This window comes from Stenotrophomonas sp. 22692 (assembly GCF_052045015.1).
Classification (GTDB): Bacteria; Pseudomonadota; Gammaproteobacteria; order Xanthomonadales; family Xanthomonadaceae; genus Stenotrophomonas; species Stenotrophomonas geniculata.
Window position 1 is genome coordinate 224,931 of sequence record NZ_JBQEMR010000001.1, and the last position, 56,944, is coordinate 281,874.

At 66.5% G+C, this 56,944-nt stretch carries 48 protein-coding genes and 4 pseudogenes (2 of these 52 only partly in view); 15 read left to right on the plus strand and 37 right to left on the minus strand.

Going from position 1 to position 56,944, the window contains the following annotated elements; translation table 11 throughout:
• The 6 genes from ACTJJM_RS00985 to pip form a co-directional block, all read right to left on the minus strand.
• Positions 1-357, minus strand: the 5' portion of a protein-coding gene (locus ACTJJM_RS00985; protein WP_241888179.1) for a sensor histidine kinase. Its footprint begins 699 nt before the window's first position; only the first 357 of its 1,056 coding nucleotides appear in the window; it begins with the start codon at positions 355-357; its stop codon lies off the left edge, out of view.
• 189 nt (positions 358-546) lie between these two features.
• Complete coding sequence (locus ACTJJM_RS00990; protein ID WP_049430484.1) at positions 547-1,284, minus strand: MgtC/SapB family protein; 738 nt, start codon at positions 1,282-1,284, stop codon at positions 547-549.
• Positions 1,285-1,314: 30 nt separating this feature from the next.
• Complete coding sequence (mgtA, locus tag ACTJJM_RS00995; protein WP_440865053.1) at positions 1,315-4,074, minus strand: magnesium-translocating P-type ATPase; 2,760 nt, start codon at positions 4,072-4,074, stop codon at positions 1,315-1,317.
• Positions 4,075-4,137: 63 nt separating this feature from the next.
• A complete protein-coding gene (locus tag ACTJJM_RS01000; protein WP_005413574.1) occupies positions 4,138-4,437 on the minus strand; it encodes a hypothetical protein in 300 nt (99 codons plus the stop codon).
• A gap of 292 nt (positions 4,438-4,729) precedes the next feature.
• Positions 4,730-5,029, minus strand: a complete 300-nt coding sequence (locus ACTJJM_RS01005; RefSeq protein WP_019337231.1) for a hypothetical protein — start codon at positions 5,027-5,029, stop codon at positions 4,730-4,732.
• 206 nt (positions 5,030-5,235) lie between these two features.
• Entirely contained in the window at positions 5,236-6,183 is a 948-nt protein-coding gene (gene pip, locus ACTJJM_RS01010; protein ID WP_193390880.1) for a prolyl aminopeptidase, read from the minus strand.
• Positions 6,184-6,297: 114 nt separating this feature from the next.
• On the opposite strand from pip, the gene ACTJJM_RS01015 reads away from it, so the two are divergent.
• Positions 6,298-6,963 carry a TraX family protein gene (locus tag ACTJJM_RS01015; RefSeq protein ID WP_049455156.1) on the plus strand — a complete coding sequence of 222 codons (666 nt, stop codon included), beginning with the start codon at positions 6,298-6,300 and terminating at the stop codon, positions 6,961-6,963.
• 250 nt (positions 6,964-7,213) lie between these two features.
• Here the strand turns inward: ACTJJM_RS01015 and ACTJJM_RS01020 are convergent, their stop codons facing one another.
• On the minus strand, positions 7,214-9,409 hold the full coding sequence (locus ACTJJM_RS01020; protein ID WP_049455157.1) for a TonB-dependent siderophore receptor: 2,196 nt from the start codon (positions 9,407-9,409) through the stop codon (positions 7,214-7,216).
• A 244-nt stretch (positions 9,410-9,653) separates the two neighbouring features.
• On the opposite strand from ACTJJM_RS01020, the gene ACTJJM_RS01025 reads away from it, so the two are divergent.
• Together ACTJJM_RS01025 and ACTJJM_RS01030 are read left to right on the plus strand one after the other, a co-directional pair.
• Entirely contained in the window at positions 9,654-10,238 is a 585-nt protein-coding gene (locus ACTJJM_RS01025) for a TetR/AcrR family transcriptional regulator (protein ID WP_029550732.1), read from the plus strand.
• Between the two features lie 104 nt (positions 10,239-10,342).
• Positions 10,343-11,431, plus strand: a complete 1,089-nt coding sequence (locus ACTJJM_RS01030) for a DNA glycosylase AlkZ-like family protein (protein WP_029550733.1) — start codon at positions 10,343-10,345, stop codon at positions 11,429-11,431.
• Positions 11,432-11,599: 168 nt separating this feature from the next.
• Here the strand turns inward: ACTJJM_RS01030 and ACTJJM_RS01035 are convergent, their stop codons facing one another.
• From ACTJJM_RS01035 to ACTJJM_RS01055, 5 genes are all read right to left on the minus strand, one after another.
• The gene (locus ACTJJM_RS01035; RefSeq protein WP_019337237.1) at positions 11,600-11,878 is read right to left on the minus strand and encodes a DUF3325 domain-containing protein; all 279 of its coding nucleotides are present in this window, start codon (positions 11,876-11,878) and stop codon (positions 11,600-11,602) included.
• The gene (locus ACTJJM_RS01040) at positions 11,875-13,485 is read right to left on the minus strand and encodes a PepSY-associated TM helix domain-containing protein (protein WP_019337238.1); all 1,611 of its coding nucleotides are present in this window, start codon (positions 13,483-13,485) and stop codon (positions 11,875-11,877) included. Before ACTJJM_RS01040 ends, ACTJJM_RS01035 begins: the two co-directional genes overlap by 4 nt.
• Complete coding sequence (locus tag ACTJJM_RS01045; protein ID WP_019337239.1) at positions 13,482-13,781, minus strand: DUF3649 domain-containing protein; 300 nt, start codon at positions 13,779-13,781, stop codon at positions 13,482-13,484. Before ACTJJM_RS01045 ends, ACTJJM_RS01040 begins: the two co-directional genes overlap by 4 nt.
• Before the next feature lie 52 nt (positions 13,782-13,833).
• Positions 13,834-16,011, minus strand: a complete 2,178-nt coding sequence (locus ACTJJM_RS01050) for a TonB-dependent receptor (protein ID WP_019337240.1) — start codon at positions 16,009-16,011, stop codon at positions 13,834-13,836.
• A 195-nt stretch (positions 16,012-16,206) separates the two neighbouring features.
• Positions 16,207-17,043 (minus strand): siderophore-interacting protein, encoded by an 837-nt coding sequence (locus ACTJJM_RS01055; protein WP_029550735.1) that lies wholly within the window; start codon positions 17,041-17,043, stop codon positions 16,207-16,209.
• Positions 17,044-17,213: 170 nt separating this feature from the next.
• On the opposite strand from ACTJJM_RS01055, the gene ACTJJM_RS01060 reads away from it, so the two are divergent.
• Positions 17,214-17,828, plus strand: a complete 615-nt coding sequence (locus ACTJJM_RS01060) for a TetR/AcrR family transcriptional regulator (protein WP_049455159.1) — start codon at positions 17,214-17,216, stop codon at positions 17,826-17,828.
• A gap of 92 nt (positions 17,829-17,920) precedes the next feature.
• Here the strand turns inward: ACTJJM_RS01060 and ACTJJM_RS01065 are convergent, their stop codons facing one another.
• The 4 genes from ACTJJM_RS01065 to ACTJJM_RS01080 all read right to left on the minus strand — a co-directional run bounded on the left by ACTJJM_RS01065 (position 17,921) and on the right by ACTJJM_RS01080 (position 21,450).
• Entirely contained in the window at positions 17,921-18,847 is a 927-nt protein-coding gene (locus ACTJJM_RS01065; RefSeq protein WP_126561192.1) for an ABC transporter six-transmembrane domain-containing protein, read from the minus strand.
• A 200-nt stretch (positions 18,848-19,047) separates the two neighbouring features.
• On the minus strand, positions 19,048-20,124 hold the full coding sequence (locus ACTJJM_RS01070; RefSeq protein WP_049455161.1) for an ATP-binding protein: 1,077 nt from the start codon (positions 20,122-20,124) through the stop codon (positions 19,048-19,050).
• A 4-nt stretch (positions 20,125-20,128) separates the two neighbouring features.
• Positions 20,129-20,845, minus strand: a complete 717-nt coding sequence (locus ACTJJM_RS01075) for a response regulator (protein WP_440865054.1) — start codon at positions 20,843-20,845, stop codon at positions 20,129-20,131.
• 47 nt (positions 20,846-20,892) lie between these two features.
• The gene (locus tag ACTJJM_RS01080; protein WP_241873980.1) at positions 20,893-21,450 is read right to left on the minus strand and encodes a hypothetical protein; all 558 of its coding nucleotides are present in this window, start codon (positions 21,448-21,450) and stop codon (positions 20,893-20,895) included.
• Between the two features lie 236 nt (positions 21,451-21,686).
• Here ACTJJM_RS01080 and ACTJJM_RS01085 point away from each other — a divergent pair, with 236 nt between their 5' ends.
• Positions 21,687-22,868: an efflux RND transporter periplasmic adaptor subunit gene (locus ACTJJM_RS01085; RefSeq protein WP_241873979.1), complete on the plus strand. Its 1,182-nt coding sequence runs from the start codon at positions 21,687-21,689 to the stop codon at positions 22,866-22,868.
• A gap of 2 nt (positions 22,869-22,870) precedes the next feature.
• Positions 22,871-24,814: a MacB family efflux pump subunit gene (locus ACTJJM_RS01090; RefSeq protein ID WP_241873978.1), complete on the plus strand. Its 1,944-nt coding sequence runs from the start codon at positions 22,871-22,873 to the stop codon at positions 24,812-24,814.
• A 25-nt stretch (positions 24,815-24,839) separates the two neighbouring features.
• On the opposite strand, the gene ACTJJM_RS01095 is transcribed toward ACTJJM_RS01090, so the two are convergent.
• The 13 genes from ACTJJM_RS01095 to ACTJJM_RS01155 all read right to left on the minus strand — a co-directional run bounded on the left by ACTJJM_RS01095 (position 24,840) and on the right by ACTJJM_RS01155 (position 37,817).
• A complete protein-coding gene (locus tag ACTJJM_RS01095) occupies positions 24,840-26,549 on the minus strand; it encodes a sensor domain-containing diguanylate cyclase (protein WP_043396050.1) in 1,710 nt (569 codons plus the stop codon).
• 232 nt (positions 26,550-26,781) lie between these two features.
• Positions 26,782-27,741, minus strand: coding sequence for a cation diffusion facilitator family transporter (locus ACTJJM_RS01100; protein ID WP_224328185.1), 960 nt, complete (start codon positions 27,739-27,741; stop codon positions 26,782-26,784).
• A gap of 38 nt (positions 27,742-27,779) precedes the next feature.
• On the minus strand, positions 27,780-28,394 hold the full coding sequence (locus tag ACTJJM_RS01105) for an AprI/Inh family metalloprotease inhibitor (protein ID WP_440865055.1): 615 nt from the start codon (positions 28,392-28,394) through the stop codon (positions 27,780-27,782).
• Positions 28,395-28,602: 208 nt separating this feature from the next.
• Positions 28,603-28,860 carry a hypothetical protein gene (locus ACTJJM_RS01110; protein WP_046983345.1) on the minus strand — a complete coding sequence of 86 codons (258 nt, stop codon included), beginning with the start codon at positions 28,858-28,860 and terminating at the stop codon, positions 28,603-28,605.
• Positions 28,857-30,209: a hypothetical protein gene (locus ACTJJM_RS01115; RefSeq protein WP_100445822.1), complete on the minus strand. Its 1,353-nt coding sequence runs from the start codon at positions 30,207-30,209 to the stop codon at positions 28,857-28,859. Before ACTJJM_RS01115 ends, ACTJJM_RS01110 begins: the two co-directional genes overlap by 4 nt.
• Before the next feature lie 20 nt (positions 30,210-30,229).
• Positions 30,230-31,369 carry an SPFH domain-containing protein gene (locus ACTJJM_RS01120; protein WP_049455166.1) on the minus strand — a complete coding sequence of 380 codons (1,140 nt, stop codon included), beginning with the start codon at positions 31,367-31,369 and terminating at the stop codon, positions 30,230-30,232.
• Positions 31,370-31,470: 101 nt separating this feature from the next.
• The gene (locus tag ACTJJM_RS01125) at positions 31,471-32,379 is read right to left on the minus strand and encodes an NAD(P)-dependent oxidoreductase (RefSeq protein WP_440865112.1); all 909 of its coding nucleotides are present in this window, start codon (positions 32,377-32,379) and stop codon (positions 31,471-31,473) included.
• Between the two features lie 27 nt (positions 32,380-32,406).
• Entirely contained in the window at positions 32,407-33,699 is a 1,293-nt protein-coding gene (locus tag ACTJJM_RS01130; RefSeq protein ID WP_126561196.1) for a transporter, read from the minus strand.
• A 46-nt stretch (positions 33,700-33,745) separates the two neighbouring features.
• On the minus strand, positions 33,746-34,495 hold the full coding sequence (locus ACTJJM_RS01135; protein ID WP_126561197.1) for a hypothetical protein: 750 nt from the start codon (positions 34,493-34,495) through the stop codon (positions 33,746-33,748).
• A gap of 12 nt (positions 34,496-34,507) precedes the next feature.
• Positions 34,508-35,212: a C39 family peptidase gene (locus ACTJJM_RS01140; RefSeq protein ID WP_248853526.1), complete on the minus strand. Its 705-nt coding sequence runs from the start codon at positions 35,210-35,212 to the stop codon at positions 34,508-34,510.
• Between the two features lie 100 nt (positions 35,213-35,312).
• Positions 35,313-36,629, minus strand: a complete 1,317-nt coding sequence (locus ACTJJM_RS01145) for a hypothetical protein (RefSeq protein ID WP_057504019.1) — start codon at positions 36,627-36,629, stop codon at positions 35,313-35,315.
• Between the two features lie 43 nt (positions 36,630-36,672).
• Positions 36,673-37,290 carry a hypothetical protein gene (locus ACTJJM_RS01150; RefSeq protein ID WP_413408111.1) on the minus strand — a complete coding sequence of 206 codons (618 nt, stop codon included), beginning with the start codon at positions 37,288-37,290 and terminating at the stop codon, positions 36,673-36,675.
• The gene (locus ACTJJM_RS01155) at positions 37,287-37,817 is read right to left on the minus strand and encodes a hypothetical protein (protein ID WP_010485540.1); all 531 of its coding nucleotides are present in this window, start codon (positions 37,815-37,817) and stop codon (positions 37,287-37,289) included. Before ACTJJM_RS01155 ends, ACTJJM_RS01150 begins: the two co-directional genes overlap by 4 nt.
• A gap of 397 nt (positions 37,818-38,214) precedes the next feature.
• On the opposite strand from ACTJJM_RS01155, the gene ACTJJM_RS01160 reads away from it, so the two are divergent.
• Positions 38,215-39,570 (plus strand): sigma-54 dependent transcriptional regulator, encoded by a 1,356-nt coding sequence (locus ACTJJM_RS01160; protein WP_057504022.1) that lies wholly within the window; start codon positions 38,215-38,217, stop codon positions 39,568-39,570.
• Here ACTJJM_RS01160 and ACTJJM_RS01165 read toward each other — a convergent pair whose 3' ends face one another.
• The 4 genes and pseudogenes from ACTJJM_RS01165 to ACTJJM_RS01180 all read right to left on the minus strand — a co-directional run bounded on the left by ACTJJM_RS01165 (position 39,571) and on the right by ACTJJM_RS01180 (position 42,394).
• Entirely contained in the window at positions 39,571-39,879 is a 309-nt protein-coding gene (locus tag ACTJJM_RS01165) for a DUF6958 family protein (RefSeq protein WP_440865056.1), read from the minus strand.
• Positions 39,872-40,408, minus strand: a complete 537-nt coding sequence (locus ACTJJM_RS01170; RefSeq protein ID WP_440865057.1) for a GFA family protein — start codon at positions 40,406-40,408, stop codon at positions 39,872-39,874. Before ACTJJM_RS01170 ends, ACTJJM_RS01165 begins: the two co-directional genes overlap by 8 nt.
• Positions 40,409-40,476: 68 nt before the next feature.
• A pseudogene (locus ACTJJM_RS01175) lies at positions 40,477-41,357 on the minus strand (TolB family protein).
• Complete coding sequence (locus ACTJJM_RS01180) at positions 41,354-42,394, minus strand: hypothetical protein (RefSeq protein ID WP_440865058.1); 1,041 nt, start codon at positions 42,392-42,394, stop codon at positions 41,354-41,356. Before ACTJJM_RS01180 ends, ACTJJM_RS01175 begins: the two are co-directional and overlap by 4 nt.
• A 92-nt stretch (positions 42,395-42,486) precedes the next feature.
• Between ACTJJM_RS01180 and ACTJJM_RS01185 the strand changes: the two genes are divergently transcribed.
• Both ACTJJM_RS01185 and ACTJJM_RS01190 read left to right on the plus strand, forming a co-directional pair.
• Positions 42,487-43,413 (plus strand): LysR substrate-binding domain-containing protein, encoded by a 927-nt coding sequence (locus ACTJJM_RS01185; RefSeq protein ID WP_440865059.1) that lies wholly within the window; start codon positions 42,487-42,489, stop codon positions 43,411-43,413.
• Positions 43,410-43,853 (plus strand): annotated as a pseudogene (locus ACTJJM_RS01190) (helix-turn-helix domain-containing protein); the annotation flags it as partial. The gene ACTJJM_RS01185 and the pseudogene ACTJJM_RS01190, both read left to right, overlap by 4 nt.
• Positions 43,854-43,873: 20 nt before the next feature.
• On the opposite strand, the gene ACTJJM_RS01195 reads toward ACTJJM_RS01190, so the two are convergent.
• On the minus strand, positions 43,874-46,357 hold the full coding sequence (locus ACTJJM_RS01195; RefSeq protein WP_329765743.1) for an aminotransferase class V-fold PLP-dependent enzyme: 2,484 nt from the start codon (positions 46,355-46,357) through the stop codon (positions 43,874-43,876).
• A gap of 276 nt (positions 46,358-46,633) precedes the next feature.
• Here ACTJJM_RS01195 and ACTJJM_RS01200 point away from each other — a divergent pair, with 276 nt between their 5' ends.
• A complete protein-coding gene (locus tag ACTJJM_RS01200; protein WP_019659769.1) occupies positions 46,634-47,059 on the plus strand; it encodes a VOC family protein in 426 nt (141 codons plus the stop codon).
• A complete protein-coding gene (locus ACTJJM_RS01205) occupies positions 47,056-47,286 on the plus strand; it encodes a hypothetical protein (protein ID WP_049455178.1) in 231 nt (76 codons plus the stop codon). The genes ACTJJM_RS01200 and ACTJJM_RS01205 overlap by 4 nt, the downstream gene beginning before the upstream one ends.
• A gap of 7 nt (positions 47,287-47,293) precedes the next feature.
• Here the strand turns inward: ACTJJM_RS01205 and ACTJJM_RS01210 are convergent, their stop codons facing one another.
• The 3 genes from ACTJJM_RS01210 to ACTJJM_RS01220 form a co-directional block, all read right to left on the minus strand.
• Entirely contained in the window at positions 47,294-47,989 is a 696-nt protein-coding gene (locus ACTJJM_RS01210; RefSeq protein ID WP_049455179.1) for an HAD-IA family hydrolase, read from the minus strand.
• A gap of 104 nt (positions 47,990-48,093) precedes the next feature.
• Positions 48,094-48,834 (minus strand): DNA/RNA non-specific endonuclease, encoded by a 741-nt coding sequence (locus ACTJJM_RS01215; RefSeq protein ID WP_024957199.1) that lies wholly within the window; start codon positions 48,832-48,834, stop codon positions 48,094-48,096.
• Between the two features lie 288 nt (positions 48,835-49,122).
• Positions 49,123-50,427 (minus strand): hypothetical protein, encoded by a 1,305-nt coding sequence (locus tag ACTJJM_RS01220; RefSeq protein WP_126561203.1) that lies wholly within the window; start codon positions 50,425-50,427, stop codon positions 49,123-49,125.
• 339 nt (positions 50,428-50,766) lie between these two features.
• On the opposite strand from ACTJJM_RS01220, the gene ACTJJM_RS01225 reads away from it, so the two are divergent.
• The 4 genes and pseudogenes from ACTJJM_RS01225 to ACTJJM_RS01240 form a co-directional block, all read left to right on the plus strand.
• Positions 50,767-54,123, plus strand: a complete 3,357-nt coding sequence (locus ACTJJM_RS01225; RefSeq protein ID WP_241872764.1) for a S8 family serine peptidase — start codon at positions 50,767-50,769, stop codon at positions 54,121-54,123.
• 142 nt (positions 54,124-54,265) lie between these two features.
• A pseudogene (locus tag ACTJJM_RS01230) lies at positions 54,266-54,925 on the plus strand (YadA family autotransporter adhesin); the annotation flags it as partial.
• 294 nt (positions 54,926-55,219) lie between these two features.
• Positions 55,220-55,459, plus strand: a pseudogene (locus tag ACTJJM_RS01235) (YadA-like family protein); the annotation flags it as partial.
• A gap of 154 nt (positions 55,460-55,613) precedes the next feature.
• A protein-coding gene (locus ACTJJM_RS01240; RefSeq protein WP_241885151.1) for a S15 peptidase family protein crosses the window boundary here: on the plus strand, positions 55,614-56,944 show its 5' portion. Its footprint extends 244 nt past the window's final position; the window shows 1,331 of its 1,575 coding nt (coding positions 1-1,331); its start codon is at positions 55,614-55,616; its stop codon lies beyond the right edge, outside the window.

The following is a 56,944-nucleotide window of genomic DNA, read 5'->3' on the forward strand; positions in this document are numbered from 1 at the left end:
CACCCGCAGCAGACGGCCCTGCGCTTCCTGCACGGCGGCCTTGGCCGCTTCCATGTTCAGGGCGAGGTAGGTGGTGATGCCGATCACCAGCATGCCGATCACCGAGTTGACCAGGCCGATGCGATAGGTGCCGAAGCGGGTCAGGAAGAAGCTCAGCCCGGTCAATGCAATGCAGGCGACGGCCAGGGTGATCAGCCCGCGCGCGCTCATCACTCGTGATGCGGCGAGGATGACCGCTGCGTAGAAGCAGGCCGCCGCGACCGCGTAATCGGTGACGGTATCGATCAGGAAGATCGCCGCCATCACGACGATCAGGGCCAGCAGCATCAGCGGGCGGCGGGGCGACAGCGATGGCATCGGGATGGCTCCCTGGCGTGGGTGGAAAGGATAGCAAAGCGCTGTTCGGTAGATGCCGACCTTGGTCGGCATGGGTTGTGCGCGGTCATGGTGCCTGACGGATTGTGCCGACCACGGTCGGCACCTACCAAGGCGGTGCACGGTAGCGCCGGGCCATGCCCGGCGGGATGCGTCCATCAGCGGCCGGCACTACTCCTCCAGGCTGGCGTTCCAGAACCCCTGCAGTACGCCGGGCGTGGTCGCCAGCGTGGCCAGCACGGCATCGAGCTCACCGGCATCCACCGTGGTGGCATACAGCACCGCTTCGATCTCCACGTCACGCTCGCCGAATGGCCGCTGGTCCACCGCGCGCACCGGGTACTGCGCCTGCTCAAGCAGCAGCAACAACCGGTCCAGCACCTCGGCCTGCTGCTCGCGCTGGCAGACCACGTTGATCGCATAGGTCGCCTCGCTGAACGCTTCCGGCAGCGGCTGCCGCTGGATGCGGTTCACCACCGGCCGCAGCAGGGTGTTTGCGGCCAGCACGAACACTGCCGCCAGCACCGCCTCGGGCAGCAGCTTGATACCGGCACACGCACCTACCGCCGCCGAGCCCCACAGGGTGGCGGCGGTGTTCAGGCCGGACACCTGGGCGCCGTCCTTCATGATCGCACCGGCGCCGAGGAAGCCGACGCCGGAGATCACATAGGCCACCACATGCAGCGGCGAGGGTGGACCGCCGTACAGGTCATGGAAGCGCACCGCCAGATCGACGAACACTGCCGCGCCCACCGCTACCAGCGTATTGGTGCGCAGGCCGGCGGTGCGTTGGCGCAGCTGCCGCTCCAGGCCGATGATCGTGCCCAGCACGAACGCCACCGACAGGCTGATCAGCGAGCTCAAGGTCGCGCCGGCGTTGAAGGCCGGCAGGTTGGGATTGATGTCCATTGTGTTTCTCCCTGGACAAGCGGCGGGCGTTTACTGCCAGCCGTACCGGCGGATGTAGAACTTCTTCAGCGCGGTGGTCAGCACCGCATAGCCGAACAGGATCGCCACCAGGAACGGCCAGTAGCCAGCCGGCAGCGCCTGCAGCTTGAAGTAACCGGCCAACGGGCTCATCGGCAGGGCCACGCCGATGGACATGATCAGGCCGGTCATCAGCAGCAGTGGCGGCGCGGCGATGCTCTGCAGGAACGGTACCTTCGGCGTGCGGATCATGTGCACGATCAGGGTCTGGGTCAGCAGGCCGACCACGAACCAGCCGGACTGGAACAGGCTCTGGTCGCCGGCGGTGCGCGCATCGAACACGTACCACATCAGCGCGAAGCAGGTCAGGTCGAAGATCGAGCTGATCGGCCCGAAGAACACCATGAAGCGGCCGATGTCCGCCGGGTTCCACTTCAGCGGCCTGCGTACCAGTTCCTCGTCCACGTTGTCGAACGGAATGGCGATCTGCGAGATGTCGTACAGCAGGTTCTGCACCAGCAGCTGCAGCGGCAGCATCGGCAGGAACGGCAGGAAGGCGGAGGCCACCAGCACCGAGAACACATTGCCGAAGTTGGAACTGGCGGTCATGCGGATGTACTTCAGCATGTTGTTGAACGTGCGCCGGCCCTGGATGACACCTTCCTCCAGCACCATCAGGTTCTTTTCCAGCAGGATGATGTCGGCGGCCTCCTTGGCGATGTCCACGGCACTGTCCACGCTGATGCCGATGTCGGCCGCACGCAGCGCCGGGGCATCGTTGATGCCGTCACCGAGGAAGCCGACCACCTTGCCCTGGGCGCGCAGCTCGCGCACCAGGCGTTCCTTGTGCAGCGGCGTCAGCCGCGCGAACACGCGGTGGTGGTGCAGTGCCCGCGACAACGCGCCGTCATCCATGCGCTCGATCTGCGGGCCGGTCAGGATGGTGTCGGCGTCCAGCCCCACCTGCGCGCAGACGCGGGCGGTCACCAGTTCGTTGTCGCCGGTGAACACCTTGACCTCCACGCCATGCGCGGCCAGCGCCTGCAGCGCCTGCGCTGCCGATTCCTTCGGCGGGTCCAGGAAGGCGACGTAGCCGACCAGGGTCAGGCCACATTCGTCGGCCTGCGAATAGGTGGTCTGGCTCGCGGCGGTCTCCTTCATCGCCACCGCCACCACGCGCAGGCCCTGTTCGTTCAGCTCTTCGGTGGTCTGCCGCACGCGGGCCAGGCGATGTTCATCCAGCGGCATGTCCTGGCCGTTCTCGCGCACGGTGCTGCACACCGCCAGCATTTCTTCCACCGCGCCCTTGCAGATCAGCTCATGATGGTCCTCGCGCTCGGACACCACCACCGACATGCGGCGGCGCTCGAAGTCGAACGGGATCTCATCCACCTTGTGGTAGTCCTGCGACAGCCGCAGCGAGCTTTGCAGCTCCACGTGCTCCAGCACCGCACGGTCCAGCAGGTTGATCAGCCCGGTCTGGAAGTGGCTGTTGAGATAGGCGAACTTCAGCACGTCTTCCGAATCGTGGCCGAACACATCGGTATGACGCTCCAGCGCGATCCTGTCCTGGGTGAGGGTGCCGGTCTTGTCGGTGCACAGCACTTCCATCGCGCCGAAGTTCTGGATTGCATCCAGGCGCTTGACGATCACCTTGCGCCGCGACAGCAGCACCGCACCCTTGGCCAGGGTGGAGGTAACGATCATCGGCAGCATTTCCGGCGTCAGGCCTACCGCCACCGACAGCGCGAACAGGAACGCCTCGGTCCAGTCGCCCTTGGTCCAGCCGTTGATCAGCAGCACGAACGGCACCATCACCAGCGCGAAGCGGATCAGCAGCCAGCTGACACTGTTGACGCCGGCCTGGAATGCGGTCGGCGCGCGGTCAGTGGCGGTGCTGCGCTGGGCCAGCGTGCCGAAGTAGGTGCGGTTGCCGGTGGCCAGCACAACGGCGGTGGCCGTGCCGGACACCACATTGGTGCCCATGAACAGCAGGCTGTGCTGTTCCAGCAGGCCAGCCAGGCCGTCGCCCGGGTGCGCGAACTTCTCCACCGGCAGCGACTCGCCGGTCATCGCGGCCTGTGCCACGAACAGGTCCTTGGCAGTCAGCACGCGGCAGTCGGCCGGAATCATGTCGCCGGCCGACAGCACGATGTGGTCGCCGGGCACCAGTTCGCGGATCGGCAGGTCCAGCAGGCGCGCCGGGCGCCGGCTGTGCAGGTGCGCACCGAAGTACTGGTCGGCCACATCGGCGGCCTCGGTACCGGGATTGCGGCGCAGCACGCGCGCGGTATTGCCGACCAACGCCTTCAGCCGCTCGGCTGCACGGTTCGAGCGACCCTCCTGCACGAAGCGGATCAGCGTGGACAGCAGCACCATCGCACCGATCACCATGGTGGCCTTGATGTCTTCGGTCAGCCAGGACACCGCCGCCAGCACGGTCAGCAGCAGGTTGAACGGATTGCGGTAGCACTGCCAAAGGTGCCGCCACCACGGCAGCGGCTTTTCGTGATCCACCTCGTTGGGGCCGAGCGTCGCCAGCCGTTCCTCGGCCTCATGCGGGCTGAGGCCATCGGCATGCGACCCCAGCGTGGCCAGCAGCTCGGCTTCCTCCTGCTGGGCCAGGGTGACCAGGCCGGTGGTGAGCGCGAACGGTGCCGCGTCGGCGCTGCCCAAGCCAAACCCGGCTTCGGGCATCGCACGGCGGCGGAACAGGTTGCCTGCGCGACGGCTGCGCAGGAAGGCATTGAACCAGGCGTTGAGCAGGCTCATGGGACTCTCCTCGAATGTCAGAGCCGGCCGGGGCCGGAACACGAACGGAACGGATGCAACCGATCAGGCGTGGCGCATCGCCAGCACCGCCGGCGACCACGGCTGCATGTGCAGGCGCTGGCTGCCGCCGATGCACAGCGGCTTCATCGCATCACGCAGCGGATAGGGCAGATGACGCAGCACGGTGATGCGCTCGCTGATCGGCAGCAGCGACAAGGCGTCGGCCACCACGCGTGGCGAACCGAGTGACAGCGAACGGGCAAACATCACGGGGCCGTGCTGCAGCAGCTGGCTGCGCAGCGCGGCAACATCGCGCTCGCCGATCAGGCGGCGCAGGGTGATGTAGAGGATCTTGTAGGACATGGGGGTGCTCTCCAGGCAAACGGCGCCTGGCGGCCCCCCGTCACTCAGGCAGGCAGGGGCCGGCGGGCAGGCGCCAGGAACAGGCAACAAGCGGTCATCCGGGGCGCGGTGCGCCCGGCAGGGTCGGGGTCCATCTGCGTCTCCATGAGGGGAGGGTGCCGGCCAGGATTGCCCTGGCCAGTGGCGCTATTGTCCGCCCCTGAATGGGACGGGCCTAGAGGCTCGTGGGTTAGCCCGGCTATACCTTGGTATAGCCGGCATGCGCAGCGTCAGTCGAGGGCTCAATGATGGATCAATGCGAAGCGCTGGTCTGCTTGCACACGTCGTACTCGCCACGGCTCAGCGTCTTGTTGCGGTCGGTGTCGCAGGCGTGCAGTCGTTCGGCCCAGTCCGGTGCCACGGCATCCACCTCGGCCAGCGTGACGATGCCGTCCTTGTCCTTGTCCAGCGATTCGTAGGCAGGGATGAGCCTTACTTCTGTCACGTCCTCGGCGGCGGTGGCCTTGCTGGCCTCCTGCGGATTGGAACAGGCGCCCAGCAGCAGGCCCGCAGATAGCGAGAGAGCGATGGGAAGGCAGCGATAACCGGTCATGGCGTGCTCCTGGGGAAAGGGCGAACCACCGGTGCGGTGGTCACCGCCGGATCTTCTGCGCGGAGCTGTAAGCGGGCTGCGAAGAATGGGGCCGTGGACCGTTGCCGGTGGGTCGCCATTCACCTGGCCGCGCAGCAGCGATCGCGCGGAGTCGGCGCTACCCTCGAACGGTGGGATGCCGGCCAGCGGCCGGCACTACCATCTGCTCAGAAACGGTCGGCAAAGGCGTCCGTCGCCCGCACCAGCGCATCCACCGTGGCCGGCTCGTTCGCGCTGTGGCCGGAGGTCACCACCTCCAGCCGGGCTTCCGGCCAGGCCTTGGCCAGATCCCACGCACTGCGCGGCGGGCAGATGATGTCGTAGCGCCCCTGCACGATCACGCAGGGCAGGTGGCGGATGCGATCGATATCGCGCAGCAGCTGGTCCGGCTCCAGGAAGATGCTGTTGCGGAAGTAATGCGCTTCAATGCGGGCCTTTGCCAATGTGTCCAGCGGGTCGTCGGTGGATTGCGCATCCACGTCGTGCTGCAGGGTGGCGGCGTTGTCTTCCCAGCCCAGCCAAGCCTGCGCGGCTTCGATGCGGGTCGCTTCATCCGGGCCATCCATGCGCGTCCAGTAGGCCGCGATCATGTCGCCACGCTCGGCTTCCGGTATGTAGGCCTCATAGCGTTCCCAGCGTTCCGGGAAGATCCAGCGCGCACCGCCGTTGGCCTCGGCGAACCAGCGGTTCTCCATCTCGCGGCCGAGGAACACGCCACGCACGATCAGGCCGGTGGCGCGTTCGGGATGCGCCTGCGCATAGGCCAGCGACAGCGTCGAACCCCATGAGCCGCCGTAGACCAGCCAATGCTCGATGCCCAGGTGCTCACGCACCTTCTCGATATCGGCCACCAGATCCTGCGTGGTGTTGTCGCGCAGTTCGCCGAATGGTGTGGAGCGGCCGCTGCCGCGCTGGTCGATCAGCACGATGCGGTACCGCGCCGGATCGAAGAAGCGGCGATGGGTGGGCGAGATGCCAGCACCCGGGCCGCCGTGCAGGTACACCACCGGAATGCCCTCTGGCGTGCCGCACTCTTCGATGTGCAGCGTGTGCAGATCGCTCACCTTCAGGGTGAACTCGCGGTACGGCTCGATGGCGGGGTATAGGGTTCGCACGGCGGACGTCTCACAAGCAGGGGCGGCCAGCATAGCGCCCCCGCCTGCTGCCTGCAGCGTCGTGCTCCTGCGCGGCGCTGGAAATGGGCTGGCCGATGCGCATAAGCTTCCGCGATGCAAGCGACCACGACCGGGACGTCAACCTTCAACTTCACCCTCCGCAGCGGCGCGCGCGAGCTGCTGAAGTGGATCGCACTGCTGGCCATGACGGGTGACCACGTGGCCAAGGTGGTCTTCGGCGGCTACGTGCCGGTGGTCAGCGAACTGGGGCGCATCGCCTTCCCGCTGTTCGCGCTGGTGATGGCCTGCAATCTCGCCCAGCCCGGGGCCGACCTGCGCAAGTCGATGCGCCGGCTCGCGCTGTGGGGGCTGATCGCACAGCCATTGCACGCATTCGCGTTTGGTTCCTGGCTGCCGCTCAACATCCTGCTCACCTTTACATTTGCAGCAGTAGCCGTACATGCGCTGGCGAACAATCGGCCGGTGCAGCTGTTGCTGGCTGCCGGCGTGCTGCCGATGTTCGTGGACTATCAGTGGGCCGGGGTTGGCAGCGTGCTGCTGGCCTGGATCGCGTTCCGGCACCGGGCGTGGTGGCTGTTGCTGGTTGCGCTTGCAGCGGTGTGCTGGGCCAACCACAACGGCTGGGCACTGCTGGCCATTCCGGTAGTGCTGCTGGCGGCGCGGGTGCCGTGGCAGCTGCCCCGCTGGCGGTGGGCGTTCTACGGGTATTACGTGGGGCATCTGGCGGTGCTGGCGTTGGTTGCCCATCTGCTTGTGTAATGTCGGAACTGGCATGTCGAGTGTCTTGAATGCCGGATGCGGTCAAGGAATGCGCGTCGCAGGTGGGGGTGAAGCATGCCGCCATCGGCGTGTGTAGAGTCGAGCCATGCCCGACTCAGCGGGCGAACCGGAGCCGAGCATGGCTCGGCTCTACACGTTCTGGGAAATCCACGCCATGCGTGACCGGCAAAGCGAGCCGAGCATGGCTCGACTCCACAGGTGATGCATGTCTGGCGTGGAGGCGCCTGCCTCAGAAGTCCATCGTCGCCGACACCAGCACCGTTCTCGGCGCTCCCAGCGCTAGACTGGAAAGCAACGGCATGCCCCAATACGCCTTGTTGGTCACGTTGTTCACACTGGCTCTCAGCGCAAGCGGTCGACCCGCCGCGGTGGTGCTGTAGCGCGCCCCGACATCGAACAACGTGCGGCCCGGCACCGACAGGCTGTTGTCGGCACTGATGTACTGCTTCGACATCGCCGTGGCATTGCCGGTCAAGGTCAGGCCCTGCAAGGTCGGTACATCCCATTCCACCCCCAGCTTGGCCTGCCGTTGCGCTACGGCGGTGGCGATGCGTCCCTCATTCACGCCACCGGCCGTGCGGGTCAGCTTCGGCTGCACATAGGCCACGCCACCGAGCAGGCGCACGCCATCCAGCGGCGTGCCGAAGAAGCCCCATTCCACGCCGCGATTTCGTTGCTCGCCACCGAACGAGAAGATATTCGTGACCGGGTCGGTATAGCTGCTCGGTCGCTTGATTTCATACACACTGAAGGTGTGCGCGAAGCTGCCTAGGTCCAGCTTCAGGCCCAGCTCCTTCTGCCTGGTGCGGAACGGTGCGAACACATCGCCGGCGTTGGCGGCGGTCATCGGCGCGGTGGCGCCCTGGCTGAGGCCTTCGATGTAGTTGGTGTAGATGGAGGCCCTTCCGGTGGCCTTCACCAGCAACGCCGCTGCCGGCGTGGTGGCGCTCTCGTCGTAGCGCGAGGTGCGTGCACCGCTGGCGACATTGAAGGTCTCACTGACCACCTGCTGGCGGCGCACGCCCAGCGTCAGCTGCACGCGGTCATCGGCAAAGGCGAGGGTGTCGGCGAAACCGAGGCTGTCCAGCCGCAGCTCGGTGTGCGAGATGTGCGGCGCTACGAACGGTGCCGCCGGGCCCCATGCCGGGTTGTACAGATTGGTGGTCCAGTCCCAGCCCGGCACGCTGCGGCGGCCATAGTCGTTCTGGGTGTGCTGGTAGTGGGTCACGTTGGCAGCCCACTGGTGGCCGACGCTGCCGGTGTGGAACGAACCGCGCAGGCCGGCATCGCCGGACTGCTTCCTGATATCGAAGGCGAGCTGGCCGATCACGGTGGTGAAGTCGCCGGCTGGATTGAGGATCTGCGCGCTGATCGAACCATTGTAGCGGTAGTCGGTCTTGCTGATGCCGTAGGCCAGGTAGGCCATCAGGGTGTCATTGATGTCCAGCTCGCCCCGCAGCATCGCGCCCTTGTCCTGGCTGTCCACGTAGGCCCAGTCCGGGTTGATCAGCGTATCGCCACGCGGCGGCCGCGGAATGGCCACGCCCGGTGCCAGACCGACGCCGCGTGCCGGGCCGTCCACGCGGTCATCGGCGCTGTACAGATCGGCCGACAGCCGCGCACGTTCGCCGCGCCAGTCCACTGCCAGTGCGCCGAGCTGCACCTTCTTGCTCTGCTTGCCGACCGCGCCATCACCATCACGGTACGCGCCGTTGAAGCGGATGCCGAACTGCTTGTCCGCGCCCAGGCGACGCCCCGCATCCACATGGGCGCCAAACTGCACATCGGAGGCGAAGTTGGCACTGACCCGCAGCAGCGGTTGATCGCCGGCACGCTTGGGGACCAGGTTGACGCTGCCACCGACCGAGCCGCCCGGCGGCATGCCGTTGAGCAGCGCGGAGGGGCCTTTCAGCACCTCGATGCGTTCGAACATTTCCGGCGAAGTGCGGTAGTACGGCGCCATGCCGCTTAGGCCATTGAAGGTGGTGTCGCTGGTGTTGGAGGCAAAGCCTCGGATCGCGTAGTTCTCGCTCCACGAACCGGTGACGCCGTTGCTGAACACCGTGGGGTCGGTGGCGGCGATGACGTCGGTGAGGTCCTTGGCCTGGCGGTCGCGGATGAAGGACTCGGTGTAGCTGACCGTATTGAACGGCGTGTCCATGAAGTCCTTGTCGCCAAGCAGGCCGACGCGGCTGCCAGCGGCCACTTGCCCGCCCGCATAGTCTGCAGTGACCCGGCGCTGTTCCTGCACCTGCACCGAGGGCAGGGTGGACGGCGCGGAGTCGGCCAGCGCGGCAAACGAGGCCAGCAGCCCTAGCGCGAGGGCCGACATCCGATAGCGCCGGGCGATGCCTGGTGGATGCATCAGGCCGGAAGATGCGGCGGCAGCGCGATGCTGCAGAGAAGAGAAGTTGTACACGGTCATGCCAGATTCCTGTGAATCGCAGGCGCGAGCGCGCCTGGCGCGCTGCCGACGGCAAGCACGGGGAGAGGGCGCAGCGCAGGGTTGTTGGCTGGGTGGGGACCTGGCGGAAGGTGAGCCATGGGCTCGACTACGGGCAGCGTGCTGGACGCATTCCGAATTAGTTGAGTAAATTAAACTAAATCAATCGAAGCGGACAAGAGGGTCCCTTTGCTGGCACCCTCAGCAGGGTATGAGCACGCACCGTATGAGCCCTCACTCCGATCCAACGGCGCCGACCCGTGGCCGCCCGCCCACCATCACCCCGGAGCGCCTGGCCGACATCGGCATCCGCCTGGGCCTACCCAACCTGACCATGGCCAACGCGGCCGCCGAACTGGCGGTGACCCAGGCGGCGCTGTACAAGCGCGTGGCCAACCTGGAGGCGTTGAAACGCCTGGTGGCCGAGGCGGTGTTCCAGCGCTGGCAGATTCCGCGCGCGTCGGTCGACGCACCGGGTGGGCTGGAGGCCTACCTGATGCGGTTCGTGGAGTCACTGTGCGAGGTGGTGAAGGCGCATCCCGGGCTGCCACCGTACCTGTTGCGGCGCACGGTGGCGACCGCGCCGATGCTGGAAAAGATCGCCTCGCACCAGGCACACGTGGCTGATGTGTTCGGCCTGCCGGTGGACAAGGCGCGCTGGCTGCTGGCCACGATCGCGTTCTATTGCATCGCCGGCGCCGATACGATCTATGCGATTGCGGACGACGAGGAAGGGCAGGTGATCACCGAGTTCAAGCAGGGCATGCGGGCGCTGGTGATCGGTTCGCTGGAGGTATCGCGGCTTCGGTAGATGCACGCCATGCGTGGACGATCCTGGCCGTTCACCCTGACGCCAGCCAGGCATGGCCTGGCTCTACTGGACGGATCGCGTGGTGTCGAGAATACAATGCGGCCATGCCTGCCACGCCTACTCTCGATGATCTTCGCCGCTACGCGGTGGCGCGCACCCTGTTCAAGCCGACTACGCTGCTGACCGCGATACGACGGCTGGGCTTCGTGCAGGCCGACCCGATCAGGGCACCGGCGCGCGCACAGGACCTGACCCTGCGCCACCGGGTGAAGGACTACCGCGCAGGCGATCTTGAGCGGCGCTACACGCGCCTGCCGGTGGAAGAGGATTGCCTGGTGAACTACGGCTTCCTGCCGCGCGAGCATCTGGCACTGATGCACCCACGCGTGTCCAAGCGCGAATGGGACGCCGAGACCCATCGCCGCGCGGCCGACGTACTGGCCTTCGTGCGCGAGCGCGGCAGCGTGCACCCGCGTGAGGTGGACCAGGCGTTCGCGCATGGGCGGGTGACCAATTACTGGGGCGGCACCAGCAACGCAAGCACGCATCTGCTTGACGGCATGCACTACCGTGGCCTGCTGCGGGTGCAGCGGCGCGACAGTGGCACCCGCATCTATGCAGTGGCCGAGCACGCCGAGCCGGACGCCAGCGAGCAGGCGCAGGTTGAACGGGCCGCCGCCCTGATCGATCTGGTGGTGCGCAAGTACGCGCCGCTGCCCTCGGCCAGCCTGACCTATCTGGTGCGCCTGCTGGGCTATGGCGCCCCACATCTGGCCGAGCAGACCCGGCAGGCGTTGGCGTTGGCCAAGCAACAACTGGCCAGCTGCACGCTGGAGGGCACCACCTGGTACTGGCCGGTGGACGAGAATCCGCGCTCGCGCCGCCATGCACCGGACGAACAGGTGCGCCTGCTGGCGCCGTTCGACCCGGTGGTGTGGGACCGCCGCCGCTTCGAGCTGCTGTGGGGATGGGTGTACAAGTTCGAGGCGTATACACCTGCACCGAAGCGACAGTATGGGTACTACGCTCTGCCGGTGTTGTGGCACGACCAGGTGGTGGGCTGGGCCAATCTCAGCGTGCGCGACGGTGAGTTGGCATCGAGTGTGGGCTATGCAGGCAAGTCGCTGGCCCGCGACAGGGTGTTTCGTGGCGCGTTGGAAGACGAGCTGCAGCGCATGGCGGAGTTCCTGTAGAGCCGAGCCATGCTCGGCTGTTTTTCGCGCGGGCCAGCGAATCGAAGCAACGTTCATCGCGCCCGGTAGCTGCCAACTTTGGTTGGCACCGGCTTCCATCGGTGCCCACCAAGGTGGGCATCTATCAGAGCAACGCCGCTCAGGCCCGGTGCCCACCAAGGTGGGTATCTACCGATTCAGCCGCCCATGCGCCACCATCGCCAGCACCACCACACCGGCGGCGACGCTGGTGTGACCGGACAGCGCGGCCAGGCCGAAACCCACGCCCAACGCGCGCATGGCAAACACGGCGCTGAACATCAGCAGCGCCCAACCGACTGCGCGCAGTTGCTGAACGGCCTGCGCGCTCAGTACACGGCGCAGCACATCGCGCTGATGGCGCTCCATCGCCAGTGCCAGGCAACCGAACGCGGCCAGTGACAGCACAAACAGAATGACGTGGATCATGCACTGGCCTCCGGTACTGCAGTGCGTGGTGCAGCAGGCGGGCGTGCACGCTTCACCTTCGGTGCGTGCTTCCAGATGCGCCACGCCAGCACTGCATGCAGGACGGCCAATGCCAGCAAGGTCAGATCGGTGCCGGCGAATGCCCAGTCGCCTGTGGTCAGGGTGCGCCACAACGGATGTGCCGTCGTCGTCGCCGTGAGTGCCGGCAACAGCGTCAGCAACAACGCCCCCAGCACGAACTGTTCGATCCACGCACGCTTGGGTGTGCGCAGCGTGGCGTGCACGAACATCGCTGCCCAGGCCAGGAAGAACACATGCACCTCCCACGCCGCGCGCCCCTCCATGAAGGTGGGTAGAAGTCGATTCGCCCACAGATAGGCCGCCATCGCCACCGACAGGCCAGCAACCGTGGCGATGTTGAGGCGCTCCACCAACCGGAAACCGAAGTAGGGGCGCTGTGGGTCAGGCAGCTGGGTACGCCGCTTCACCGTCCACAGCACCAGCCCGGTGCCGACCATGGCGGTGCCCGCGAGGCTGACTATGAAGTACAGCCAGCGCAGCGTGGCGTCGGCAAAGCGCCCCAGATGCAGGCCATACAGCACGCCCTGGGTATCGGCGGCGACGCCCGAGTGCTCCTTGACCTGCAGCAGCTGCCCGCCGCTGCCATCGAACAGCAGGTAGTTCGGCGTGGTCGAAACCCGGCTTGACTGCGCACGCACCACCGCCACGCGTGCGTTCTCGTCGCCGGGATTCTGCACCTGCACGCTGCCCACCGCGCCGGTTCCCCAACGCTGTTCGGCCTGTCGCACCAGTGCGCCGATGTCTGTAAGCGGAGCGGCGTGACCGGCGGCCTTCTGCGGCGGCAGGAACAGCCGCATCTCGCTGACCACCTCGGCCTGCTGGCGCTTGTCCGGCAGTTTGGCCAGTCCCCACGGCATGTACAGCACCGCCAGCATCACCAGGCCGCTCCAGGTGATCATGAAGTGGAACGGCAGGCCGAGCACCGACAGCGCCGCGTGACCATCCAGCCACGAGCGCTGACCCTTTCCCCAGCGGAAGGTGAAGAAGTCGGCGAAGATCTTCTTGTGGGTGATCACGCCGCTGACGATGGCCACCAGCATGAACATCGCGCAGACGCCGACGATCCAGCGGCCCCACATGGCCGGCATGTAGTGCAGGTTGAAGTGGAACGCATAGAAGAAGTCGCCACCGTCGGTATCCCGCGCCTGCAAGGGCGTACCGGTGCTGGCATCGAACAGGCCTGAATCGAAGCCATGTCGGCCGCGCCCACCCGGGCTGGCCCACATCGCTGACACCCAGGGCATGCGCGTACTTGGCAGGCTCAGGTTGATCTGGCGGGCTGCAGGCGTCTCGGCAATGATGCTGGAGACCGTGCGCTGCGCGACCATCGCCGCCTCCGGCAACGTGGAGGGCGTGGCGATCTCAGGGCGTGTGTAGCGCGAGAGCTCGTCGCGGAAATAGCTGGCGGTGCCGGTGAGGAACATCGCGTACAGGATCCAGCCGGCCAGCAGGCCGACCCAGATATGCAGGTCGGACATGGTCTGGCGGATGCCGCGTGGCTTGGCGGTGCGATCGATCTTGCTCATGCAGCGCCTCCGTTGGCGACCGATTGCGCAACCAACCACAGTGGCAGGGCGATCATGATCAACCCGATCCATGCGCGCCGCGCCGAGCGCACCGCGAACACCCAGACCACGGCGCCGGAATACAGCAGGAAGCTGGCCAGCATGCCGGTGAACACGGCCTGGCGGCCATCGATGGGCAGCGCCAGTGCAGCGATGCTGCACAGCGCGGCGAGCACATAGCCGCCGAACAACGCAGCGATGATGCGTGAGACCAGGGGCAGCCAGGCCAGCACGGAAGCGGTACGGGAAACGGTCAAAGCACTTCTCCAGGGCACCACGCGCCATGGCGTGGTGTCCTTGAATCCAGGATCAGAAATCGACGGTGGCCGACAGCACGGCGGTGCGCGGCGTGCCCAGACCGGAGCCAAGGCTGCCCGCCCAGTACGCCTTGTTGGTCACGTTCTGCACGGTGGCGCGCAGTACCAGCGGATGGCCGGCCGCCTGCGTCGCATAGCGGGCACCGAGATCGAACACGGTGCGGCCTGCCACCCACTGGCTGTTGTCAGCATTGATGTAACCCTTGGACAGGCTGACCGCGTTGCCGGTGAGGGTGAGGCCGGCCACGGCTGGCACGTCCCATTCGACGCCCAGCTTGCCCTGCCATTGCGGTGTGGCCGTGGCCAGCCGGCCTTCGTTGATGCCGCCCTGGGTGCGGGTCAGCTTCGGCTGCAGCCAGCCGATGCCGCCCAGCACGCGCAGCTGTTCGGTCGCCTGGCCGAACACGGTCCATTCCACGCCACGGTTGCGCTGCTGGCCGCCGAACGAGAACACATTGGTGGCCGGATCGGTATAGGAACTGGGCTTTTCGATCTCGTACACGCTCAATGCGCTGGCCAGACGGCCGAAGTCGAACTTGGCGCCGACCTCACGCTGGCGGGTTTTGAACGGCGGGAACACCTCGCCCGCATTCGCTGCACTGACCGGGGCGGTGCTGCCCTGGCTCAGGCCTTCAATGTAGTTGGCGTACAGCGACAGTCGATCGCTGGCCTTGAACAGCAGTGCAGCGGCCGGGGTATTGGCGCTGGCATCGTAGCGTGTGGTGCGCTTGCCGGTGCTGCCGTCGAAGGTGTCGCTGAGCACGGTCTGGTGACGGATGCCCAGGGTCAGCTGCACGCGGTCATCGATGAAGGACAACGTGTCGGCGATGCCGAAGCTGGTGGTACGCACTTCCGCGGTCTTCGGCAGCGACGCATCACTGAAGCTGCGATCGATAGCCGGGCCCCACTGTGGGTCGTACAGGTTGGTCACCCAGTCGCGGGCCAGCAGATTGCGCTTGAAGCCGAATTTCTGGTCGTGCTGGTACCAGGCGGCACTGATCGCCAGTGCGTGATCGACCGGGCCGGTGCGGAAACGTGCCGAGAGACCGGCTTCGGCGGTGTCCTTGCTGTAGATGAAGCGCTGGTGGGCGAAGTTGTTGCGGAAATCGCCGGCCGTGTTGGTGATCAGCGTGGTGGCACTGGCGATGGAATCGAAATCGGTATGGCCGTGGCCGTAGCTGGCATGCGCCTGCAAGTGGTCAGTGATGTCGAACGACCAGCGCAGCGCGGCGGCCGAGTCCTTGACGTTGCTGAAGGTCCAATCCGGTGCGAACAGGGTGCTGGCCTTCGGTGGGCGGGGCACGGCCAGGCCGGCTGCCAGCGAAACGCCACGATTGAGGCCATCCACATGGTCACGGCTGCTGAACAGGTCCAGCGAGACCTGCGAGCGTTCACCCCTCCAGTCCAGGCCCAGCGACGCCAGCTGCGTCTTGTGCTGCTGGTGGTCGGTGGCGGTGTCGCCATCGCGATGCACGGCATTGAGGCGCACACCGAACTGCTGCTGCGCGCCGAAGCGACGACCAACATCCAGATGGCCGCCGAACTGCGCGTCGCTGCTGTAGCTGGCCGTGAAGCGGGTCAACGGCGTATCACCTGCGCGCTTGGGTACCAGGTTCACCGCACCGCCCACCGAGCCACCCGGCGGCATGCCGTTGAGCAGTGCCGATGGCCCCTTGAGTACTTCGATGCTCTCGGCCAGTTCGGGGGTGACTCGGTAGTAGGGGATCAGGCCGTAGAGTCCGCCGAAGCCGATATCCGACGAGGCAACACCGAAGCCACGGATGTTGAAGTAGTCGGTGATGCCACCGCTGGATCCACTGCTGTAGACGCTGGGATCGGTCAGCGCGATCACCCTTACCAGATCCGGTGCCTGGATGTTCTCGATGAACCCGGCGGTGTAGCGGGTGGTGTTGAACGGGGTGTCCATGAAGTCGAGCTCGCCGAGCAGGCCGACGCCACTGCCGCGGGCGACCTGGCCGCCGGCATAGGCATCGGTGGGCGTGGTCTTGTCGGCGCGCACGTTCACCGTAGGCAGCTGGCGGGCACCGTCGGGCGCGTCGTCAGCGTGGGCGGCGGTGGCGATCAGCAGGGTGGGCAGCAACGCGGCACGTGCGGCCAGGGACAGCGCGGAGCGGCGTGGGAGGGACAGGGCTCGAAGGGGGAGGGACATGGCAGTTCTCGTGTGATGGGGCGTGCAATCGGCCAGCACGGCGCCGTCGATGACCTGCACGGGCAGGACGACGCGGGCTGTGGAATGGCTGGCAGAGGGCACGGCACTGCCGCTGGGGCAGTGCTGCACGCGAGGTGCGTGGGCGATCTGTGGCTGGGTGGAACGAAGCGCAGGGCGCGGGTGGTGCGAGGTGGATCAGATGTCGTCGGCGAGATCGTCGAGGTCCTGCAGTCCGCCGCCGCGCGCCAGCACACGCTCGTAGTTGCGACGGCGGCGCTGGTCGGTCTCGGTGGTGGTCTGGCCGTGTTTCCAGTAACCGGCCACGGCGACGTCTGCGCGCGGCAGACCACACGCTTCAAGGAAGTAGCGGCGCAGGGCGCGCATCTCCTCGCGTTCGCCTGCGGCCCAGACGGTGTTGTTTGCCCCCGTGCGCAGACGGCGTGCCTGCTGCAGCAACGGCATAGCGCCCGTGGACACGCGCTGCATGCAGACGCCTTCGACGGCGGGCAGTTCGTCTACCGGGAAGGGATCATCCGAAGCGATCCAGGCCTGCGCGCGGAGGCCGTTGGGCCACTGCTGCAGCAAGGCGGACAGTGCCGGGATGGCGCTCTGATCGGCGAACAGCAGGGCAACGCTACCCTCGCGGTGCGGCACCTGCAGATGCGGGCGCGGACCGGTGAGATCGAAGGCGTCGCCGGGCTCCAGTGCGCGCACCCAGGCCAGCATCGGCCCCGGAGCCTCGTGCAGCACCACGTCCAGTGTGAAACGGCGCGCCTGCGCGTCGACGCTGCGCACGGTGTAGATCCGTGACACATCGGTAAACGCGGCACCCAGCTGGATGCGAACGGCGGTGTTGGCACGCTGCCAGGGTGCCAGCTCGGCCTGTGGCGGCAGCTGTACGACCAGCCGAAGCAGGCTCGCGCAGGGCTGCGTGACGTCAACCACGTGGACGCGCAGCGCCTGCAGGCCACGGTCGTGTTCGGCGCCGCGCAGCGGCCCGGCCGGGGTGGTGGAAAGGGTAGGCGCGGACATCGACAACGATCCAGAAGGCTGCGAATGCGAATTAGTTACATCATAGTAAACTAAATTGATCGTCCCGCAACCCAGGCCTGCTGGAAGCGTATGCAGCGCGTTGACCATTGCGTTGCCGCAGACCACCATGACAGGCCTTGCCAGCGCGCCGCGCAGGAACCGCAACAGCAATGGCTGCACCGAAGAAGACCGCTGCCCGTGGGCGACCACCCACCATCACCCGAGAGCGCATCGCCGACGCTGGCATCGCGATGACGCTGCCGGGGCTGAGCTTCGTGGGCGTGGCCGCAGCGCTGGGGGTCAGCCACATCGCGCTGTACAAGCATGTGGCGAATCTGGCGGCGCTGCGCGAGCTGGTGGCTGAAGCGATCTTCGAGCGTTGGCAGGCACCGCCGCTGGAAGCTGGCGCGGGACGTAGCATCGACGACGATCTGTACGCGTTCCAGCGTTCCCTGCGGATGCTCGTGGACGAGAACCCCGGCCTGGCTCCGTTCCTGGTGAGCCACGGTGCGAAGACGCCGGAAATGGTGGCGCGCATCCAGCGCCACCATGCCGAGTTCAGTCGTGTGCATGAACTGCCGCAGGAACAGGCAGCATGGTTGCTGTCGACCGTGGCCTATCACGCCGTGGCATTGGCCGATACCGTGTACTCGCGGCATGCCGTCGTGGACACCACGCGCCGGCCACTGGACCGCGCGGCGCAGGAAGCCGAGTTCGACCGCAGCATGCAGGCATTGATCATCGGTGCCTTGGCGATGTGCGGGCGCACGGCAGGCGCGAGGTGACCGCCAATACTGATTGGCACCGTTGCCCCGGTAGTCGCCAACCTTGGTTGGCCCCGCGATGTGTCGGTGCCCATCAAGGTGGCATCTACCGGTCAAGCGGCGTCCTTGTGCTCCGCGTCGTCCATCCCGGGGCTGACTCGCCGGCCGATGTCCTTCAGCCGTGCAAGCTGGTCCACCATCGACGGCGCATCGTCCAGGCTGCCGACGAAGGTCCACAGATAGGTCATCACCGCATAGACATGGCCCGGCGTGACGCCTTCACTGGTGGCCAGGCGGCCGATGGTCAGCGCGAACAATGCCGCCGCAGCCAGTCCGATCACCACGTAGGCACCCGCTTCGCGGTCCGACAACAGGATGCGCAGGCGCGACAGCGTGGTGTAGTGGCGGCGCAGCACCGAGGGACTGACCCGGTCGACCAGCCGGATTTCGTGCTCCAGGCGGTTGTTCAGGCGGCCATGCAGCTGCTCGTTGCGGCGTGCGAACGAGGGCAGCACCAGCAGGGCGCCGAGCAGGGTGACCAGGCCAGCGGCACCGACCATTGGCTCGATCGCCAGCAGCATGGCCACCGCACCGAACATCGATGCCAGTGCGGTGGCGATGATCGGCACGTGCTTTTCAAAAAAGTCGACGAACTCGCGGGCCAGCACCACGCGTGCCGCCGAGGTGGACGTGGCCTGGCCCAGCCGACGCTGCGCCTGCACCACGTTCACCGCCAGATCGGCATAGATGCGGGTGAAGGTGCGTGTATCGACCGCTCGACGGGCGGCACCGACCAACCAGAACATCAGTACCACGCCGGCATAGGAGACGGCATGGCCGATGTTGCTGCTGATGATCGCGTCCACCGCGAAGCCGGCGAACAAGGGATAGGCCAGCAGCAGTGTGTTCTCCAGTGCCACCAGCGAGAACGTGCCGGTGAGCTGCCAGGGGTAGGTGCGCAGGATGGCCTTCAGGGTGGCGGCCGCATTCTGCTGGCCGATGCTGCCGGCGGCGGCCGCTGGATCGTGGGGGTGTTTCATGGGGTGCCTGGGTGGGTCGGGGACAGGGCAGGGGACGATGCCTGCCATCTCCCGGGTCGCGCCCAGTATCTGCAGCCCTTTGGAGCGGGGATGGAGGGACGATGGAGATTGCGTGGAGAAAACGGCGGCGTTCAGCGGAGGCCGTGGTGCTCAGCAAGGTGGGCCGGTACCAGGGCAGCGTCTGCCGCGACGCCGCGCTCTCAACGACGCGCGTGCACCGGCCAGCGTATTTCGAAGGCACTGCCGCCACGTTCGGTCGCCCGGCATCGTGCCTTTCCGTGATGGGCCACGGCAATCGCCCGCACCACCGCCAGGCCGAGACCGGAGCCGCCGCTCTGCCGCGAGCGCGATACATCGGTGCGCTGGAAGGCTTCAAAGATGCTGTCGCGAAGGTCGTCCGGCACACCGGGGCCACCATCCTCAACGGTTACGGTGCAATGGCCTTCGGCCAGCGTCACGTGTACTCGCAGCGGGCAGGGAATGGCATGGCGGCGTGCGTTTTCCAGTAGCGCCAGCACCGCCTGGCGGATGCGCGCCGGGTCGCAGTCGGCCAGCGAAGACCGTGCGTCCAACGTCACCGAGAAACCACTCTCGGTCAGCGCCTCCGACATCGCTTCGACCACCGCTGCCACCTGCACGCTGACGTCGCTGCGCTGCAGGCGCAGATCGAGGTGGCCGCTCTCGGCCAGGCTGACCACGCGCAGGTCTTCGATGATGCGGGTCAGGCCCTCCAGCTGGGTGAGCATGCTGTTGAACTGCTCCGGCCCCGGCTCGAACACGCCTTCGGCGATGCCCTGCAGGCGGCCGCGCAGGATGGTCATCGGCGTGCGAAGTTCGTGTGCGATCGCCGCGTTCCAGAACACGCGGTTCTCCGACATCCGGCTCAATCGCTCGGCCATGGAATTGAAGTCGCTGACCAGCGTGGCGGCCTCGGTCATCGAGGTGTCACCGCCGCGCGCACGCGCCTCCAGATCACCGCTGGCGACGCGACGCAGGCTTTCGGCGACCGAGTTCAGCGGGGTGATGATGCGCCGGGTCAGGCGCGATGCGATCAATGTGGCCAGCGCAACGACCACGGTGGCGGTCAGGCCGATCCACAGCCATTCCAGGCCTGACGGCATGATGGTTTCCGGTTCGTCGTACCAGCGTGGATAGAACACCTCCATCAGGTAATAGAACAGGTAGAAACCACTGATCGACAGTACGGTTGAACACAGCGACGCGACCGTGATGGAGAGCGTGATCTGGCGCCCGATGCTCTTGCCTTTGGGGTTCATCGGCTCAGTCCAGGAAGCGGTAGCCGACACCGCGGATGGTGGCGGGAATGCCGATGACGCCTGCTTCCTCCAGCTTGCGGCGCAGCTTGCTGACGTGGCTGTCCACGGTGCGCTCCTGCGCATCGCCTTCCGGCAGGCAGGTCTGGAGCAGATCCAGCCGGCTGTGCACCATGCGCGGTGCGCGCGCCATGTGTACCAGCAGACGGAACTCGGTGAGCGTGAAACTCAGAGCATGCACGTGGTCATCGGTGCGCACGGTGACTTCATGGCTGCGCAGGTCGATCTCGAACGGCCCCTGCCGGATCAGCCCGTTGGGTTCTTCTGCAATGGGCTTCGCGCTACGGCGCAGCACCGCCTGGATGCGGGCGACGATCTCGGCGGGATTGAATGGCTTGGCCACGTAGTCGTCGGCACCGACGCGCAGGCCAGTGAGCTTGTCCACGTCCTGGTCCAGTGCGGTGAGCATGATTACCGGGGTGTTGCCGCGCCGGCGCAACTCGCTCAGCACCTGCCAGCCGTCCATCTTCGGCATCTGCACGTCCAGCAGCACCAGGTCGGGGCGCAGCTGGCGGTGGCTGGTGAGGGCGGCTTCGCCGTCGGCGGCGCGGGCGCTGCGCAGCCCGGAGCGGGCCAGGTAGGCGTCGAGAATGTCGGCGATTTCGCCTTCATCTTCGGCAATCAGCACCAGGGGCGCCAGGCGCGTGCGGGCATCGGATTTCATTGCATGCTGCGGTTTCAAGTGAGGAATGGGAAACGCCGGCGACGGTGTCATCGTGGCCGTTCCAGGGTCTGCGCTTCTTCGTGGGCGGCCCAGGCCAGGGTGGCCAGCACCAGCGTGTGCTGCAGGGCGGGCGCCAGTGTTGCGGTCGCGCGCAGGTGCTGTGCGAGCAGGGTCGATACGGCCGCAGGCAGCTTGCTCCACCGTGATTCCATGGCCGTTGCGTCCACCCGGTCCTGCAGGCGGCGGGCCATGCGGACCACGGCCCGAAGGCGCAGGGCAAGCAACGCAGCCACCAGGACAGCCGCCATACCTGCTGGCATGAGGCTCACGTCCGCGCTGGAGGCGGACCAGGCCGCGAGACCGATCAGCGCCAGCGATGCCAGGGTGCCCGCGCGCGCCGAATGGCTGGGGCCTTCGCTGCGGAACCACACCAGCGCGGCGGCACCGGCGCCCGCCAACAGGGGCGGCGCCGGGTTCGCGCTGGCAAGCATCCAGGCACTGGTGGACGTCAGCACCAGCGCAAGCAGCCACGGCGAAGGCGCGCACCAGGCAAGGTAGGCGCGGCGGACATCAATGGGAGGCAGGTCTGGAAACGGGAGGGACACGGCGGGGGCGCAGTCGGCGAGGCCGACAAGGCTAGGGGCCGTTGATGGAGACTTGATCGAGATTGTGTCGAGATTTCGTGGACGCGATCCGTGCCGTTCAGGAGCGGGCCCCGTGCCTGAACGGATGCGCGGACTCCATGCAATCTCCACAGTGGCTCCAAGAAACATCCACCACTACGTTCCAGACTGCGGCTTCTGCGGTCACATCCGGTGGCTGCGTGCATGCGAGCCTTTCGATGAACAACCGCAGGACCTGGATCATTGCCGCAATCGTTGTACTTCTTGCAGGCGGCACCGGCGGGTGGCTGTTCGTCGAAGGTGATGATGCCGCGCTGATCACGGCCCCGGCAAGGGTGGCGGACCTGGAAAAGACCGTGCAGGCCGTTGGCCGGGTCAACCCCAAGGAACTGGTGGCGGTGGGCGCGCAGGTGTCGGGCCAGGTCACGCGCCTGCACGTGGTGCTGGGCCAGCGTGTGCACGCTGGCGACCTGATTGCCGAAGTGGATTCGCAGCCGCAGCGCATCGCCCTGCGCAGCGCCGAAGCAGCCACCAACACACTGCGTGCGCAGCACGCGGCCAGCCAGGCGCGTTACAGCCAGGCCCTTCGCACGTACGAGCGCCAGTCGCAGCTGGTGGCATCGCGGCTGGTCTCGCAGGAAGGCTTCGAAGCGGCCCGTGTGGCGCGCGATGCGGCGCGCGCGGAGGCCGCCGCGTTGCAGGCGCAGATCGACCAGGCGGTGACCCAGGTGGAGACCGCCCGTATCAACCTCGGCTACACCCGCATCGTCTCACCGTCCGACGGCTACATCGTGGCCATCGTCACCAAGGCCGGGCAGACGCTGAACTCGATGCAGACCACGCCGACCATCGTGATGCTGGCACAGATGGACACGATGACCGTACGCGCCGAGATCGCCGAGGCCGACGTGGAACTGATCGCACCCGGCCAGCCGTTGTGGTTTTCGACGCTGGGGCCGAGCGGGCGCCGCTATGAATCGCGCCTGCAACAGCTTGAGCCTGCGCCGTCGTCGATTGCCGATGTGGCCAGTGGCAACAGCGGTGGATCGGCGCAGACGCCGAAGGCGGTGTACTACGCCGGGTTGTTCGACGTGGCCAACCCGGGCTTGATGCTGAAGCCCTCGATGACGGTGAAGGTGACGATCCAACTGGCACGCGTGGCCAATGCACTGCAGGTGCCGCTGACAGCGCTGGGCGAGTCCGACGACAAGAACAGCAACCGCGCAACCGTGCAGGTGGTCGATGCGAAAGGCCGTGCCCGCGAGCGCGCAGCGACCACCGGGCTGCGCACCGCCACCGCCGTGCAGATCCTGTCTGGCCTGGAAGCGGGCGAGAACGTGGTGGTCGGGCAGGCGCCCAGCGGCGCGGAAGCCGAGCCCACCAGCCTGCTGGGGATGTGAGCATGGTCGACGCGCTGCTGGAACTGCATGGCGTATCGCGCGCCTATCGCTCGGCCGCCGGCGAGGTGGTGGTGTTGAAGGACGTGTCGCTGCGCATCGAGGCGGGCCAGTTCATCGCGATCATCGGCCCGTCCGGTTCGGGCAAATCCACGCTGATGAACATTCTGGGCTGCCTGGACCGGCCAAGCGAAGGCAGCTACCGGGTGCAGGGCGCAGCAACCGAGCAGATGTCACAGGATGAACTGGCGCACCTGCGCCGCGAGCATTTCGGCTTCATCTTCCAGCGCTACAACCTGATGGAGAACCTGAGCGCCACGGAAAATGTGGCATTGCCGGCGGTCTATGCCGGCGTGGATGCCGATGCGCGCACCGCCCGTGCGCGCATGCTGCTGGAAACGCTGGGATTGGGGGAGCGCACTACGAACCGGCCCAGCCAGCTGTCCGGCGGCCAGCAGCAGCGCGTTTCCATTGCGCGTTCGCTGATGAACGGCGGCGCCATCGTGCTGGCCGACGAGCCGACCGGCGCGCTGGATCATGCCAGCGGCCGGCAGGTGATGGCGGAACTCAAGCGCCTGCATGCGCAGGGCCATACCGTGATCCTGGTGACCCATGATGCGGCGATCGCCGCGCACGCTTCACGCGTGATCGAGATCGCAGACGGTCGGGTCGTATCCGACCGTGGTATGGGTGATCCTCCGGCAGCACGCAATGCTGCTGCCCACGAGCGCAGTCCAGAACCGGGCGCCGAGCGCCGCGCGCGCCTGGATGCAATCAGGGAAGCTGCACGGATGGCGGTACGTTCGATGCTGGCCCATCGCCTGCGCACCCTGCTGACCATGCTGGGCATCATCATCGGCGTGGCTGCGGTGGTGACCGTGGTTGCGTTGGGCAAGGGCGCACAGGCACAGGTCGAGTCACAGATCAACGAACTGGGTGCCAGTACGCTGGACATCTTCCCGGGCGCGGACTTTGGTGACCCGCGCTCGGCAGAGATCGAATCGTTGGTCGTGGACGATGCCGATCACCTGGCCGCATTGAGTTACGTAGACAGCGTAAGCCCCAACCTGAGCGGTTCGGTGGCGGCACTGCAGGGCAACCGGCGCGCCAACACGCAGGTGCTTGGCGTGGGCGCTGATCTACCGCGTGTGCGCGGGCTGCGCCTGAAGGCGGGCCGGTTCTTCACCGATGCCGAGGTGGAGGCACATCGCGCGGTGGGCGTGGTCGACCAGAAGGCGGCCAAGGCGTTGTTCAGCGGCAATCCGATCGGCGGCACGGTGCTGCTGGGCGGCATGCCGGTGGAAGTGATCGGCGTGGTCGGTCCCAACGCATTCGCCGGCGGGGCGACGCCGACGGTCTATGTGCCGTACACCTCCGCGTCCTCGCGCCTGCTTGGCAGCCAGCGGCTGGAGAGCATCACCGTGCGCGTGCGGGATGACGTGCCAACCACCGCCGCTGAGGCCTCGCTGGGCGCGGAGCTGCAACGCCTGCACGGCCGGCGCGATTTCTTCATCTACAACGCCGACCAGATCCGCAAGGCAGTGATGAAGTCCAGCCAGACCATGGCGGCACTGGTTTCGGCCATTGCTGCGGTGGCGCTGGTGGTCGGTGGCGTGGGGGTGATGAACATCATGCTGGTGTCGGTGAAGGAGCGCGTGCGCGAGATCGGTGTGAGGCTGGCGGTGGGTGCCCGGCAGGGCGACATCCTCCGCCAGTTCCTGATCGAGGCCGTGTTGATCTGCCTGTTCGGCGGGGTGCTGGGGGTTTTGTTCGCGTTGGCTGTGGGCGCCTTGTCCAGCCTGCTGTCGCTGGGGGTGCCGTTCCTGTTCACGCCTGGGCCGGTGCTCGCCGCGCTGGCATGTTCGTCTGCCATCGGGCTCGGTTTCGGCTACTTCCCGGCGCGCAGTGCTGCACAGCTCGACCCGATCCAGGCGTTGGCGGCGGAGTAGGATTGCACCCGCTGCGGGGAGAGTCTCAGGTTGCCGGTCGCGGGTGCGTGCGCACGCGTGCGCGCTCGCGGTACAGGCGACTGTCGGCACGCTGCAGGGTGTCGGCCACCGACTCACCCGGGGCGTGGTGGGTCGCACCCAGTGAGAAGGGCGTGGGTGACCGACCGGCCTGCTGCGTATACCACTGCTCCAGCGCGGCCAACCGCCCCGGCTCCGGGCAGGTCAGCACCACCATGAACTCGTCGCCGCCCATGCGCACTACGCTTTCCATTGCCCCCAATGGAGCGCGCAGGAAGGCGGCGAACTCGACCAGCACCGTGTCACCTCGCGCATGGCCCTGCGTATCGTTGATCTGCTTGAAATGATCCAGATCGAACATCAGGCAGGCCCAGGGTTGATCAACCAGCTCGTCCAGGCGCGGCAGGAAGCGGCGGTTGTAGCTCTGGGTCAGCGGATCCTTGAAGGACATCTCGCGCAGCTGCTGCTCCTGCATCCGCAGTGCAGTCACATCCTGTGCATGGCCCAGCACATAGGGTGGGTTCGCCTCACTGTCGAGCACGTTGTGATACGCCCAGAAATGGCGGGTGCCATCGGCAGCGATCAGTTCGATGACGCCGGCATCGGTGTGGTTGACCGTGATCCGCGCGAGATAGGCCTTGAATGCAGCACGCTTCTCGGGAGGCATCAGATCGCACAGGCTGCGCCCGATCATATGAGTCTCATCGAAGCCCAGCGACTGCACGGCCGCCGGGTTCACCGATGTCAGCACGCCCTCCAGCGTGTGCGTGCAGATCAGGCCGAGGCTGTAGTGGAACAGACGCCTGTAGCGCGTTTCGCTCGCCTCCAGGGCATCCAGCGCGGCACGCTCCTCGGTGATGTCCTGGATGGCGCCGACCAGGCGAGGGTGCCCATCCACCTGCTGACGGCCACCGACCACCCGGGTCCAGATGGAGCGCCCATCGGCGGTGGTCATCGGCAGCTGCACTTCCCATGAGGTGCCTTCCTCGATGCAGCGCTGGACCGCGCTGCGGATGATGTTGCGACTGTCCTCCCGATAGAAGGACAGTGCGGTGTCGAACGTGGGTTGATAGTTGCCGCGCACGCCGTGGATCTGCTTGGTTTCGCGGGTCCAGCGCACTTCGTGGGAGAGAAGGTCCATCTCCCAGCCGCCCACCCGTGCCGCGCGGTTGGTGCGTTCCAGGAAGTCCTCGCTGCGTTTCAGTTCGCGGTGCAGTGCCTTGGCCTGGCCGACCTGTGCCATCAGGGTGCTGCGCTGTTCCAGCACCTGGGTGGTGACCCGCGCCAGATGCACCATCAGTTCGCGCTGCGAGGGCGACAGCACGCCCGGCATCGGATCGAGCAGGCATAGTGTTCCGATACGGGCGCCCTGTGCCGACCCAAGCGAGATTCCCGCGTAGTGACGGATGCGCGGGCCACCGGTCACCAGTGGGTTGGTGGAGAATCGCGGGTCCTGCCGGGCATCCGGGATCTCGAACAGTTCGTCCTGCTCGATGGCATGAGTACAGAACGAGATATCGCGTGCAGTCTCGCTGACGCCTTCAAGACCGATATTGGCCTTGAACCATTGGCGCTCCTCAGCCACCACCGAGATCAGGCCCATGGTCATGCCAGTCGCTGCGCGGGCGGCAGCAACGATTGCATCGAACACCGGTTCGGCTGGCGTGTCGAGCAGGTGCAGGCGGTCGATTTCAAGCAGGCGGTCGGCTTCGTCCATGGCGCTTTGCAGGGCTGGGTGGCGAGGGCGGCTTCGGCGGCTGTCAGGTACTACGCTAGTGCGCACCACGTTATGTATCGCTACGGTGAGGTGATGCCGACGTGACGCGCTTTTGTCAACGTTTGCGAGCTGCACGCGAGGGGTGCAAAAGCGTGACGATGGTCGCGAACGAGCACGCGCCAGTGGAGGCTGCACCGGAGGATCTACAGGGCAAGCCTGTACAGAGACATCATCAGTCCGGTGCCGGCGGCGAGGCCAGTGCGGCTCGCCGTGCGGCATAGACCTCCGGCGTCTGTGGCTTGATGAATAGAGCCACCAGTTCCGGGTACTCCCCCTTCACTGCAGTTTCGATGCGGGTGATGCAGGCTTCGATCTGCGGCGTGCGCCGGTCATCCTCGAATTCCGCGCTGAGCATGGCCACGACCTGTTCCGGGCCCATCTGCATGGTGGTCACGCCATTGGCGCGGCGCAGGTCTGGATCGGTTTCGGCCACGGCCATGATCCGCTCAGCCACCGCAGGATGGGCCGGCTCACCCACCAGCAGTCCCTTGGTTTCGCGTGCGAGAAGAAAGGCGGTGGCGGCAAGCACGCCGGCGATGCACAGCGACGCCACACCATCAAGCACCGGCATGTCCAGGACCTGGGCGGCCACGAGCCCGATCAGTGCGAAACCCAGGCCCAGCAGGGCCGCGCTATCCTCCAGCAGCACGGTAAAGGTGGAAGGATCCTTGCTGCGACGGAAGGCTTCGAAGTAGCCCAGTTTGCCCTTGGTACGACGGAACTCCCGTAGCGCGACCCACCATGAGGCCCCTTCGAACAGGATGGAGATGCCCAGCACGCTGTAGCTCAACGCGTGGTTGGTGGCGGGCTCCGGCTGGCGGATGTGCTGGATACCTTCGTAGGCCGAAACGCCGGCGCCGGCAGCGAACACCAGCAGGGCGACGATGAAGCTCCAGAAGTACAGTTCGCGGCCATAGCCGAACGGATGTACCGGGTCCGGCGCCTTGCCGGCGCGGCGCAGCCCGTACAGCAGCAGCACCTCGTTGAGAGTGTCGACCAGCGAATGCACGCCCTCGCTGAGCATGGCCGAGCTGCCGGAGATGCCGGCGGCGATGAACTTGGCGATGGCAATGGCCAGGTTGCCCGCGAGGGCGGCGTAGATGACCAGGCGGGAACCGGTGGGAGCGGACATTTCGGCGGCGGGGTGAGGCGGATTCCTGATCTTCCCGATCAGCGCGTGCCTACTGTGTGCACGGTGCGATCAGTGCCCTTGGGATTGAGATACAAACGTGCCCCATCCGATTCACGGTAGCCCGTCCAACGCCCACCTCCCGACGCGCGAAAACGCCCGAAGACCGTATTGCTGGTATCGGTCAGCAGCAGCTGGTTGCCCGACAGCACCCAGCGGTTGGCCGAGAAGAATCCGTCCGGGCAGCCGGCAGGCACGTAGGCGCTGTAGCCACCGAACCACTCACTGTTCTTCAGCTCGATGGTGCAGGTGCTGCCGTTCTCCTGGCCCAGCGTCCAGCTGCCGAACAGATCGCTGTCGCGCACATCGCGGTCGCCGCGGTGGCGGTCATGGCTCCAGTCGTCGTTGTCGTCGTGGAAACCGAAGCCGACGTCGATCTCTTTGCTTTCGCTGCGTGATTCGGACTGCGAGCTGCCGCTGGTGGTGGTCTGGGTGGTCACCGAGCCACTGGTCCGGGTCTCTGTGCTGCTCGATTGGGTGGCCTGGTCGGTGCGGGTGGTCTGTTCGCCGAAGCCGAACGAGGCGTCCTGGGCAAGGGCGGGCAGGGCCAGGAAGTACAGCGCCGACAGGCAGCTACAGGCAAGCAGGGCAGCCATCGCAGGATCCTTGGAAGGGTGGATCGCGCGAGTATCGAACCGGTGGGGTGGGAGACGGTGTGAGGGTGCGCCCTGGGGCAAGCCAGCCAAGGGTAGGTGCTGTCCGCCGAAGGGTAGTGCCGGCCGCTGGCCGGCTCCCCTTTGACGCTCAGAGACCGAAGGAGTGCCGGCCAGCGGCCGGCATTACCCGCAGCCAGGCGGCCTGGCTCTACTGATCGGGCTTCACCCTCACCACCCGTTTCCGGTACTCATACACGTTGTCACCGCGGATGCGCTTCTCCTCGGTGCCGGTGACCCGGCCCACCTGCTGGTCCGAACCGGTCACGGGCTGTGCCTCGATCTCGGTCTCGTGCTCGAAGGAGTGGGATTTGTCGGTGTTGCGGTAATAGCGGTACAGCGCCCAGTACAGCGCGGTCGCGCCGGCTGGACCTGCCGCCAACAGCCAGAGGCCACTGTCGTCACTCATGTCGATGCCACCAGGAAGGCAATTGCGAGGGCTTCAATGACGGTGCCGGTGGCCAAGGCCGCCAGCAGCATCTTCCATTGCTGCACGGGCACGCTGCCCATGGTTTCGCCGGTACGGCCGTTCACTGCGATGTAGTGCAGCATGCCGCCGTTCTTGCCGGGCTGGTGGTACGAATACAACCACACCGGCAGGTACATCGACACCCAGCGGGTGCCATGCACCTCCAGTTGTTCCTGCTCCCAGCGCACGCCACGGTTGTAGCGCTTCACCGAACCTTCCACCTGTGCGCGGGCAATTGACAGCAGCTGGTCTTCCAGCCGCGGCCGCAGCTTCTCCACGTCGAGGTTGCGCTTTTCAGAGGTGAAGCCGGCCAGGTACGAAGCGTTCCATTTCACCGCGTTCTTGGTATCGAACGGCAGGATGGTGTTGATGATGTTGTTGGTGTTGGCGCGGGTATCCAGATTGCCGCGCTCGGCCGAGGATTCCAGCGGAAGGTCATCCACGGTGAAATCGACCTGGCGTTCGACCTGGTAGACGTCGGCGTCATACAGGGTGCGCTTGTTTTTCTCGCTGCCTACGGTGTACTGCCGGGTCTGGATCTCGCCCTTGCCGGCCACGGCCGCGCTGACATTGCTGTCGACGATCATGTAGGGCAGGAACACGCCCACCACGTTCTCGGGGGTGAACTGGTCCTTGAATGCCTTCAGCGCGAACATGCGGCGCTTGTCGACGAACTGGCGGATGCGCGCGACCGCATCGTCCTTCTTGATATGGAAGGGCAGCACCGCGTCGGGCACCGCGCCGTTGGCGATCTGCTCGTTGACGCCGAAGACGTGGCGGCACCAGTGGCAACGCGCCGTCATCGTACTCTCGGTATTGACCGTGACTTCGGCGCCGCAACCGGTGCATTTGAACGTCATCAGTGCCGAGGTGTCGGCATCGATGTCACGCGCACCGGAGGCGATGACCGTACCGCGCAGCTGGTCGATGGCTTCGCCAAGGCCGAATTCTTCCTCGACCCGCGCGCCATGCCATTCGTGACGGCAGTACAGGCAGACCAGGATATCGGTCCCGGCTTTGGGCCGGATGTCGGTGGCGCCGCACTTCGGGCAGCGGTTGAGACCGTCCTTCAGCTCGCTGGCCGAGGTATCGATGGCCACAGGATCGGGCGCTTCCACTTCATCGCGGATGGCCTGGGGCAGTTTGGAGGTGTCCAGCGGGAAGCTGCCGGGCAGGGGAGGGACGTCCTGCGGCGAACCGGGCCCATCCAACGACGCCGCCGGCAAGGGTGGCGGCGTCGCGGGCGCGGATCCGGGCAGCGGCGGTGGGCCGTTTCGGGGATCGGACATGTTGGGTGTACGTCCTGCCGTTACAGGCCCAGTGCCTTGGCCTTGAGCGCGTCGTAATCGCTCTGGGTGATCAAGCCCAGATCGAGCATTTCCTTGGCCTTCTTCAGCTTGGCGACCGGATCGTCGGCCGCCGGGGTGGCCGGCTGCTGCATGCCGCCGACACCGAACATGCCAGACGCCATGCCGACACCGACCAGACCTGCCGCGCCGCCGTTTTCGCCGGCCGACTGGATGCCCTGGGCGACGCTGGCCTGCAGGTTGGAATTGCCGCGCGAACCGGACAGCGCATCGGCGCGCTGCACGGTCTTCAGCAGCTCGCGGGTGTTGGCGTCGTACTCGATCGAGACGATGGCGGTCTTGACGATGGCCAGGCCGCGGTCGGACTTCCACTGGTAACCCTGTTCGACGGCGGCCGACAGGCTCTGCGCGAAGCCCAGCGAGTCCTGCTGCAGCTTGGTGATGCGGTTGCCCTTGCCCGGATCGTTGGTATACAGGCTGAAGGCCGGCGCCAGCGAACCGACCACTTCATTGAACAGCTGGCTGGCGGCGGCGTTGTCCAGATCGGTGAAGTCGAACACCTGGCCCGGCTGCAGGTAGCTGGCCGGCACGAAGTTCTTCACAAACAGGATCGGGTCGACGATCTTCAGCGTGTACGAGCCACGGGTGACCGCGCCTACCTGGGTGTTGAGGAAACCGTCGTCCCAGTAGATTTCCGACTGGGTGCCGAAGCGGTTGTCCGGCAGTTCCTTCAGCGAGACGAAATAGGCCGCCTGCTGCGAACCCGGCTGGCCGCCAAACTTGAAGCGTTCCCAGCTCTGCTTGATGAAGGTGCTGACCAGGCCGTCGCCGGCGAAGATCGACTGCGAGTTCAGATCGTCCGAGCGCCACTCGTAGCCACCCGGTTCGGCGACGAACGCGGTGATCGCGCCGTCCTGGAACAGCAGCAGGCCGTAGCCCTCCGGCACGATGATCTTCGAGCCGTTGCTGATGATGTTGGACGAGCCGCTGGTGTTGGAGCCGCGGCCGGCGTTGGTGCCCTGCGGCACCGCCGCGAACAGGGCGGCCGTGGACGGCAGGCCCGCCGGCACGGTGTAGAAGTCCTTCCACTGGTCGGCCAGCACACCGCCAACCGCACCCTTCACCGCCTGTACCAGACCCATGACCAACTCCCTGTGATTCGAAGGCAGGCACCATGCCTGCCGAGCTGGACTGAATATAGCAGCGGTGGAGGACGGCAGTAGTGCCGGAACATGAATCCGGATCAGCGCCGGCCAGTGCCGGTTGGCCCGGCCCGTACCGCCTGCAGCACGGCCGCCATGTCCAGCGCCCCCGATCCGGACGCCAGTGCCTGTGCGAACAGCGCGTCGCTGGCGTCGATCAAGGGCGCATGCATGCCCACCTCATGGGCGGCAGCGGCTACCAGCCCACTGTTCTTGCGCACGTCGGTGATCGACGCCTGCACGCTGAAGTCACCACGGATCATTTTGTCCAGCTTGATTCGCGATACTTCGCTGGCCATCGGCCCTGCGTTGAGCACCTGCGCGAAGCGATCAAGCTCGATGCCGTGTGCTTCGGCGAAGTACACCGCTTCGGCCAAGCCGGTGACCAAGGTGATCAGGTACAGGTTCACCGCCAGTTTCATGCGCAGTGCGGACGGCACTGCACCACAGCACACCGTTTGCCTGCCCATCGGTGCAACCAGTGGGGCGGCTGCCGCGAGGTCGACATCGGCACCGGCCAGCAGGATCACCAGCTGCGCCGCTTCGACCTGCACGCGTGAGCCAGACACCGGCGCTTCCACGTAGCGGCCGCCCGCGGCGCGGATCTGTTCGGCCAGCGCCTGTGAGTACGCTGCCGAGCTGGTACCCATGTTGATCAGCAGGCGGTCCTCGACCCGCTCGCCAAACGCCGCGCCATGCCGATCGAGCACGCTGTCGATGGCATCGTCATTGGCCAGCATCAGGATGAGCGTGTCGCAGGCCGCGAATACCTCGTCCACCGCCTCGCAGATGTTGATGCCGGCGGTGCGCGCGGCCGCATGGTTGCGGTCGGAGCGCGACCAGCCGCATACCTCGTAACCTGCGCGAGCCAGATGGGCCGCCATGGGCGTTCCCATCACTCCAAGTCCCAGGAATCCGATGCGCATGATGGACGTCCGCTGGCCGCAGATCGCCCATCATGCCATGGGCAGTGGCCGCTAGAGCATGTAAGGAATCTTGAACGCCAGCGTGAAGTCCGGTGCGTCCGGGGTCAGTCCGATGCCCAGCAGTGTCACCAGCGTGGTGTGCTGGTTCAACGCATAGGTCACGCCCAGGTTCAGTGATGCCGCATTGGCGTCACTGCCGATCACCTTCATCCACTTGCCGCCCTGGAAGCGGGTGGAGGCGCGGGCGCTGATGCGGTCGCTGAAGGACAGGCTCAGGCTGGTCCGCTCGTTGAATGCGAAGGCAACACCTGCACCGAAGTACACCGAGCCGCCCAGCTTCACGTCGCCTGGGCTGACCGTATCCGGATTGCTGTCGATGTCGCTGAAGCCGCGAGGGATGGAGTGCACGTACCCGATGTTGGCGAACAGGATGGCCGGGTCAGCGGTCTTCACCATCGACAGGCCGAGGTTGGCCTGCCATACGCCGTTGCCAGTGGGCTGCTCGCGCGGCACGGCGAAGCGGATGTAGTCGTCGTCATCGCGCTCGATCACCTTCCAGTCCAGGCCGTAGGGTGCGCGCCCGGTGGGGGCGGTGACACCGGCCGTGAGCACGGTCTCCGGGCGCCAGCCGCGTTCGCCGAACAGCCGGTAGTTCGCGCTCAGTGCAATGTCGCCCAGGCCGTTGCCGTTGGTCTGCTCCTGCGCGATGGCGGCCGCTGCACCGCCGGCGCCGCCTTTCTGGTATACGGTGCGCCGCGCCAGGTAGGGCACATCCAGGTTGAGGGTCAGGTTCGGGCTGACGCCCCAGCGGGCCGCCACGTTATAGGTCAGCGAGTCGGACTCCACGTTCTCGATGGCGATATTGCCGAGGAAGATGGCGTCCAACGCGAGGAAGCCGTTGAGGGTGAGCTGCTTGCGGTCATAGCGGGCGTAGGTGAGGCTGTTCTCGATGGTGAAGCGACGGGAGAACAGGGCCGATTGCTGCTGCTTCACGTCGTCCACGCTGCGCCGCGACTCCTGCTTGGCCTGTTGGGCCTCGGCAGCGGTACTGGCGTAGCCCTCGCTGCTCGGTGGAACCGCGGCGGCCGCTGCCTGCGCCAATGGTGCGGCCGGTGGGGTCGAGGCTGGGCCAACCCGCCCGCCCAAGCGTGCCTGCATGGCCTGCACCTGCATGTCCAGTTCGCGCAGCCGCCGCACTTCCTGTGCGTAGTTGGCTTTCAGCTGTTCCAGCTGGTTGGCCAGGGCCTGCACGTCTGCGCCATCGTCAGGCGTCGGCGGCACGGCAAGGGCGGTGCCCGCCAGCGCCGCCAGCGCCAACGGGGTGATCCTCATCAGGGTGTGCATGTTCGTGTCCTGCGTTGTGGAGCGTTTCCCCCAATGCCAGGCCCTGCTACTGGCCCGGCCCCATGCCGCGGTTCAACGCAATCGCCTGGGCCACGTTCTGGCTCAACGGCAGGTTGCCGCCCACGGCGTTGCGCACCAGCTCCAGCCGCAGCTGGTTGCTGGCGATCTGGCCGTCACCAGCGAGGGCGATGCCCTGGCCGACGCTGCCATTGCGGATCCACTGCTGCACCAGCCCCTGGCCATCCACCTGCAGCAGCAGGCGTGCCTGGTTGCCTTCCAGCACGGCCGTCGCGCTGGCGCCGGCCTGCTGCGCGGTGATGTTGCCTGCGCCATCAGAGAGAACAGCCGGCACGCCACCCTCGCGGACGGTCAGCGTGGTGACGTTGCGCGCGACATTGCCATCGCCGGCCACCTGCACGCTCTGCACCAGGCCGCTGGCGTTGGCCAGGCCGCTGCTGTCGATGCTGCGTCCGTGGGTATCGGGCAGCGGCGCATCGGCTGCCGTGACATGCACGCTGGGCTGGAAGCTGAGCTTCGGCGCGCCACCACCGCGGAAGTCCATGCCCAGGGTCAGGCTGCCCTGCAGGGTCGTGCCGTTGCTGGCCTGCCACTGCGACACCATGGTGACCCCGAACCAGGCAACGTTGTTGCCACCCACGGTGTAGCGCCCCCGCATCAGGCTCAGCTCCGGGTCGGGGATTTCCGTGAGTCCACGCCCGGTCCTGCCGTCGGCGGCCTGCAGGGGCAGGGCAGGGGCCATCAGCAGCAGAGCCATCCATACGTGTTGACGGAACATGGTCGTACCTCCTCAGAACAGGTCGGCGTGGCTGAAGCCGAAGTCGACCAGTTCGGCATCGGTGATCGGCCCTTGCCGCGCGTAGAGCGCGCGGGCGCTTGGCCGTTCGCTGGGTTGCAGAAGAACGGTGTTGCGATCGAAGTCGCTGCCGATCACCACGAAGACCGCGCGCGATGGCCAGGCGGCCAGGAACTCCGGCAGCGCCAGGCTGCGGTTGCCGAGGATCGGGTCAGCCACTTCCACGATGCCGTTGCGGACCTGCTTGAGCACCACGAAATGGCGGAAGCCGCGCAAATCCATCAGCACCAGTCCTGGCACGCGGAGGGTGCGCAGTCGTGTTTCATCGATGCGGTAGCCCCGGCCACGCATGCCGAGCGATTCCACGTAGCGCTTGATGTCGAGCAGGGAGAAGCCGCGTTCGGCCACCAGCGCTGGATCGGAAACCCCCATCATTCCTTCGATCACCGTCGCTTCGTCGGTCTGCAGGTGATAGGCATGGCGCAGGATGGTCGCCAATGCGGCCGCCCCGCAGCTGTAATCGGTGTGCTGGCGCACCACGTTGCGGTAGCGCCGCTCCTGCATGCTTTCCACCTTCTGCTGCAGCAGCGCGCCATTGGGCAGCACGCCGGCGAAGTGGACCTCGCCCGCCCATGCCGATGCGGTGCCCATCAGCAACAGGAAGGCAAGCAGGCGCATCGATGGAGGGCAACGGATCATCTACGTTCTCCGGCAGCAGGGGGGAGCCCCTGTCCCAAGGGGGAGGAGGAACAGGGGCTCCCGGGGACCCGGCCATTGGCGGACGGCCGGGGTGTTGCGCTTACTCGCCGCTGCCACCACCGCCGCCGGTGCTGGGCTGGGCCACTGCCAGGGCAAGGCTGTTGGCCTGCAGGTTGCCGGTGCCCGCAGCAACGTTCACGCCGATGTTGCCGGAGGCGCCCGAGAAGGCACTGCCGGACAAGGCCGAGGTGTTGGTCGCATTGACGTTCACCCAGCGCGTGGTGCTGACCGTGCCGCTGAGGCTGGCATACAGGTCAGCCACGCCCAGTTCGACGAACTGGCTGGTGCCACTCTCACGCGTATCGAAGCCCAGGCCGCCCACCCCCGGCCGGTTGGGGTTCATCGTGGCGTTCTGGATCTGGTTGTCCAGATCGATATGGCCGGTGCTGTTGCCACCCGGGTGCGGCAGCTCGCCACTCCACGTATCCAGGTAGTAGTTGGCCATCTGGTAGGCGTTGCCGGTGCCGCGGTAGGTGCCCGCGCCATAGGCCAGTGTCAGGCCGCTGACGCCGCCACGCATGCCGACCTGCACGGTATCGGTGTAGGACTGCACGAAGCCGGCGTTGCTGACCGTGTTGCCGGTGGAGACCTGGTTGGAGCTGATGCTCGACTGGGCCACCGCCGTGGTCGCTACCGACGCCGCGAGCGCGTTCTTCTGCTCATTGTTGTTGCCCGAGGCGATGTTCACGCCGATGTTGCCGGACGCGCCGCCAAAGGCGTTGCCGCTGAGACCTGCGGCGTTGGTGACACCGGAGTTCATGGTGGCGTTGCCGAAGCCGGCCTGGTTGACGAACACCTCGGCGTCGGCCATGCCGAAGCTGAAGGATGCATCGGCCGCAGATAGTGAGGCCGCGTTGTCCTGCGCATTGTTGTCGCCGGAGACGACATTGAAGCCCAGATTGCCCGAGGCACCGGCGCCGACGCTGTCACCGATCGACGCGCTGTTGGTGACCAGGCTGTTGCTGGTGGCGTTGTTGCTGATCGACTGCCGGTTGTCGATCACGGCAATGGCCGCCGAGTCGAGGTCGATGTCGCCGGTGATGTTCGGGTCGCCGGAGAAATTGATGTCGGTGCTCAGGCGCAGGTCCTTCTCCAGGTTCACGTCGACGCCGTGGTTGTTCTTTTCCTTGCGTTCGTCGGCCTGGATGTTGCTGTGCTTCTGCACATTGACGTTGACGGTGCGGTTGCGCACGTCGTTGTCGGTGTGGTTGTGCGTGTCGTTGCGGGTCTCGCTGACGGTGTGGTTGTGGTTGATGTTCGCGTTGGCGTTCTGGTTGTCCCAGCCATTGGCCGCAGCGGCGGTCGAGGCAGTGGCAATCGCCATGGCGAGCATGGTCTGTTTGACGGTCGCTTTCATGGTGCCCTCTCTCTCATCAGGTGGTGCATCGGTTGGGTGGTTGTCACGGGCGGTCCTGCACGACCAGGCCCAGTACGTTGGCCGTGTCGTTGCCGTTGCCCGCGATCTGATTGAGTTGCAGGACCCCGTCGAATCCCCGCAGTGCGGTGCTGGCTACACCGGCGCTGCGGGTGCCCGTCGCGACGCCGCGACCGGTGTCGTCCCGCCCCCCTGCCAACGCGGAACCCTCGGCGGCCAAGGCCGTATCGTCGGTTTCGCGTATGCCTTGTCGGGCCAGCGTCGCGCTGACGACGTTGAGCGTCGTGTTGGCGATGCCGCTGGCCTGGTTGATGGATGCGATGCCACTGGCACCGGCCAGTGCGTCACCGCCAATGAGCGCGGTGGCCTGCAGCGGCCCGGACAGCACGCGGTTGCCCTGCTGCAGTTGCCGGGCATTGATCGCCACGTCGGCGCGATCGCCCTTGGCGATACCCCGCAGGTTGGCCTGCACGTTGAGGTCGCCGGCGGCCTGGTTCACGGCGATGGCACCCGTCGCCCCGGCCAGTGCGTGGCCGTCGATGCGGGCCACGTCGAGATAGGCGAGCATGCCGCCGTAGTCATCGGCGCGGGTTGCCCAGGGCGCGGCAGCGAGCAGCAGAAGCAAGCCGTGCAGGGCCTTCATTTTCCACCTGCCGGGGCCGTGCCCTGCAGGGGGAACTGGGCCAGTGCGCCGCGCACGGTATCGGCGATACCGCGGGTGCTGCTGCCGACCGCACCAAGCGGACCGCTCATGGCGCCCCCGAGGTTGCTGCCGACCATGCCATCACCACCGCGGCCAAGCGTGCCGCCCAGGGCCTGCTGGGTGACCCGTTCAACGGTAGTGCCGCCCGGTGTCGCGACGGACGCTGCCTGGCCGGCACCCATGCCGGCATAGTCCTCATCGCTCAACTCGTCCATGCCGTTCGTCGTGCCACCGGCGCCCAATGCGGTGGCGATCTCGCGCTGTGGCTTCGGGTCGGCAATCAGCGCCATGCCCGGTGGTGCCATGCGATAGGCCGGCCGCGCGGATACGTCCCGCAACAGGACGATTTCGCCCGGCTGTGCCTTCACGCCCTGGCGGGCGCCGGACGCGGATGCGCCCGCGCCAACCAACAGCAGGGCGATTGCCAGTGCTGCGGCCAAGCAGCGAATCAGGGTGGTGCCGTCCATGCCGATCTCCCGCGATGGGTGCGGCGGAACCACGCATCAACCGTGCCAACCTGGAAGTGCCCACCCGCCAATGTCGGGACCGTGCAGCACCTGACCGTGCTGCTGCCACGGTGTTACAGGCACGTCGCGGAATCGTTGGGATTTCGAAGCCGCAGGCACCGCGGGGCAAGGGCGGCGGGCAACTGTCGCATGGGTGTTACAGGTGGCGCCGCCGTCTGCAACGGTGCCGGTTCAGCCACGAATTTCTTGACGCATTGCTCATTGCGCTGCCGTTTAGGGAAGCGCTAGGATCCGCCCAACAAAGGCCGCCCCGGTGGCCGTAGAGGTCCCGGCGGGGGGGCGGCACGCCGGCGATTGCCTGACAGTCCGCCGACGGTGTCCGGATGCTGGGGGAAGCATGGCAGCGGTCCCGGAGGCTTCTACGTCACGTTGCGTGCTCTGGTTTGGCGAGCCGTTGGCGAACGAGCGCAGTGCGCTGGCGGCAGCAGGCTGGTATGTGCGCAGCATCCATCCCGATCCCGCCATGGCGATAGGCCTGCGTGGGCGCGATCGATTGCTCGCCGTACTCGATCTGCGCCATCTCGATGCGGCGTCGCTGCAGCTGCTGGCACCGTGGATCGAGCAGCACCAGCATCTGCCCTGGCTGGCGGTACTGCCACCGGGCGCCGGACCCACATCGCCGGCCTGGCTGCCGTTGCTGCAGCGATGTGGCGCGCGCTTCACGCTGCCGTTCGGCCTGCAGGACCTGGTCTGCGCAATGCGCCAGCAGTTCGATGCGGATGATCCGCCTGTCGATGCAACCTGCAGTGGGTACGGACCGCACGCATTGATTGGCGAAAGCGCTGCGCTGCATGCGGTGCGCACGGTGCTGCACAAGTTCGCGCCGGTGGAACTGCCGGTGCTGGTCACCGGCGAAACCGGTACAGGCAAGGAACTGGCTGCACATGCGCTGCATGCGCTGTCGGGGCGCGCCGGCAGGCCTTTCATCGCGGTGAACTGTGGTGCGATTCCGGCCAACCTGGTGCAGTCGGAGCTGTTCGGCCACGAACGCGGCTCGTTCACCGGTGCCGACAAGCGGCAGATCGGCGTGTTCGAATCCGCCCATGGCGGTACGGTGTTTCTTGATGAGGTAGGCGATCTGCCGGCAGAAGCGCAGACCAGCCTGCTGCGCGTGCTGCAGGAGGGAACCTTCGAGCGCGTGGGCAGCAGCCAGCCGCTGCGCGCGGACGTGAGGGTACTTGCCGCGACCCACGTCGAACTGGAACACGCGGTGGCGCAGGGGCGGTTCCGCAGCGATCTCTACTACCGCCTGAACGTGCTGCGCCTGCTGATGCCACCGCTGCGCGAGCGCGGTGCCGACGTGCAGCTGCTGGCCGAGCACTTCCTGCGCTGCTTCCGGTTGCGCCACAGCGTGCGTGCACGCGGCTTCGCACCGGCCGCACTGCAGGCGATGCGGCGCTTCGACTGGCCCGGCAACGTACGCGAACTGCTGAACCGTGTGCAGCGTGCAGCGATCATGGCCGAGGGCGAGCTGATCAGTGAGCGTGACCTGGAGCTGGGCGCATCGGTAGCGGTCCTGCCCGCGGCGGTGCTGCACGACGCGCGCGGCCAGGCCGAGCGCGATGTACTACTGCAGACCTTGCGCCAGACCGGCTACAACGTCTCCGAATGCGCGCGGCAGATGCAGATATCGCGGGTCACGGTGTATCGCCTGTGCCGCAAGCACCGGTTGGAACTGCCTGCACAGCGCTGATCAGCCGGCCGCCAGGTGCTTGAACAGGCGCAACGGTTTGCCCGCGACGCGCTCGATCACGCCCTTGGCTTCCAGGTCCAGCTGCACGGCCTTCAACCACCAGCCGGCGGTGGCACCTGCCGGGAACAGCGCGGCGGGCAGGTGTGGCAGCAGTGCCTGTTTCGCCTGCGCGACAGTCAGGCCGGGCGGTTGCGCGGGCAGCGACCGCAGCAAGGCATGGCGCATGGCGAGGTACTTGGCGCGATCCACGCGCTGGATGTGCCCGGGCGTGGTGATGCTTTCGATCTCGATCCGTCCGGGCTCAGGCATGGGTATCTCCCGCGACCTCGATGCGTGGGCTGCGGAAGCCCATGGCGATCCACGCCTTCATCAACCGCGCATAGAAGCGCAGCGACCGGGTCTTCAGGTTCGGCACATCGTCAGGAAGCACAGACGCATCAGGAAGATCACTGACCATGGTCCGCATCTCCACGGCAGGTCTTGTCGATGCCGGCCACAACAGGCCATACAGGCTCAGCCAATGGCCGCCGCTGAACTCCAGGAAGAGCGGCGTATTGCAGCAGTCCGCCAGCACGCGGCGGCTGCCGCCCCTGCTGGACAATCGCAAGGCACGCAGCATGGCATGCCCGGCATCGATGCTGACGCGATCCTTGCGGTGCATTACGAAGAGCGTCTGGCCGTGCGGGCCCAGCACGTCCGGTGCTCGGGGCATCGACTGCAGCATGGCGCCGGCCTTGCGGCAGCTGTCGCAGCAGCATTCGACGGTGGCAATCGGTTGGCCCGTGGCGGTCAGGCGTACCTGGCCGCAGGCGCAGGCAAGGGACTGGTGTGAGACCATCTGCGTTTTCTCCTGGGGTAGTCATCCTCTCGACGAACCGGGGCGCCGAAAATCGACAACATCTGCCTTCAAGGGCGCATCATCCGATAGCGGATGCGGTACAGGTCCAACCCTGCACCGTCTGCGCGCCGCGCCGAATAGGTCAAGGTGCCGGGTTGCGAGCCATCCAGCATCGCGCCGTAGCTGTCGCCGGAGGCCTCGTTCAAGGGCGAGGGCAATGCATGGCCTGCGTCATAACGGCCTCCACGCGCGTAGGCAATGAACTGGCGCACCGGTGCACTGCCGAAGTCCTGGGCGCGGGCAAACACCACCGTTCGGCCGTCGCCCAGGAAGGTGGCATCGAACTCCTGCGCTGCGGTATTGATGCCACCCGCCAGCGGCCGTGCCAGCTGCGCCACGCCGCCGATCATCGTGGCGCTGTAGAGGTCATGGCCGCCGGCACCGCCCGCACGATCGCTGGAGAACAACAGCGTACGACCGTCCGGCGAGAGCATCGGCGCGAACTCATCGGCCGCGCTGTTCACTGCGGGGCCAAGATTGACTGGCTCCCCGAATCGACCGTCGCTCCCCATGCTGACCCGATACAGATCGTCGCCGCCCTGGCCGCCTGCGCGATCCGAACAGAAATACACCACGCGGCCATCGGCGGAAAAGGCGGGATCGAAGTCGCGCCCCGGCGTGTTGAACGGCACCGGCGTCGCCGGCCGCCAGCGCTGCCCATCGTGCGGGAGACCCAGATGTCATACCCGCCCGGACCGCCGGGCCGGTTGCGGCTGAACCACAGTGCGGTTTTCCCGTCCGGACTCAAGGTCAGTCGAATCTCGTCGTATTGCGTGGATGCAACGCCCGGGGCAAAGCGCTCGGCGGGGCCGACGATCCGCAGCACCCTTGATGGAGACGCGGGAGGCGACGCAGCAACCAGCAGCATCACGGCCAGCAGCGCCTTCATGCCTGTCGCTCGAAGTCGCTGACCCAGTTTGTTTCCCAGCTGCGCCCACCATCGGCCGAGGCCGCCTGTTCCCAGCGCGCCGAGCGCGGCGTGATGCGTGACCAGATCACCCGCGTCTGGATGGATCGACCGTCGTGCTGGTCTTCGCCGAAGAAGCGGCCGACACCGGCCTGGAAACCACCGCGCAGTGGCGCGCCGATCCGGGTCGGCTCCCGGCCATCCAGCCACCAGCTCAGCCAGTGCTGCTCCGCCGCATTCCAGGCGCGGATGCCCATGCCGCGCAGCGGTGCTGCAGGCACGTCCATCACGTTGTCACCCACGTTGCCGAATCCTCCCAGGACCGGCCAGTTGTGCAGGGTGCCGTTGAACGCGTCCCACGCATCGCTGCCTGCCAGCCGAGCGCGCAGGCGACGATGGCGCACGTTCCAATGGCCCACCAGGAAATCAAAATCGCCCGGTGCATCCGGCAGCTTCGGAAGCGGAGAAGGGATCGCAGCAGTGCGGCGGAACCAGTTGCGCCAGTTCACTTCCCAGTGCGCACCGGCATCGTCGGAGAACGCCTGCTCCCACCACGGCTCCTCGCCGTGGATGTCATGCCAGCGGAACCACACGTCGATGGGGCGTCCGTCGATCCGGTCGGTGCCGCGGAAGCTGCCTGCATCGCCCTCGAAAACGCCACGCACGGGGGCTTCGATACGGGCAGGGTTGCGGCCATCGATCCACCAGATCGACCACATGGAAGACACCGGATCGAATGCACGCACGCCCAGGCCCCTGTAAGGGCCCGAAGGCAGCGCCATGAAGTTGTCATCGATGGTGCCGAGTCCGCCCAGGGTGAGCCATACCGCGCTGGAGCCGGTGAAAGACTCCCAGCGGGTATCGCCGACCAGGCGCTCCTTCAGGCGTTGGTGCCGGACCCGCCAGTTGCCCTGCAACCATGTCCAATCTTCGCTGTGGCTGGCCAGGGCCCACCCGGAGGGCAGGGCGGTGGACGCTGCCGCGGCGGCCAAAGTGGCCAGGAACTGCCGTCGATCCATGTGCGTGATCCCCTACCGAAGGTGCCTCCATCGTTGCGGGCACGAGGGGGGATTGACCACGCAGATATCGGGGCTCAGGCTAAGCCACACTTATGGTGACCCAACGCCAGCTGCCGTCGCTTGCCGCCATCCGTGCCTTCGAGGCGGCGGCGCGGCTGGGCAGCTTCGCGCGTGCCGCCGAAGAGCTCGACACCAGCGCGGCATCGGTGAGCTACCACGTGCGGCGGCTGGAGGCCCAGACCGGTACCTGCCTGTTCCTGCGCCATGCACAGCACGTAGAACTGACGGCGACGGGGGCCAGCGTCGCGCAGGAGGCCACCCGGGCATTCGATGCACTGCGCGCCAGCTTCATGCGCGCCGCAGACATGGATGCGGCGCGACTGCGCCTGTCTGTACTGCCCACGCTGGGCACCAGTTGGTTGACGCCGCGGCTGGGCACCTTCCGCGCCCGCCACCGGCAGCTCGTGCTGGAACTGGACCTGTCGGCAGCGCCGCAGGATCTGGCCGCCGGTCACTTCGATGCCGCCATCCGCAATGGCCAGGGCGAATGGCCAGGTCTTCAGGCAACACCGTTGTTTCCCAGCGTGTTCACTCCGTTGTGTGCGCCGGCGCTGCTGCCGGCGGCGCGTGGGCTGGGCAGCAGCGCGCTGGAAATTCCCCTGCTCGGGCGGCCGGACTGGTGGGCCCTGTGGTTTGCAGCGCACGGTCACATTCCACCGCCGGCACCGGGGAGTTTCGTCACGCCCTTTGCCGTCGAGCATCTGGATGTCGGCGCCGCGATCGCGGGGCAGGGCATCGCCATCGGTTCGCCGATCCTGTTCCAGACCGAGCTGGATAGCGGGCGCCTGGTGCAGGCGCATCCGGGTGTCGCCTGCGACGGTCGCAGCTTCTGGTTCGTGGCACCCACGGCGCGAGGTGGCAGTGCCAAGGTCATTGCATTCCGTGACTGGCTGGTCGAGCAGGCCGCCGAGGCGCGGCATGCAGCCCGCCATTACCTGGCCCGGGCGGTAATGCCATGAGCCAGAGCCCCGAACTGCTCCGGCGCCTGCTGCGCGCCAAGGACCGGATGGATCGGGCCAGCCATGAGGAATGGCCCGTCGCGCGCCTGGCTGAGGTCAGTGCGGTGTCGCCGGCGCACTTCGCCCGCTCGTTCAAGCAGGCCTTCGGGCTGCCGCCGCACCGTTATCTGCTCAGCCGCCGCATCGAACGAGCGGTGGCGCTGCTGCGTGATACCGATCTGGCGGTGACCGAAATCGCCGCGCAGACCGGGTGGCGCAGCCTGGGCACCTTTGGCCGCATCTTCCGTGACATCACCGGTGACAGCCCGGGCAATGTGCGCGAGCGTGAGCGTGCAGCCCAGGCGGCGTCGGCCAGTGTGCCGGAATGCCACGCACGCGCCGCGCAGCGCCCCCGCCTGGACACATCCGTGCTGGAACAACGTCGCCGTCGCGCGCCGGCGGTGGCACTCGCCGTGGAGCGTCAGGCCGGCACGGCAGGAGCGGTACAAGGACTGCCGGCATCGGCTTCAGGGTCACTCGCGGCGAGCACACCTTCAAGACCAGAAACGTCGGTGTCCAGGAGGCAGGTCGCAAACATCAGGAAGCGGTAGGCGTCGGCAAAATTCGAACCGAGCCCAAATGAAATCCTGACCGCGCCACAATCTCCCTTGTCCAGGATCTTCTCATCGAAGGCGGTGCAGTCGAGGATCTTCCCGGTCTTGTCCAGTTCGCAGTGCTCGGCACCCGCAGTTGCATAGGTTGCCTGCTGGACAGCTCCGAGGTTGCAGAAGCATCCGTTGCGCAGGGTGATGCCGAAGCGGTCGGCGAGGTGCTTGACGCGGGCATGCGGCACGATCGAGCCATAGCAGTCGAAAAAGTTGAGCATCACCGTCGCTCCTTTTCGCTGTGCCGGCGGGCCGTACACGCGGCACAGTGGTGTGTCGCCGCGCACGGTATGGCGAAGCGCGGCAAGACGCACCTCGATCCACCGGGCCAGTGCAGTGGAGTGCAGCGCGAGGGCTTCGGCGCCGCCCATCCGTGCCACGAAGGCAAAGCCCCGGGCGATCGCCGGGAACGCGGCGTAGTTGGGTGTTCCCACCTCAAAACGTTGCCCGGCATCGCGATACAGCAGCCGCTCGGTGGGCGACCAGGGGCCTGAGTAGTAGCAGACTCCGCCACCGGCAAAGGACGGTGGCCTGAGCAGTTGCAGCGACGAGCGGCGGGCAAGCAGGCAGCCTGCGCCGGTGGGGTAGCCGAAGATCTTGTAGAACGAGGCCACCACAAAATCCGGTTGAAGGGTGCCGCAATCCAGCCGCGCCTGCGGGACCAGTGCGGCTGCATCGCACAGCACCATCGCACCGTGCGCCTGCGCGCGGGCGATCCAGGCGAGGTCATGCCGCGCGCCGGTCGCGTTGGACTGGGCGGGAAAGGCCAGCAGGTGTGGGGCGCCGTCGCCCAGCCGCTGCAGCGCACGCCGCATCAGGTCGTCGTGCAGCAGCAGATCGTCGTCCAGAGGGATGTACTTCACCGAGGCGCCCTTGGCCCTGGCGTATTCGCGCAGTCCATGCACCGACGTGTGATTGTCCTTGGTCAACAGCAGCTGCGTGCACGGTTGGAACGGAAACGATTCCGCCACAAGCCGGATCGCGCTGCTGGCGTTCGCAGTGAATATCACTTCGTACTCGTCCGGAGAGCAGTCAAAGAAGGCGTAGATGGCATCCCGCGCCTCCTGGTATGCCGCCTGCGAGGCCTTCGATCCGCTATGCGGATTTCCCAGGATTGCGTGCTTCAACGCCTGCAGGTCCTGTTCGAGCAGGCTTTCGGGTGGCAGGGTTCCGCCTACATGATCCAGATACGTGACGTGCTGCTCGTCCAGCCGTGCGTACTCCTCGTTGCGCATCTTCTCTACCGATGCGTCGGGGAAGCCGGGATACTCAGCCAGGAACTCCGCCTTGGCAGCGGTGAATGCAGCGAGCCCCTGTGCCTCCTGCACGGAGATTGCGCACTCGACGCCCGCGCTGGACGCGCGATGGGTCAGCTGCTGGCAGCGCACCAGCGGCGAGAAGTCGGGCGACGCGATGTCCACCGTCGTGCCCGCATTGGCGGGATCGGCCTGGCCGCGCAGCAACCATGCCTCCACCCGGTAGCATTGGTCAGGCACGTCCTTGCCGAACTGCGCCAGCATCAGGTCCAGGTAGTGCTCACGGGTGCGGGTGTCGCACTGGTTGAACTCTTCGAGCAGGATGCAGGCATTGAACAGGAACTCGCGCGCACCGGCTGCGTCGAGCGAGAACGACAGGGGATGCAGCCCAGCAGGCACGTCGTTGGCCCGGGACAGCCCTTCGATCGCGAAGGCGCGGGTGATCGGCGACGGGTCGGTCAGGCTCAGCGCCGCGTCCATCAACCGGGAAGGCATGCCGAAATGCAGCTGCGATTGCTGGCGGGTGAGTTCGAAGAGCTGGTTGTAGTGGAACATCGTCGCGTAGACACGCCCCCCCGGCCGTAGCACGCGCCGGAACTCCCTGGCCACGCGCGCCTTGTCGGGCGGGAACATCAGGCCGAAGCCGCAGACAATCACATCGAAGCTGTTGTCATCGAATGGAAGCTCTGCCATGTCCACGTCGGCCAACAACGGAACGTTCTGCTGGATCTCGGGGTTCAGGACACGTCGGGCCATGTCCACCGCAATCTGCGAGAGATCGCTGGCCACCAGCCGCAAGCCCCGTGGCCGCGCAAGATCCTCATACAGGCTGGCGGTGATCACCCCGGTGCCGCATGCCACTTCCAGCACGTCCTTGACCGCGAACCCTGCATCGATGTCGCTGGCGATTTCCCCGGCCAGCAGCATCCCGTAAGGCTGGAAAATGCGAGGGCTCAATATCCGCTCATAGAATTCCATGAAGGTACTGAGCGACCAGCGGCTGTCGGACACAACTTTGCATTGGCGTTGCGTTACGTCCTGCATGATGCGCTCCCTGTCGGCGTGATGGTGCCGATGAATCCCGGTCCGCGCGGTTATCGCATGCGCCCTCAGGCGCGTGCGTGATTGGCATCACATTAAGTTGACTTAATGCCGGGGCGGATTATCCGCCGTCGCGGAACTGCGTATTCATCCGCATTTGGGGAGGGCCATGTACTTTTGATTCCTTCACGTTCGCCGTCCCAGCCATTGGCGCAGTTTTGGAGAAGCAGAACCGCCTCGTCGGGGCGTAACGTAGGCGCACTTGAGAGGAGGTGCTGCATGTCAGATATGGTGAACACGGTCGGCCTGTATGTGCGCGACCAGGATGAGGCGCTGGCGTTCTACGTCGGCAAGCTCGGTTTCGAAGTGCATACCGACGTGCGCAATGGCAGCTACCGCTGGCTGACGGTACGCAGCCCAGGCCAGGACGGTTTCCAGCTGGGCCTGTTCGTGCCGGGTCCGCCCACCCACGATGCGGCCACCGCGCTTTCGCTGCAGCAGCTGGTGGCCAAAGGCGCAATGCCGCCCCTGGTGCTGGCTGTGGATGACTGCCAGGCGCGTTACACGCAGTGGTTGGCACAGGGCGTGGAATTCACCCAGGAGCCGATCGAGCGCTTTGGCGCCGTCGACGCCGGATTCCGCGATCCATCGGGCAATGGCTGGAAGATGATCGAAGCCCGTTCCGAAGCGAGGCGCCGGCAATGAGCCGCGGTGGCTGGGCACGGCCCGTGCATCGTTGGACCTCGATCGTGTTCACCCTGGCGGTGATCGCCAACTTTGTGGTGCGCGGGCTGGGGCAGGGCGAGCCTGCGGCGTGGGTCACCTATTCGCCGCTGCCGCCGTTGTTCCTGCAGCTGTTCACCGGGTTGTACCTGTTTGCGCTGCACTACAGCGGCAGGTGCCGCAGCGCCGGGCAGGGCGCTGCGGGTTGACGCCGGGTCAGGCGGCAGCGTCGGCGGTGTAGGCCGCCAGCAGTGCGGGAAGATCTTCCATGCGCTGGAAGATCACCTGGGCACCGGCCGCGCGCAGAGCCTCGGGCGTGCTGTGGTGCGGGCCGCCCTCGCTGAAGCCGAACACGGTGGCACCTGCGGCCACACCGGCGGTCGCACCGGTCACGGTGTCTTCAATGACCGCGCAGCGCTTCGGATCCACACCCAGCGCGGCAGCGGCCGCCAGGTAGACGTCCGGGTGCGGCTTGGTGTTCGGCATGTCCTGGCCGCTGTAGACGTGGTCGCCGAAGGCATCGAGGATGCCGACCTTGCCCAGCTGCAGTTTCACCTTTAGCAGATCGGCGCCGGAGGCGCAGGCGATCCGCCCACCGGTGGCCGCAGCGATCGCACGCACGGCCTCGGGTGCCCCCTGGATCGCTTCCAGGTCACGTTCCAGTGCCCGGTTGCGCTGCTGGCGGAACTCTTCAAGCCACGCCTCGGTGAACGGCTTGCCGGTGCGCTCCTCGATCAGCCCGGCCAGATGGGCCACGGACTGGCCGAGGAAGACTTCACCCGCCTGCGCCGGGGTCAGCGGCCAGCCGCGTGCGGTCAGCATTTCCGAGAGCACGCAGGCGACCAGTGGCTCGGAATCGACGAGTACGCCGTCGCAGTCGAACAGCACGGCATCAAAGGGAAAACGGGACATCTACAGCTCCAGGGGGCAATGCGGTGGTGCAATTGCCCGCCATTTTCCCACAGCCATCCTTGGGTGGCACCCGGGCAGGGTGCCACCCATTCCCGGCAGGCCGGTCAGCCCAGGTCACACCCCGCCGGCTGCGGCCAGGTGCTGGCCGGCAGCATGTTTTTCAGCGAGGCCGGTGCGTTGATCGCGACGTAGCTCGCACCCAGCAGCTCCTCCAGATCGGCGATGGTCACCAGGTAGCTGTCGAGGCTGCCGAGATTGGCTTCGTTGGGAATGATCCAGCTGATCGCCTTGGCCGTGCCGGTGTTCGGGTCACGGGTGATGATGGTCTTCCAGAAGAACTCCGGTGTCGGGATGCCGTGGCTGGAAAGGAAGTAGTCGTTGGAGGCGTCGCCGTAGACCACGCCACCGTAGACATCCACCGGTGCGATGTCGCGGTAGCACTCGGCCACGTTCTCTGCCTTCACCCAGATGCCCTGGTTGAAGCTGGACACCTGCGGAACGATGTTGGTCATGTAGTTGGCGCGGCGGATGTAGGTCGCGTTGTAGTCCATGTGATTGGACGTGACGAGATGGCCACGGTCGTAGCCGGACTTGATGCTGGCGTAGGAGGCGGTGCTGGTCTGGCCGAGGCAGCCTGCCGGCAGGTCCGGATCCTTGTAGAAGCTGGACGGGCGCGCGGCCGAGCCGGTGTCGGCGGTGAGCGTGTACTCGTAGCGGGTGGCGCTGTGGATGCTGCAGTCGTAGGTGAGCACGAAGCCGCCCTTGTTGAGGGTGACGACCTGGGCCTGGGCAGCGCCAGCGAAGGCACTGAGGACGAACGCGAAGAAGAAGCTTGCAAGCCGCATTGCGGTTCTCCAGCAGAAGTTCAGGGCGCAGCCGTCCGCCACGACCGGGCCGAGGCGAGGTCATGGGGGACGTTGCGGAGACGGGTGCTACGGATTGCGGTGAGACGTGACCGCGATGACAGGGCCGTGGAGGCCGCGCGGTGTCGTAAGCGTCACAAGCTGTCGTCTTTCGGTCAATGATGAAAAGACGAAGCTGTGACAGCGCGCAAGCACTGGAGATGTGTCAAATGGAGCAGGACGTGGCTGAAACGCTCGCGTGCTAGAGCATCGCGATGCCTGCGGGTGTTGTCAGGGGGTCGCCTTCAACACGTAATCGCCGTTGCGTGTTCCCGGCACCAGTAACCATCCTGGTTTCAGACTCAGCGACCACCCTGGACCCTGTAGCGGCGGGTCGGCAGTTGCGGGTGCCTGCACGAACACGGCCTTCCAGTCGCTCTGCATCAACGCTCCGTCGGTGACGTCCAGGCTGCCCCAGGTGTCGGTCAGCCGCATCGTTGGATATACCGTGCCACGGCCCGGCAACGACTGCATCGTGTTGGGATTGAACTGGATGCGCATGCTGCGCAGATCCAGCCGCACGACCGGGCCTGTCACGAAGCGCGCACGGTTGTGTTCCAGCTGCGCAATGCGCTGCCGTTCGCGCAGCATTTCGGCTTCGCGCAGTGCCCGTCCGCCGTAGCGCGCAGCAGCGGCCCGCAGCTCGGTCGCACCCCGCTGCATCGGGGTCCGGGTCACTTCGGCCAGATGCGTGCCGAGGTCCCGGGCGGGGTGGGCGAGATGGTTGCGCCAGCCGGGGGCCGCCTGGTCCAACAGCAGGCCATAGGCCGGACCGGTGGCATAGGCGAAAGAGCGGACGAAACTGCGATCGGCAACGTGCGCGCGAAGGTCATGCAGCGCCGCCTGGATACGTGTGGAGCGCGTTGGGTTGCCGACGAACACGCCGGTGTACTCGGCCAGGCCCTCGTTCAATTCCAGCGCCGCTTCTTCCTGCGCTGCCGCAGGGAACTGGCGGTGGCGCTCGGCGCGGAAGGCGAGTGCGTCGTTCACCGCAGTGTGCTGCGCCATTGCATCGGTGGCCGTGAGCGCATCCGCAAGCGCGCGCCATTCCAGCTGCAGCCAGTAGCGTCCTTCAAGTGTGTCGAGGTGCTCGTTGCCGCCTTCGGTCGGCGCGGTGATGGGCAACGCCGGTTGCAACCGATGGAACATTTCGTGAGCCAGCAGCGTACTGCGCCTGGACACGTCCTGCGGCAATGGCCAGAGCAGTTGCGTCCAGCGTATGCCGGACCATTCCACGGCGGTGTTGGCAACGATCGCATCGGGCGGAAGCTGGCCCACGAACACCTCGCCACGCCCCTTCAACGCGCCGTGTACATCCGCATGCGAGGCGGTGACCTGGCGGCTCTTCGGATCGACCAGCATCATCGGCCCGCACAGGGATTGCCCCCACAGCTGGCCGCCATCGACCTGGCACAGGTGCTGTGCTTCGATGAAGATTCCGCGCGCGTCGGCGTCTGCGATCGGTGATTCAGCGGACCATGCCGGTCCTGCTGCACAGGCAACACCGGCAATCAGTGCAGTGCGGAAAATATCCATGGCATCCGTGCGTTGATGGGCGCAGGCAGTCATAGCACTGGACACCGTTGCCCTTCAACGACGGGCAACGAACGCGTTGCCGCTTCGGCGGCCGGGGCCATGGCTACGCCATGCAGGCGCGCATCCATACTTTCGCGTACTGATCTCTGTCTTGCCGCTGTCACGAAAAACTGTGCGCCGCGTCAAATTTTGAGGTAGTGTCGATTCTGCTGCCGGGGCGCAGCGGGGTGCAAGGCGTCGGGGACTACGCGCCGCACCCGCAATTGAAGCACCAGACATCACAGCGCCGGCGTTGACGCCGGCGTGCATCTCGGGCTTTCAATGAAAAGGGGGTATTCGATGCGCAATGCATGGATCAAACGAAGCAAATGGGTTGCACTGACCCTGGTGGCGGGTGCCGCACTGGCCGCCGCTGCCGTGGGCATACGCAGTACCGGTGCCCAGTCAAAGACCGGCAATCCCTCGGTGGACGCGCGCGCCGGCAATCCGTCCGGGCCTGCGGCACGCGGTCCGGGTAGCGGCTTCGCCGAGCTCTCCAACCGCTATATCGTGGTCTACCGCGAGGAGCCGCTGGCCACCTACAAGGGCGACATCCAGGGCCTCGCGGCACCGGAACGCATGCGCCCATCCGCCAGCGCCGCGCGTGCAGCGGCAGCCACCGGCAATGCGCCGACACCGCGCATCGCTGTAAAGGGGGCACGCTCGCAGGACTATGTGCGCTTCCTCGCTGACCGCCAAGTACAGCACGAGGCCCGCATCAATGCAGCATTGGGTCGCAGCGTAAAGGTCGAACGGCGCATGCAGCATGCGATCAACGCATCGGTGCTGCAGATGAATCCGCAGGAAGCGGAGCGCGTGCGCGCACTTCCCGATGTGCAGCTGGTTGAAGAGTACAGGGAGTATGAGCAGGACACCGACGTCGGACCGGGGTTGATCGGCGCACCTGCGCTGTGGAACGGCACACCTGCGCCGTTCCGTGGCGAAGGTGTGGTGGTCGGCGTCATCGACTCGGGCATCAACTTCGGCAGCCCGGCCTTCACCGCCCGCGCCGAAGATGGTTACGAGCACGTCAATCCGCTGGGCGCCGGCAACTACCTCGGTACCTGCGCGCCGGGCGGCATCGACGAAGGTCGCTGCAACAGCAAGCTGATCGGCGGCTACGACTTCGTCTGCGGTGCGCCGGGCAACCAGTGTGGCGTTGCGGACGTACGCGAGGAGCCTGGATTTGGTGACACCAACGGTCATGGCAGCCATACCGCTTCCACCGCCGCCGGCAACCCGCACACTGCGTCCTACCGTGGCAACCAGATCCACATTTCCGGTGTTGCGCCGCGTGCCAACATCATCGCCTACGACGCCTGCTACACCGAGGTCTCCACCGGGCGCGGCTTCTGCCCGAACACCTCGACGCTGGCAGCGGTCAACCAGGCCCTCGCCGATGGCGTGGTCGACGTCATCAATTACTCCATTGCCGGTGGCACCGCGCCGTGGGGAGAGGCGGTCTCGCTGGCGTTCCTCAACGCATCCGATGCCGGCATCTACGTGGCCACTTCGGCCGGCAACTCCGGCCCAGGTCCGAACACGATGGGCCATCTGGAACCCTGGACCGGCAGCACTGCGGCGGCCACGCATGGCCGCGGCGACATCGTGCTGTTCGCTGCGGTCAGCGGCCCCGGCAGCGTGCCGCCGGCGCTCACTGCCATCCTGCTGACCGAAGGCTCGGGTGGCGTGCCGTTCGCAACGCCGATTCCTGCAACCACGCCGCTGCGTGTCAGTGCAGGCATCGACAGTGCCAACGATGGGTGCGCGCCGTTCCCGGCCAATACCTTCCAGGGCGCCGTTGCGGTGATCCGCCGTGGCTCATGCAACTTCAGCGACAAGGTCAACAACGCCGCTGCAGCGGGTGCGATCGCCGTGCTGATCGGCAACAACCAGCCGGCCCCCATCCTGCCCAACGTGGCCGGGGCGACCATTCCCGCCTTCGCCATCGACCAGTCGGACGCCAATGCACTGCGGACCTTTGCGTCGAGCGTTGGCAACAACGCAACCGCCGGCATTGCCTATCCGGCCAGCAAGATCAGCAATACGCCGGATGTGCTGGGCGACTTCAGTTCGCGCGGCCCGGCCGGGATCTTTGATCTGGTCAAGCCGGACGTGACCGCCCCGGGTGTGCGTGTGCTGGCCGTGATCGCAGGCAATGAGGTGACCGGCTCGGAGAACGCCGTCGGCCTGATGGACGGCACCTCGATGGCATCACCACATCACGCCGGTGCCGCCGCGCTCCTGCGCCAGGCGCGTCCTGACTGGACCGTGCAGGAGACACGCTCGGCGTTGATGATGACCGCGCGGCAGGAGGTGCTGAAGGAAGATGGCGTCACACCGGCCGACGCATTCGCGATGGGCGCTGGACGCATCCAGGTGGACCAGGCACTGCGCGCAGGGCTGGTGCTCAACGAGACCAAGACCAACTTCCTGGCCGCCAATCCAGCCAATGGGGGTGAAGTGTCGTCGCTCAACATCGCCAGCCTCGGCAAGCGCAGCTGCGCGGACAGCTGCAGCTTCACCCGCGTGTTCCGCAATGTGCTGCCGACCCGGCAGACGTGGACGGCGAAGGTGCAGGGCCTGACCGCGGTTGTCTCGCCATCGGTGTTTACCCTGGCGCCGGGTGAAAGCAAGTCGGTGCGGGTCATCGTCACCACCGGTTCGGTACCGAACGATGGCAGCTGGCGCTTTGCCAGGCTCACCCTCTCACCGCAGGGCGGTGATACCAGCCAGCCGCTGCTGCGCCTGCCGATCGCCGTGTCGGTGCCGCCGCCGCAGATCGCCGCCACGCCGCCGACGAGCTCGCTGACCCTGCCGGCCGGTGGCAGTGGAACGGTGAACCTGCAGATCGCCAATACCGGCGGCTCACCGCTGGAATGGCAGATCGACAATTCCGGAGTGGGCACCCGCACGCTGGTAGCGCAGGCGCCAAACAACGCCAATGGCCGTCGCTCGACGCGCTTCACCGATGCGGCGACAGTGGGTGCACGTGCACAGCTTGGTGCCGATGACTTCACTCTGGGCGAGGCCACCGGCATTACCCGCATCGTCGCTGACGGCTTCGTCAACGGTGGCTCGCTGGCAACTTCGACCAACATCAACTGGTCAATCTACCGGGATGTTGGCGGCAATCCGGAGGGCAATCCGGAATCGAGCCCGCAGCTGGCGCTGTGGAGCTACACCTCCACCGTCAGCGGTCCGGGCGTAAGAACGTCGGCCACGCTGGCCACCATCAACCTTGACCTGGCCGCTGCAGGCCAGAACGTGAACCTGCCGGCAGGCCGCTACTGGCTGGTGGTCTCGGTGCGCGCGCCGCTGGCTACCAGCTGGTTCTGGTTCAACGCCACCAGCGGCGACAGCGTGTACCGCAGCGCGATCATCAATCCCGATGGCAGCGGTGCCTGGTCCGCCACCGCCGGCGCGCCTGGGTTGGCCTATGGGCTGGGCGGAAGCAATGCGTGCGGCGCCGGCTGGATCGGCACACCGACCCGTGCCCTGGGCCGCATCTCCGCAGGCGGCAGCCAGAGCACGCAGGTGCAGATCAATGCCAGCGGCCTCGCGCCGGGCAGCTATTCGGGCTTCGTCTGTGTCGGCAGCAATGACCCGAGCACGCCGAAGACTGCTGTCCGTGTCGCCTTGACCGTAACGCCGTAAGGCGCCAGCAGCATCCCGGCCGCCCCTGTGCAGGGGCGGCCGGTTTCCCACCGTTTCCGGCGCTTGCCGGGAACCCTTCCTGATGGACCTCGGGGGTACCGTGAAGACGATGCACAAGCACATCCTTGCCGTGGCACTGGCCATGGCAACCGCACCGGCGTGGGCCGGTGATACCTGCCAGCTGGACGATGGCTTCGGCGGCGTGTCCAACGGTGGCGCCAGCGCCGGTGGTGCCGCCTCGCTGGCGTGCGGCAGTGGTGCCGATGCCAGCGGTGATCTATCGGCGGCCGTCGGAACCGGCGCCAGTGCCAGCGGCACCGGCAGTACGGCGATCGGCGCAGCCAGCAGCGCCTCCGGCGACCAGAGCGCCGCCGTGGGCGTGGGTGCTTCCGCCTCCGGCGCCAACAGTGCGGCGATCGGCGACAGCGCCACCGCCAGTGGTGACTTCAGCAGTGCCAGTGGCTCGGGCAGCTCCGCAACGGGCTCGTTCTCCACCGCGTCAGGCGCTGGCAGCAACGCCACGGGCGAAAACAGCACCGCGCTCGGCAGCTTGTCCGAAGCCAGTGGCAACAACAGCAGTGCCGTGGGCAATGGTGCCATCGCTTCTGCAAACGACAGCGTTGCACTGGGCAATGGCTCCGTCGCCGACCGTGCCAACTCGGTATCGGTAGGCAGCGCCGGCAACGAACGCCAGTTGACCAACGTGGCCGCCGCCACACAGGGCACCGATGCGGTGAACCTCAATCAGATGAATACCGCCAACGCCAATACGCTGACTTCGGCCAACAGCTATGCCGATGCGCGGGCCACGGCGACCATCAACTCCGTCAACGCCTACACCGACGCGAGCAGCGCCGCGGCAGTGACGACCTCAAAGGCCTATACCGATGCCAGCAGCGCCGCGGCAGTGACGACCTCAAAGGCCTATACCGATGCCAGTAGCGCAACCACGCTCTCCTCGGCCAACTCCTATACCGATACGAAGTCCGCACAGGCGGTGACGACGGCCAATGCCTACACCGACCAGCGCCTGGCGCAGTTCGCGCTGGACAACAACGGGCTGAAGCAGGAGATGGAACGCCGCCTGCGTCATCAGGACCAGCGGATCGATCGCATGGGCGCGATGAGCTCGGCGATGTTGAACATGGCCATCAACGCCGCCGGCTCACAGAGCCCGCGCGGTCGCATTGCGGTGGGTGCCGGCTTCCAGGGGGGCGAGCAGGCGCTGTCGATCGGATACGGTAAACGGATCGGCGAGCGTGCTTCCTTCTCGCTGGGTGGTGCCTTCAGCAATGGCGAGAGGTCTGCCGGCATGGGCTTCGGCGTAGACCTGTAACGCAATGCAGGGCAGGGGGCGCGCAGCGCCCCCTGTTCAGCGAACAAGCGCTGCGAACGTGCAGCAAACGTCATGCTGCGTCGCAAGGTGCCACTCACCATTCGCACTGGTACGGTCCAACCCGTTGCACCACCACCGACGGGGAGAGACGACGATGCGCAAGGTATTGCTGCTGTTGATCCTGCTGACCGGCCTGGCGCCCACTGCCTGGGCCGCGACGGTCAAGACCACCCATCGCACCATTGCCGGCTGGGATGGAACGCCTCTCGGGGCCTTCGTCATCGAACCGCAGGATGCGGGCGGCGGGCGCTATCCGCTGCTGGTGATGCCCAGCAGCTGGGCGGTGCCCAGCGTGGAGTACGTGGGGGTGGCGCAGTCGCTGGCACAGCGCGGCTATGTGGTGATCAGCTACAGCTCGCGTGGCTTCTGGGAATCCGGCGGCAGCATCGACATCGCCGGGCCCTCCACGGTGGAGGATGTCAGCGCGCTGATCGACTGGGCGCTGGACAACACCCGCGCTGACCCGGACCGGATCGGCGTTTCGGGCATCTCCTACGGTGCGGGCACCAGCCTGCTGGCGGCGGCACGCGATCCGCGCATCAAGGCCGTGGCCGCGCTCAGTGGCTGGGCCGATCTGCAGGCCTCGCTGTACAGCAACGACACCCCGAGCGCGCAGGGCATCGCACTGCTGGTTGCGGCCGGCCTGGTGACCGGACGCCCTGGCGCGGAGCTGGCCACGATCAACCGCAATGTTCTGGCGGGCAACTACCAGGGCGCGGTGGATTCGCTGTTGCCGGTGGCGGCGCAGCGCAGTCCCGCGGCCAGCATCGACGAGATCAACGCCAACCAGCCGGCGGTGTTCCTGGCCAACGCCTTCAACGACAGCCTGTTCCCGCCGGGCCAGCTGGTTGATTTCTTCAACCGGCTGAAAGGCCCGAAGCAGCTGCAGCTGCGCCACGGTGACCACGCGCTCAACGAAGCGCTCGGTGCACTGGGCATTCCCAACGAAGTCTATGACCAGGTGGGTGACTGGTTCGATCACTATCTGAAGGCAGTGGCCAACGGCATCGACCGCCAGCCGGCGGTGCAGCTGAAGTCACAGAAGGGCAGCTGGAGCAGTTACCCGGACTGGCAGGCGACCAGCAAGGGTGCGGTCAGCTACGGCCTGACCGCACCCTCTGGTTTGCTGCTGCCGACCGGCGGCCTGGCCGAGCACGGTGGCGGCACCGGCTGGAACTACCGCATCGGCAGCGGTTTGCTGACTGCGGCCAATTCCGGCGTGGCGATGGCCTCCGGCGCGCTGCAGATGATCAACCTGCCGCCGGGTGCCTACGTACCGTTTGTTGGCCGCAGTGCCGCCAGTGTCTGGCAGGGGCCGATCCAGTGGAGCGCCAAACGCCTGGACGGTGCGCCGGAAGTGCGCCTGACGGTCACGCCCAGCCGTGCCAACACCACGCTGTACGCCTACCTGTACGCCGAGGATGT

Coding starts and splice junctions, on each gene's coding strand:
- ACTJJM_RS00990 (WP_049430484.1), bottom strand. CDS start 1,284: ATGGACATCAATCCCAACCTGCCGGCCTTCAACGCCGGCGCGACCTTG.
- mgtA (WP_440865053.1), bottom strand. CDS start 4,074: ATGAGCCTGCTCAACGCCTGGTTCAATGCCTTCCTGCGCAGCCGTCGC.
- ACTJJM_RS01000 (WP_005413574.1), bottom strand. CDS start 4,437: ATGTCCTACAAGATCCTCTACATCACCCTGCGCCGCCTGATCGGCGAG.
- ACTJJM_RS01005 (WP_019337231.1), bottom strand. CDS start 5,029: ATGACCGGTTATCGCTGCCTTCCCATCGCTCTCTCGCTATCTGCGGGC.
- ACTJJM_RS01015 (WP_049455156.1), top strand. CDS start 6,298: ATGCAAGCGACCACGACCGGGACGTCAACCTTCAACTTCACCCTCCGC.
- ACTJJM_RS01020 (WP_049455157.1), bottom strand. CDS start 9,409: ATGACCGTGTACAACTTCTCTTCTCTGCAGCATCGCGCTGCCGCCGCA.
- ACTJJM_RS01025 (WP_029550732.1), top strand. CDS start 9,654: ATGAGCCCTCACTCCGATCCAACGGCGCCGACCCGTGGCCGCCCGCCC.
- ACTJJM_RS01030 (WP_029550733.1), top strand. CDS start 10,343: ATGCCTGCCACGCCTACTCTCGATGATCTTCGCCGCTACGCGGTGGCG.
- ACTJJM_RS01035 (WP_019337237.1), bottom strand. CDS start 11,878: ATGATCCACGTCATTCTGTTTGTGCTGTCACTGGCCGCGTTCGGTTGC.
- ACTJJM_RS01040 (WP_019337238.1), bottom strand. CDS start 13,485: ATGAGCAAGATCGATCGCACCGCCAAGCCACGCGGCATCCGCCAGACC.
- ACTJJM_RS01050 (WP_019337240.1), bottom strand. CDS start 16,011: ATGTCCCTCCCCCTTCGAGCCCTGTCCCTCCCACGCCGCTCCGCGCTG.
- ACTJJM_RS01055 (WP_029550735.1), bottom strand. CDS start 17,043: ATGTCCGCGCCTACCCTTTCCACCACCCCGGCCGGGCCGCTGCGCGGC.
- ACTJJM_RS01060 (WP_049455159.1), top strand. CDS start 17,214: ATGGCTGCACCGAAGAAGACCGCTGCCCGTGGGCGACCACCCACCATC.
- ACTJJM_RS01065 (WP_126561192.1), bottom strand. CDS start 18,847: ATGAAACACCCCCACGATCCAGCGGCCGCCGCCGGCAGCATCGGCCAG.
- ACTJJM_RS01070 (WP_049455161.1), bottom strand. CDS start 20,124: ATGAACCCCAAAGGCAAGAGCATCGGGCGCCAGATCACGCTCTCCATC.
- ACTJJM_RS01075 (WP_440865054.1), bottom strand. CDS start 20,845: ATGAAATCCGATGCCCGCACGCGCCTGGCGCCCCTGGTGCTGATTGCC.
- ACTJJM_RS01085 (WP_241873979.1), top strand. CDS start 21,687: ATGAACAACCGCAGGACCTGGATCATTGCCGCAATCGTTGTACTTCTT.
- ACTJJM_RS01090 (WP_241873978.1), top strand. CDS start 22,871: ATGGTCGACGCGCTGCTGGAACTGCATGGCGTATCGCGCGCCTATCGC.
- ACTJJM_RS01095 (WP_043396050.1), bottom strand. CDS start 26,549: ATGGACGAAGCCGACCGCCTGCTTGAAATCGACCGCCTGCACCTGCTC.
- ACTJJM_RS01100 (WP_224328185.1), bottom strand. CDS start 27,741: ATGTCCGCTCCCACCGGTTCCCGCCTGGTCATCTACGCCGCCCTCGCG.
- ACTJJM_RS01105 (WP_440865055.1), bottom strand. CDS start 28,394: ATGGCTGCCCTGCTTGCCTGTAGCTGCCTGTCGGCGCTGTACTTCCTG.
- ACTJJM_RS01110 (WP_046983345.1), bottom strand. CDS start 28,860: ATGAGTGACGACAGTGGCCTCTGGCTGTTGGCGGCAGGTCCAGCCGGC.
- ACTJJM_RS01115 (WP_100445822.1), bottom strand. CDS start 30,209: ATGTCCGATCCCCGAAACGGCCCACCGCCGCTGCCCGGATCCGCGCCC.
- ACTJJM_RS01120 (WP_049455166.1), bottom strand. CDS start 31,369: ATGGGTCTGGTACAGGCGGTGAAGGGTGCGGTTGGCGGTGTGCTGGCC.
- ACTJJM_RS01130 (WP_126561196.1), bottom strand. CDS start 33,699: ATGCACACCCTGATGAGGATCACCCCGTTGGCGCTGGCGGCGCTGGCG.
- ACTJJM_RS01135 (WP_126561197.1), bottom strand. CDS start 34,495: ATGTTCCGTCAACACGTATGGATGGCTCTGCTGCTGATGGCCCCTGCC.
- ACTJJM_RS01140 (WP_248853526.1), bottom strand. CDS start 35,212: ATGATCCGTTGCCCTCCATCGATGCGCCTGCTTGCCTTCCTGTTGCTG.
- ACTJJM_RS01145 (WP_057504019.1), bottom strand. CDS start 36,629: ATGAAAGCGACCGTCAAACAGACCATGCTCGCCATGGCGATTGCCACT.
- ACTJJM_RS01150 (WP_413408111.1), bottom strand. CDS start 37,290: ATGAAGGCCCTGCACGGCTTGCTTCTGCTGCTCGCTGCCGCGCCCTGG.
- ACTJJM_RS01155 (WP_010485540.1), bottom strand. CDS start 37,817: ATGGACGGCACCACCCTGATTCGCTGCTTGGCCGCAGCACTGGCAATC.
- ACTJJM_RS01160 (WP_057504022.1), top strand. CDS start 38,215: ATGGCAGCGGTCCCGGAGGCTTCTACGTCACGTTGCGTGCTCTGGTTT.
- ACTJJM_RS01165 (WP_440865056.1), bottom strand. CDS start 39,879: ATGCCTGAGCCCGGACGGATCGAGATCGAAAGCATCACCACGCCCGGG.
- ACTJJM_RS01170 (WP_440865057.1), bottom strand. CDS start 40,408: ATGGTCTCACACCAGTCCCTTGCCTGCGCCTGCGGCCAGGTACGCCTG.
- ACTJJM_RS01180 (WP_440865058.1), bottom strand. CDS start 42,394: ATGGATCGACGGCAGTTCCTGGCCACTTTGGCCGCCGCGGCAGCGTCC.
- ACTJJM_RS01185 (WP_440865059.1), top strand. CDS start 42,487: ATGGTGACCCAACGCCAGCTGCCGTCGCTTGCCGCCATCCGTGCCTTC.
- ACTJJM_RS01195 (WP_329765743.1), bottom strand. CDS start 46,357: ATGCAGGACGTAACGCAACGCCAATGCAAAGTTGTGTCCGACAGCCGC.
- ACTJJM_RS01200 (WP_019659769.1), top strand. CDS start 46,634: ATGTCAGATATGGTGAACACGGTCGGCCTGTATGTGCGCGACCAGGAT.
- ACTJJM_RS01205 (WP_049455178.1), top strand. CDS start 47,056: ATGAGCCGCGGTGGCTGGGCACGGCCCGTGCATCGTTGGACCTCGATC.
- ACTJJM_RS01210 (WP_049455179.1), bottom strand. CDS start 47,989: ATGTCCCGTTTTCCCTTTGATGCCGTGCTGTTCGACTGCGACGGCGTA.
- ACTJJM_RS01215 (WP_024957199.1), bottom strand. CDS start 48,834: ATGCGGCTTGCAAGCTTCTTCTTCGCGTTCGTCCTCAGTGCCTTCGCT.
- ACTJJM_RS01220 (WP_126561203.1), bottom strand. CDS start 50,427: ATGGATATTTTCCGCACTGCACTGATTGCCGGTGTTGCCTGTGCAGCA.
- ACTJJM_RS01225 (WP_241872764.1), top strand. CDS start 50,767: ATGCGCAATGCATGGATCAAACGAAGCAAATGGGTTGCACTGACCCTG.